Source organism: Synechococcus sp. N26, assembly GCF_900473975.1.
In the GTDB taxonomy this organism is placed as follows: Bacteria; Cyanobacteriota; Cyanobacteriia; order PCC-6307; family Cyanobiaceae; genus Parasynechococcus.
The window spans coordinates 1-55025 of sequence record NZ_UCNM01000012.1 but is presented as its reverse complement, the minus strand read 5'-3'; the positions used below and the strand labels follow the sequence as shown (position 1 = coordinate 55025).

The window sequence follows — 55025 nt, the reverse complement described above, 5'->3', positions numbered from 1 at the left end:
GCCATCCAACTCAAGGCCGTTGATGGCTGCGATCTCCCCCTTGATTCCCTCCGCCGCAAGGTTTTCGATCATCTTTTTGATCACTTGATCCTCAACGGTGGTGTGATCGATGGAATCAGGAGTGAGCAGCTCAAGGAACTTGCCAACCTTGGAAGCAACAACTTCCGAAGCGTTGGAGATCTTGAGAACGATCATGGTTGTCGAGAGCTGCTACCCGACAAAGTTAGTGCGGATGGGGAGACTTGAACTCCCACGATGTTGCCACCACTAGTACCTGAAACTAGCGCGTCTACCAATTCCGCCACATCCGCTGGCGTGTCGTGTTCGACCGGATGAACATAGGGCATCGCCGATCCGTGGCTGCCCCAGCCCCGCAACAAACTGTCCAGTTTGGACGCCGGCCGTCTAGACGGTCTCAAAGACTGTTGCCAAAATCCGGACATAGGGGATCAGCTCATCGATGATGGCCGTTGCAGAAGCGTCTCAGGAGAGTCTCAAGCAACGCCTCAATGTCAGCGGCGGACACGCCTTGAAGGGAACGCTTCGCGTCAGCGGCGCGAAGAACTCCGCCCTGGTGCTGATGACAGCCAGCCTCCTGAGTGAGGAGACCATTGAGCTGACCAACATTCCCTCTCTCACAGACATCGATGGCATGAGCGCCATCCTTGAAGCTCTGGGGGTTCAGGTCGACAGGCAGTCGGACTGCATTCGCCTCACCGCCGCCGAGCTCAGTAGCTCGGCCCCTCCCTACGAGCTAGTCAACAGCCTTCGCGCCAGTTTTTTCAGTATTGGCCCCCTGCTCGGACGCCTGGGACACGCGCGGGTCCCTCTTCCAGGGGGTTGCCGTATCGGGGCTCGTCCCGTTGTCGAACACATCCGCGGTCTGAAAGCCCTCGGCGCCGTCATCAACGTGGAGCACGGAATTGTCACGGCCTCAGTGCCCGGCAGCAAAAAACGCCTGACAGGCGCACAGATCGTGCTCGACTGCCCCAGCGTTGGCGCCACCGAAACCATTCTGATGGCAGCGGTGCTGGCCGATGGGGTCTCCACCATCGAAAACGCTGCTCAGGAACCTGAAGTGCAGGACCTGGCCAACCTGCTCAACAGCATGGGCGCCCAGGTGAGCGGCGCTGGCGGCCCGGTGATCACCGTTCAAGGGGTGGAGCGGCTCCGTGGTTGCACCAACTATCCGGTGATCCCGGATCGCATCGAAGCCGGAACGTTCCTGATGGCGGCCGCCATCACGCGCTCACCACTGGTGGTGGAGCCCGTGATTCCCAAGCATCTCAGCGCTGTGATCCAAAAGCTTCGCGATTGCGGCTGCTCCATCGAGATCAAGGGGAGAGCCGTGACGATCACACCCGGCGAGATCACGGCCGTGGACATCACCACCCAACCGTTTCCCGGGTTTCCAACCGATCTTCAGGCACCGTTCATGGCCCTGATGTGCACCGCGAAGGGCACCAGCGTGATTAGCGAGAAGATCTATGAAAACCGGCTGCAACATGTGGCCGAGCTGCAGCGCATGGGGGCATCGATTCGGCTCAAGGGCAGCACAGCCATCGTTGAAGGCGTGGCTCAGCTGAGCGCGGCGCCCGTCACCGGCACCGACCTCCGTGCAGCCGCTGCCATGGTGCTGGCTGGCCTCTCCGCTAAAGGAATCACCGAAGTGGCTGGTCTGAAGCACCTTGATCGGGGCTACGACGACCTCGAAGCCAAGCTCAGCGCTGCCGGCGCTGAGGTGAAGCGCAACATCCTCTGAAGAGGGGCCCTTCAATCAATACAATCCCTGAGCGGGAGCCTGGCGGAATTGGTAGACGCAGCTGACTCAAAATCAGCCGGCCACTGGTCTTGGGGGTTCAAGTCCCCCGGCTCCCATCCCTCCGCCGTCATGAACACCTACGGCCGTTTCCCTTTGGCTCTGGCCAAGGGAAAGGGCTGCTGGGTCAAGGACACCCAAGGACGGCGCTACCTGGATGCTGTTGCTGGCATTGCCACCTGCACCCTGGGCCACAGCGACAGGGCCATGCAGCGGGCTCTGCGCAAGCAGCTGGGACGGCTCCAGCATGTGTCCAACCTCTATCGGATTCCGGAACAGGAAGAGCTGGCCAGCTGGCTGGTGCGCAACAGCTGTGCCGACAGCGTCTTCTTCTGCAATTCCGGCGCCGAAGCCAATGAGGCCGCGATCAAGCTGGCGCGCAAACACGGCCACCAACGGCGCGGCATCGAACAGCCAGTGATCCTCACGGCAGCAGCCAGCTTCCATGGCCGCACGCTCGCGGCGGTCACCGCCACCGGTCAACCCAAGTACCACAAGGGTTTTGAGCCCATGGTGACCGGGTTTGATTATTTCCCCTACAACGATCTGAAGGCCCTCGAAACCCTGATCAACCGCTACGAACAGTCCGGTCCCTCAATCGCGGCCGTTCTGGTTGAACCCCTGCAAGGAGAGGGTGGCGTCAACCCTGGAGACCGCACTTTCTTCTCACGCCTACGCGAGATCTGCACGGAGCGAAACATCCTGCTGATCCTTGATGAGGTGCAGGTGGGCATGGGGCGGAGTGGCCGCCTCTGGGGTTATGAGCAACTGGGCATCACCCCTGACGCCTTCACCCTGGCCAAGGGCCTGGGCGGTGGTCATGCCATTGGTGCCCTGCTGGTGAACGCGTCAGCTGATGTGTTTGAACCCGGCGACCATGCCAGCACCTTCGGCGGCAATCCCTTTGCCTGCCGGGCGGGGTTGACGGTGGCCACCGAAATCGAACGACGAGATCTGCTGACCAACGTCACAGCGCGAGGCGAACAACTGCATGACGGGCTCCAGGAGCTTGTGAACTGTTTCCCCGAGCACCTGCAAGGCGTGCGGGGCTGGGGCCTGCTGCAGGGCATCGTGATCCGGGAGGGCAGCAGTTGGACGGCCCCCGCGCTGGCGAAAGCCTCCATCGACCACGGTCTGCTGCTGGTGGCGGCCGGCCCCTCGGTGCTGCGCATGGTGCCCCCACTGACCATCAACAAGCGCGAGGTGCGCGAGCTGCTGCGCCGTCTGGCGGCAACCCTCTCCAGCCTCAGCTGAGTGGACGATCTGTCTGATCTGATCCCACGCTTCGACCTGCGTGGCATGGATCTGCAGTTGGATCGCATGGATGCGGCCCTGCACGAACTCGACCATCCCTGTCGGACGATTCCCGCGATTCAGGTGCTGGGCACCAACGGGAAGGGATCCATCGTCAGCTTTCTGGAATCAGCCCTCTGTGCCGCCGGCCTCCGCTGCGGGGTCACCACCTCCCCTCACCTGGTGAGCTGGTGTGAACGCATCCGGATCAAGGGGACCCCCATTCCGGTTGAAACCCTGCGCAGCCGGTTGCAGGCGCTCCAGCCCCTGAACGAACGGCATCGGCTCACCCCGTTTGAACTGCTGGTGACCGCCGCCCTGCTGGAGTTCCACCGGCACGCCTGCGAGCTGCTGGTGCTGGAAGTGGGGCTGGGGGGACGGCTTGATGCCACCACGGCCCATCCCTGCCGTCCAGTGGTGGCCGTCGCCAGCATTGGGATGGACCACTGCGAGCACCTGGGACACAGCCTCACCGCCATCGCAACCGAAAAAGCGGCAGCGATCCCGCCTCAGGCCACCGTGATCAGTGGCGCCCAAGCCCCTGAAGTGCAGGAGGTCCTGGAAACAACCTGCCGCACTCAGCAGGCCACGCTCCACTGGGTGAAGCCGCTGAATTCAAGCTGGCAACTGGGCTTGCCCGGCGCCATTCAGCGAAGCAACGCCGCTGTGGCCCTCGGTGCCTTGCAAGCCCTCTCGGGCCTGGGCTGGTCGTTACCTGAAGCGGTGATTCAGGAGGGTTTCGCCACAGCCCACTGGCCCGGTCGCCTGCAAACCGTGCATTGGGGCGTCCACACGCTTCGCCTCGATGGAGCCCACAATCCACCGGCCGCAGTGCAGCTGGCCGAAGAACGCAGCCAGTGGAGTTGTGCCTGCAACGGTGTTGTTTGGATCCTGGCGATTCAGGCCCATAAGGACGCTGTCGCCATGCTCCAGACGCTGCTGCAGCCCCAGGACCAGGCCTGGATCATTCCGGTACCAAGCCACAGGAGCTGGAGTCGTTCGGCCCTCCTCCAGGCACTGCCCCAGCTCGAGCATCAGCTGCAGGAGGCCGACGGCCTCGAAAGCGTGCTGCACCAGCTCAGCAGCCATGGATGGCCGACACCGATGCCGATTGTTGCCGGATCGCTGTATCTGATCGGTGACCTGTTCGCTCGCGGCGTTGTAACGGCAGAGTGAGCACAGCTTGGGCGTGAACTGTGCTGCGAATCTCCCGGTTGCTGGGCCTTCTCCTGCCCCTCCTGCTCATGGCAACGCCGGCCCCGGCCCTGGACACCTCAGCTGGGGTGGGACTGCAGGATCGTGCCCTGTTCCAGGAAAAGGTGGACTACACGCTCACCAACCAGAGCAACGGCGACTTCGAGGGGCAGAACCTGGCCAACACATCCTTCGCCGGAGCCGTGGGCCGCGGAGCGAACTTCCGGGGCGCCAACCTGCATGGTGCAATCCTCACCCAAGGGGCCTTTGCCGAAGCTGATTTCCAGGGAGCTGACCTCTCCGACGCCCTGATGGATCGCGCCGACTTCGTCGCCACCGATCTACGCAATGCCGTGCTGACGGGGATCATTGCGTCGGGCAGCAGCTTCAGCAACGCTCAGATCGAGGGGGCCGATTTCACGGATGCCCTGCTCGATCGTGATGATCAACGCCGGCTGTGCAGCGATGCCGATGGCATCAACCCCAGCACCGGAGTTTCCACCTTCGACAGCTTGGGCTGCTGATCCTCAGGAGCGCTCCTCCCAACCTCGAAGCTTGCCGGGATTGAGCAGGCCCTCGGGATCAAAGCGCTGCTTGGCCGCCACCTGATCGGCATCGATGACGCCAAGGCCGCCGTCTTCCACGGTGATCACGTGGGGGTTGAACAACACGGCACCCGCGGCCCTGCAGTCGTCCATAAACCGGTTCAGCTGATCTGCCCCCTGCCAACGCACGAGCGGCAGAGCCGCCAGCCGAGGACAGCCCTGCTGACGCACAAGCTCGAGATGCCAGAGCAGGGCATCACCCCAGCGCTGCTTCAAGGCCGCCATCGCTGGGGCCTCCGGTTGCGGCAACAACATCTGCAGGTAGGTCCATCCCGGCTCTGAAGCCCGCACATGCAGGGTGGTGTGGTTCCAGCTCAGCTCGCGCAAGCCATTGCCCCCGGAAAGATCCTCAGGGCCGAGATCCCGCAGGATGGCACCAGCTGACTGCGCCATCCGTTGCAGGCTGTTGAGCCCATCGGGGGCAACGAGCAACAGCAGCCGGTGCGCCGAGACGGCAGGACCACCCCAGCTGGGCATCCGGGGCAACAGCGGCTGTTCCAGCAGGCTCGCCAAATGGAGATCCAAGGCCGAGGCAGCGATCCGTTGCATCAACTCAATCGCCTGCTTCCAGTGCTCGCAGTCCACGCTCACCTGGTGCCAGTTGACCGCTGGAGCTGTGGCCAAGCTGAGGGCCGTGATGATGCCGTTGGTGCCGTATGCGTGATTCAAAGCCTCCGCATCCATCTCGCCGAGTTGATGGCGCCGGGCATCGGGGCGTAGCGGCACGATCTCCAACCCGAGTAGATGACCTGGATCCCGCAGGAAGCCCCAGCGCAGGGAACCGATGCCCCCAGAGCCCCCTGCCACAAAGCCGCCAATGGTGGCGCTGCGCCAGGTGCTGGGCATCAAGCGCAGCTGGCGTCCATGGCGGCGCAACTCCTGATCCAGATCGCGCATCACACAGCCCGGTTCCACGGTGACCACCCCGGTGATCGGATCAATCGAGCGGATCTGCCGCAGGGCCGTGGTGAGCATCACCACGCCGCCCTGCAGAGGCACACACTGGCCGTAGTTCCCTGTCCCAGAGCCGCGCAGGGTTAAGGGAACCTGGTGCTCAGCGCAGGCCGAAGCCAACCGTTCAACGGCATCCACCGTGCGCGGACGCACCACCAACTCAGCACGGCAGGCCTCCAGCCGCGGCGTCAGCACGGGGGAGTACTCAAAGGCGTCCCGGGAATGGCGCTGCAGCTCCCCCGGTTCATCCAACAACTCCAGTTCCGGATCAACGCTGAGGGCTTGCCGCAGGGCAATCAAGGCTTCAGCGCGACCCATGGCGTGGCGGAACACTGGTCAGGGTCTAGCGCCTGGCGACGACTGCCAGTGGCCGTCCACGAGAACCTGACGCTGCTGAGCAGAACGGATCAGGTCCGACCATCCCTGGCCCTCCATGCTGATCAGATCGGCAGGAGCGCCGGCCCGCAGCACCCCATCCCATTCCAGTTGAAGAATGGCTGGCGGTGCCGTGGTGAAAGGGGCCAGGCCCAGACGCTGCCAGGGCAACAACTGAGTCAAGGGCATCGATGCAGCCAGCAGGGCCAAGGGGTCGAAGTCGCCTCCCGGGAACCAGGGGTCGACCACGTTGTCACCCGCCACCGCCACCGGAACACCGGAACGTTGCAACTGACGGATCGGGGCCTGCGGACGCTGAAGGGGGGTGGCATCGTCCGCCCGTGCGAGCAACCAGGCATTGGTCAGGGGCAGGGCAATCACACTGAGCTGCGCTGCTGCCATGCGCTCTGCCAACCGCGCCAGAGAGGACGCCGGCAGAAGGGAAAGACTGCTGGCATGGCTGCAGGTGACGGGAACCTGCACCGGCACGCGCAGCAGGGCCTTCAACAGCTGAACCATGCCCTGCGCCGCACCGTGATCCGCCTCATCGATGTGGAGATCGACGCCGCAGTTGTGGCGATCAGCCAGGCGCAACAACACCTCCAACTGCTCCGTGACCACGGCCGATCCACAAGGAGGTGTCAGAACACCACCAAGACAGCCGCCACTGGCGGCCACACGACGCGCCAGAGCATCCGCTTCAGCTGAACACCAGAATTCCAAGGGCACCAGCGCCACCAGCTGCAAGTCGATGCGGCGGCGCCAGCGCTGCTGCAGAGTGAGCAAGGCATCCCAGCTGGGCTCAGCACCAGGGCCACCACTGTCCACATGGCTGCGCATGGCCCGCAGCCCATGGGCGAATGCTCTCTCCATGGCGCGTTCTCCGCGTTGAAGCACGCAGGCCACGGTTCGGGAGCTGTGCTCCCGCAGGTTGGCCTCCAGGGCACCCCCGTAGCTGCCGCTGAGGTTGGGATGCTCCTGCCAGGTGTAGGCCTTGTCCAGATGGACATGGCAGTCGACCAAGCGCGGCAACACCATTCGAGACGGTGGCACGCGTTCGGCAGACAGGGGCTGGGGCTCCCGCAGACGCCCCTGCTCCCAGGCCAGACGCACGGGCGTCAGCCCTTGCTTCTCAACCTCCGGCAAGGGCGTTGAAGGGGCGAAATCCAGCAGTGCCAGGGGTGCCCAGGCGTCGAGGACGCCACTCCCCGGCTTGGACTCAAGCGACGGGACGTCCATCACCGCTCATCACCGTTGCTGGCATCGGTGCTGAGGACCACGAAACGACCGGCCACACCAAGGCTGAGCACTTCAAAACCAGGCAGGCGCAGACCGGGCAGCATCTCTTTCCTATCCATCCGGGTGGAATACAGACTGGCCACCAACAAGTTTCGACGGGTGGTGAACTGACCCGCCAACGCCGCCAGTGCATCCCGCTGGGAGGCAATTAGCTCAGGGCAATTGCGAATCCAGAGACGCAGCACCATCGGCAGGGTCGGCTCTTCGCACAGTTCCTTGGTGCCCAACCGGACCAGCTGATCACCGGCATGGGTTTGATAGTCCTCCAACGACGGGTTGGACACCACCAGCGAGAGCACCCCGACCGCTGCAATCCCCCCCGCAAACATCGCCAGAGCAGACCGACCTTGCGGACGCGATGAAGGGGACACCAGGCAGGCTGCAGCTCGTGTTGGTAGATTCTCACGGACGCGGCGGGCGTCGCCAAGTGGTTAAGGCAGCGGCTTGTGGCGCCGCTATTCGGGGGTTCGAATCCCCTCGCTCGCCCTCTCAACAACTCAACAAAGCCCTGAGTAGCGGTTCTGCTCCCCAGCGGATCGGATCCGTGCAGGGCAGACCAAGCGTCTGGCGGATGCGCTCCACCTCGTCTCGAGCCTGAGCCTCATCAAGGCGGGCGGTGTTGAGGGCGACAGCGGCCACCTTGGCTGGCTCAGCAGCCCCATCAGGCCGCGCCCAGCTCGCCAGGGATTCTGTGGTGGCCACCAAGGCCTCAAGGTTTGGAAGCGGGATCTGAGGCAGCCGATCGATGGTCTGCTGTGCTGCCCGATGCACGAGCAACAGGGCCGTCGGCTGCGTGCCCCGCAACAAGGGCAACGTGGCCGTGGAGGCCGGATGGCAGAGCGATCCCTGCCCCTCCACCAGCACAAGGCCCTGCTCAGGCAGAGCAGCCGCCGCGCGAAGCACCGCCGCCTCCACCGCACCGGCGGCGTAATCGACGCGCACAGCATCCAGGGCGACCCCTTCTCCGCTGATCAGAATTCCGGCCTGCCCTGTACCCACAAAGCGCGCGGGGATCCCGGAGCGCTGGGCTGCCTCCCGGAGAGACAAGCATGCGCTCATCTTGCCGACAGCCATATCGGTGCCAATGGCCAGAAGGCGCCGGCAGGGAAGCTCTGCGGCGCGTGCCTGGCCAACGTTGAGTCCTTCCGGCTCCCGGCGCAGATCCCAGATCCAACGGTCGGGCCAGCAGGCGTCTGCCAGTTCAGGATCATCGGCCAGGCGGGTGTGAAGTCCGCTGGCGAGATGAAGGCCTGCGCGCAACGCCGCCAAGGCGTCGTGGCGAACAGGATCAGGCAGCCGCCCCCCCGAAGGAGCCAGGCCAACCACAGCAACCTCAGGCTCGTAGGGCAGAGCAGCAGACAAGTCCGCCACCACCGGCACATCACGCTCGATGCCGGTGACGCGTTGCAGAGACTGGCCCGCATGGTCGGGATCGATCACCGCGACGATCGGTCCAGCACGGTGTCGGAGCATGGCCAGACCGGTCTTGCCGGTGAGGCTGGCCAAACCACCGTGTTGGAGCAGCACCAACCGCATTCCCCGAAATCCCGACGGCGCTTGAATCCCGCTCATCACGCTGCTGTGCCTCCTGCCTGGCGGATCCCCAATCCAGCCATCGCCGAAGGCCGCAGACGATCGTGCTGCAACTCAAGGCCAACAAAGGGGTCATCCACCAAGTTGAGATGGCTGTCGAGATCCGGCCAACGAATCAGAGGCAAGATCTGGGCCGCTGCACCGTTCAACAACGAACTGTCGGAGTAGCACCCCACCATCAGATCCAGCCCCTTCTTCTGCGCCACTTGGGCCATTAACAAGGCCTGACTGAGCCCCCCGGTCTTGAGCAGCTTGAGATTCACACCATCCACCACTGGGGCCAAGCGCAGCAGATCCTCCAGATCCCAACAACTTTCATCCGCCACCAAGGCCATCGGACAGTGCGGGTGAAGCGCCGCGAATCCCGCTGAGTCCTGCGTGGGATCCAAATCTGGAGCCAAAGGCTGCTCCAGCAGCACCACCTGTTGTGCGGCCAGGGGCTCCAGCATTTGCCTGGCCTGATTCACGGTCCATCCGCCATTGGCATCCACCTGCAGTTCGATGGCGACTCCCTGCCGCTGGGATCGATCCTTGATGGCCTGGGCCACCGCTTCCAACATGCTGAGGTCGTGGTCCAAGCCGTCGGGGCTGCCCAGCTTGAGCTTCACCCGCGTCGCCGGCAGCTGCGTCCACCAGCGTTCGAGACGATCCAACACGGCATCCACAGAAGCCAGTCCCAGGGTGACGCTGGTGGCCACACCCTCGGCTGGGTCCAATCCCCAGAGCCGCCATAGAGGATGGCCGAGCCGTTGCCCATGCCAGTCCCACAAAGCCAGATCGACAGCACAACGGGCCGGGGGACTCAGGGATGCAAGCAGGGGCTCAAACCGTTGCGGACGGTGGGGATCCAGAGCTTCCAGTTGCGGCAAAAGCCCCAGCAGTTCCTGTTCCACAGCCTCAAGGGCAAAGGCTCGGTGGCCGGTCTCAAATCCCCCGGTCTCGCCGCGGCCCACCAGCCCATCACGTTCCAACCTGAGCTCCAACCGCACCACGGCAGCGGTGGTGCCCCGGCTGATCGTGAGGGGCACGGCCTTGGTGAGCGAAAACCGAGTGAGGGCCCAGCCCATCGCCATCCGGCTGTCAATCTCCAAACTGACACAACACCGCTGTGACTCACACTGAGAAGGCTTGAGCCAGAGATTTGGTCGCCTCCGCCCCCCTCGCAACTGACGCCACCGCCAACCCCCAGCGGGGCAGCTATTGGATCACCACGTTCGGCTGCCAGATGAACAAGGCGGATTCCGAACGGATGGCGGGAATCCTGGAGGCCATGGGCTACCGGGAGGCGTCAGCCGAACTGGATGCCGATCTGGTGCTTTACAACACCTGCACCATCCGGGACAACGCCGAGCAGAAGGTTTACAGCTACCTCGGCAGACAGGCCCAGAGGAAACGCAGCAACCCCAATCTCACCCTGGTGGTGGCGGGCTGTGTTGCCCAGCAGGAGGGCGAATCCCTGCTCCGGCGGGTGCCGGAGCTGGATCTGGTGATGGGACCGCAACACGCCAATCGCCTGGAAACCCTGCTGCTGCAGGTGGACAGCGGTCAGCAGGTGGTCGCCACCGAAGACCACCACATCCTTGAAGACATCACCACGGCCCGCCGGGACAGCAGCATCTGCGGCTGGGTGAACGTGATCTATGGCTGCAACGAACGTTGCACCTACTGCGTGGTGCCCTCCGTGCGCGGCAATGAACAATCACGGCTGCCCCAGGCGATCAAGCTGGAAATGGAGGGTCTTGCCGCCCAGGGCTACAAGGAAATCACCCTGCTCGGCCAGAACATTGATGCCTATGGCCGGGATCTGCCGGGCATCACGCCGGAGGGTCGCCGCCAACACACCCTCACCGATCTGCTCCATCACGTCCACGACGTGGATGGCATTGAACGGATCCGTTTTGCCACCAGCCATCCGCGCTACTTCACCGAGCGGCTGATCGATGCCTGTGCCGACCTGCCCAAGCTCTGTGAACACTTCCACATTCCGTTTCAGAGCGGGGACAACGACGTGTTGCAGGCCATGGCCCGGGGCTACACCGTTGAACGCTACCGGCGGATCATCGACCGCATCCGTGAGCGCATGCCCGATGCCTCCCTCAGTGCCGATGTGATCGTTGCCTTCCCTGGAGAAACCGATGCGCAGTACCGCCGCACCCTCCATCTGATCGAAGAGATCGGTTTCGATCAGGTGAACACAGCGGCCTATTCACCCCGGCCCAATACCCCTGCAGCCCATTGGGACAACCAGCTGCCGGAGGAGGTGAAGGTGGAACGCCTTCGCGAAATTAATGCCCTGGTGGAACGCTGCGCCCGCAAGGCCAATGCCCGCTACGAGGGGCGCACGGAAGAAGTGCTGGCGGAGGGCATCAACCCCAAGGACCCATCGCAGCTGATGGGGCGAACCCGCACCAATCGCCTGACCTTCTTCAGCTCCACCGGAGCGGATGGTCGTGCCTATCAAGCGGGCGATCTCGTGCCGGTGCGCATCGATGCGGTGCGCTCCTTTTCACTCAGCGGCAGCCCCCTGCCCCACTGAGCACAACGCTGATACTTTTGGCGCTCCCACCGCTCAAGGGTCGCCGCATTCATGCCGTCCAGTCCCATCACGGTCGGGCTCGTCTTTGGAGGCCGCTCTGGAGAGCACGACGTGTCGATCCGATCTGCGGCGACCGTCGTCCGAGGCCTGCGCAGCGGGCAGAACCGAGAGCGATACACGGTGCAGCCGATCTACATCGACCGTGATGGTCGCTGGTGGGGAACAGATCTGTCCGAAGCAACCCTGGCTTCCGAAACCGCACCGGAGCTCAACCCACCTCTGCCCCCATCAGGATTCCAGGGGTTCCCGGAGGGATGTGATGCGGTCGAACTCTGGTACCCGGTGCTGCATGGTCCCAATGGAGAAGACGGCACCATTCAGGGGTTGTTCCAGCTGACCGGCAAACCGTTCGTTGGTGCCGGCGTGCTCGGCTCAGCCGTCAGCATGGACAAGCAGGCGATGAAATCTGCTTTCGCCAGCGCCGGGCTGTCCCAGGTGCCCTATGTGGCCCTGCACGCGTCCGAACTCGAGAACGCGATCAGCCGATCGGCCCTCATGGATCGGATTGAACGCGAACTGAACTACCCCTGCTTTGTGAAGCCCGCCAATCTCGGCTCCTCGGTGGGCATCAGCAAGGTGCGTTCCCGCCAAGAACTGGAAGCAGGCCTCAATCAGGCTGCAGCGCTCGATCCAAGGCTGGTGGTGGAGCAGGGCGTCAACGCCCGAGAGGTGGAATGCGCCGTCCTGGGGGGGCGCATGCTCGAAGCGTCGGTGATCGGTGAGGTTCGTTTTGATGCGGACTGGTACGACTACGAGACGAAATACACCGCAGGGCGTAGCACCACGTTGATTCCCGCTCCTCTGCCGGATGAAGTAGCTGACCGCATCCGCGCCCAGGCCCTGCAGGCCTGCGCTGCCGTGGGCGTCAACGGCATGGGTCGGGTGGATTTCTTCTACGACGACGCCAACGATCAGCTCTGGATCAACGAAATCAACACCCTGCCTGGTTTCACGGCCCAGAGCATGTTCCCGATGCTCTGGGCGGCCAGCGGCGTAACACTCGAACAGTTGGTGCACAAACTGATCCAAACCACAGGAGAATGAACGAAGCGTCCTTCGCCTAACCCATGAGCCACGGACTGCTCTGGTTTCCTCTGCTGCTGGCCTTTGTGCTGCTGGCATCGCTCGGATGGCTGGAACGGCGGCGCCAAAACCTGTTTCGCACCTGGGCCGAAGGCTCCGAACTCGCCAAGCTCGATGGTTGTGGTGGTGCCCGTCTGAAAGACGGAGAACTGCACTGGAGCAGCTTCGAGGCGGGAAGTTTTCAGGATCAGGGCTCGTTTGACGTCTGCAAACTCGAGCTTGTGGAGCTGATGTCGCTGGCGTCCGGTGATGCGCCCCTCACCGATGAATCCCAGGGGCGTTGTCGGCTGCGCCTTATCGGCAAAGATCTGCAGATGGATGTGCCCTTCTCTGATGCCGACCGCGCGCGCAACTGGGGTGAGCAGCTGATGGCACGGGCCCGATGCGACCTGTGAGCCGGGTTTCGAGAAACAACAAATCCTCCCAACGGCCGGTTTCCGCGCAGGTCGCTCGGCGCCGGGACTTACGCCGGCAGGGCCGCCAGACCCTGTTGCTTCAGCTCTGGCGCTTTGTGGCCTTGCTGCTGCTCAGTGGCGGATTCAGCTGGATCTTGCTGCGCCATGGCTGGACGCTGCGGAGCCCTGAGGCAGTGATCCTGACGGGTGGTGCTGCCCTTGAGACCAATCAGGTGATCGAGGCGGCCAAGCTGCGCTTTCCATCACCCCTGCTGGAGGTCAGTCCGAGGGAACTGGAACAACACCTGGTCGGGGCATTACCGGTTCACAGCGCTCACGTGCAGCGCCGAATGTTCCCCGCTCGCCTCGTCATCAGCCTGAAGCCGGAGATTCCCATCGCACGCGCTGAGCGTCGTGGACCCACTGGACGGGAACGGGGGCTGCTCAACGCCGCAGGTGGATGGATTCCCCTGAGCGACGCCGTAGCAGATCCGCTCACAGACATCATGGTGCGGGGATGGAATGCCCCGCAACGCGGTCAGGTCGCTGCGCTGCTGCAACAACGGAATCGCATCGGCGGGATGCTGAAAGCCATCATGCTTGATCCCAACGGCAACATCAGTCTCATCACCACCGAGCTGGGCCGGATTGATCTCGGTGGTGAACCGGCCCTCCTGAATGCCCAGATCGAAACGATCCTCCATCTGAACAAGACGTTTCCAAAGCACCTGCGCGGAGCCCATCAAAGCAGCCTTGATCTCAGCAATCCGGACCGCCCGGAACTGCAACTGCCGGCGCCCCCCGCCCCCAAGCAGCCCAAAACTGAACCCTGAAATCTTCGGGTGGAAAATCTGGAGACCACAACCTCAGCGCCGGGTTTGTGATCTCTTGAAGCCGAGACAAGGCTTCAGGGACATAATGCAACGCAACCACACGGTTCTGCCTCGACGATGGAGATGGTGAGCGGCTCAGGGTCTTTCACGGCAGCTGGTATCCAGCCCAGCCAGTCCGCCCGCATCGAGGTCATCGGCGTTGGGGGTGGCGGCAGCAATGCCGTCAACCGCATGATCCTCAGCGACCTTGAGGGGGTTGGATACCGCGTTCTCAACACCGATGCCCAGGCCCTGATCCAGTCGCAGGCCCAGCAACGGCTGCAGTTGGGGCAGACCTTGACCCGCGGACTGGGTGCCGGCGGCAACCCCACCATCGGCCAGAAGGCAGCTGAGGAATCCCGCACGGATCTGCACGATGCACTGCAGGGCTCCGATCTGGTGTTCATTGCCGCTGGCATGGGCGGTGGAACGGGGACTGGTGCAGCACCAGTGGTGGCTGAAGTCGCCCGTGAAGTCGGTGCTCTCACCGTGGGCATCGTGACCAAGCCGTTCAGCTTCGAGGGCCGTCGTCGCATGCGTCAGGCCGACGAAGGCATCGCTCGGTTGGCGGAACACGTGGACACCCTGATCGTGATCCCTAACGACCGCCTGCGTGATGCCATCGGCGGAGCTCCCCTTCAGGAAGCCTTCCGGAGTGCGGACGACGTCCTGCGCATGGGCGTCAAAGGCATCAGCGATATCATCACCTGCCCGGGCCTGGTGAACGTTGACTTTGCTGACGTTCGCTCCGTGATGACCGAAGCAGGCACAGCACTGCTGGGCATCGGCATCGGTTCCGGTCGCTCAAGAGCCGTGGAAGCAGCCCAAGCCGCGATTGCAAGCCCGCTGCTGGAAACCGAGCGCATCGATGGCGCCAAGGGCTGTGTGATCAACATCAGCGGTGGTAAAGACATGACCCTGGAGGACATGACCACTGCTTCCGAGGTGATCTACGACGTTGTTGATCCCGAAGCCAACATCATCGTGGGCGCTGTGGTGGATGAGGCCCTCGAAGGGGAAATCCACGTCACGGTGATCGCTACAGGCTTCGAGAACAAGCAGCCGTACCGCAGCGAGCGCAGCCGCTCCGTGCCCGGAATGCTGAATCGTGGGGAGCCCGAAGAGAACGGCGCCCGCATTCCTGAGTTCCTGCGTCGCCGTCAGCAACAGGACAACGGCAGCTTGTGAGATCGCTGTCAGGCCACGCGGTCTGACAGCTCACTTGAATGTGGTGACCCGGAACCCACGCCTGCCCTGAGCATCCCGTGTGGCTGCTCCCTTCCGGTCCTGACCAGATTTAGGCGTCAGAGCCGCATGGGCCCGAATCGGCCGAATGCTAGCAATGAGCCCCCGAGGGGTTCTGAAGCTGCATGCGTCCTTCTGATCTGACCCGCTTCAAGCAGAAGGGCCAATCCATCGCCGTGCTCACCGCTTGGGACAGCCTCTCTGCAGCTCTGGCCGAGGCCGCCGGTGCAGATGTGCTGCTGATCGGTGATTCACTGGCGATGGTGGCGCTGGGCCATGCCACAACACTCCCGGTGAGCCTGGACCAGATGCTTCATCACACCCAGGCGGTGGCCCGGGGATTGACGGCCATGCCGGCCGACCAGCCCCTGCTGGTCTGTGACCTGCCGTTTCTCAGCTACCAGTGCGGCGAAGACCGCGCCGTGGCGGCTGCAGGGCGTTTGCTGAAGGAGTCCAGCGCAGCGGCGGTGAAATTGGAGGGGGCGGAACCCGAGGTTGTCGCCGTAATCGACCGTCTGGTGCGCATGGGCATTCCCGTGATGGGGCATCTGGGCCTCACCCCCCAGGCCGTGCATCGCCTGGGGTACAGGCGCCAGGCCACGGACGCCATCAGCCAGGAACGCCTGGTTGATCAGGCGCGCACCCTCGAGCAGAAGGGCTGCTTCTCCCTGGTGTTGGAACATGTTCCTGCCGAGCTGGCGTGCCGGGTGCAGCAGGCCCTGACCATCCCGGTGATCGGCATCGGGGCAGGCGACGGCTGCGACGGCCAGGTGCGCGTCACCGCAGACCTGCTGGGGCTCACCGCCAAACAACCTCCCTTCAGCCCAGCGCTGGTGGATGGCCGCCGCCTGTTCATCGACGCGTTGAAGGGTTGGGTCCAGCAGACCCGGAACAACACTCTTCCCACCACAGAATCACCTCAATCAGCACCTGATTGCTGAGGGCCATGCCCTCGGGGTCGGTGAGGCACCAACGGCCTGCCCGCTGCTGCAGCCATCCACGCTCAACGAACGGTTGCCAGCGGTGCTCAAGGGCGTCGGCATCAAGACCTTGAAGGGTCACCCCTTCCCGGCGCCGCAGACCCACCAGCAATTGATCATCCAGAGGGAGCCCAGCCTCGGCGACTGATTCCTCAGGAGGATGATCCAGCCATTCCGCGTAGGCGGCGCGGGTGCGGGGTCGCGCCAAACGCACCCCCCAGGGTGCTGATGTCGCTCCCATGCCAAAACCCCACCAGCCGGCACCGCTCCAGTACACCCGGTTGTGACGGGAGGCATGGCCCGGACGGGCATGGTTGGAAATCTCGTAGCGGCTGAGTCCAGCAGCCGACAGCCGTTGTGTGGTCCGCTCCATCAAGGCAACGGCCAGGTCGTCCTCCGGCAGCTGCAACAGGCCAAGCGTTCGTTGGCGATCAAACACCGTGCCCGGCTCCACCAAGAGGTCGTAAATCGAGAGATGGGGAGCCTGACTGGCAATGGCCTGATCCAACTGCGCATCCCACCCGGCCAGGGTCTGGCCCGGGAGGTTCTGGATGAGATCGAGACTCCAGGACCGAAGCGCGCCATCGCGCCAGGCCAGAACCAGCCAGTCGATCGCCGCATGGAGGTCGCTCTGGCGATGCCGACGCCCCAGCTGCTCGAGCACAGCATCATCAAAGCTCTGCCCCCCCAGGCTGATGCGGTTCACGCCATGGGCCAGAACGGAGGCCAACTGCGCGGCATCAAAGGTGGCCGGATCCATCTCCAGGGTGATTTCCGCACCCGGTTGAAGACCGAATTTGTTGGCCAAGGCATCGATCAGTGCTCCGATCTGATCGGGGCACAACAGCGATGGCGTTCCCCCGCCGATATACACGGTGGATAAGGGAGGACCCCCTGGGGCAGAGGCGATTTCCCGATGCAGCAGGCTCAGGTACTCACGGATCGAGCGACTGCCAGGCCCATCGTCAGCGCGGGCCTGGTCCCCCAAGGGAACCACTGCGAAATCGCAGTAGTAACAGCGCCGGTGGCAGAAGGGAATGTGGAGGTAGGCGCTGCGGGGCGGGATGGGATAAGGCATGCTTCTGGCATCCGGATCGAGCTGCCACGACCTGAACCCATGGTGGATCCGCTCATCCTGCTTCTGTTTGTAGTTTCCGGTGCAGCTGCCGGGTGGATGGGGATTCACTTGCTGCCCGACGGCCTGGTGAGTGCAACCACCAATGCTGAACAGTTGCGTCTCCAGCTCAGCGCAGCTAGCGGTGGCATTGGCTTGATCGCCGGCCTGGTGTTCAAAAAGCTGCGGGTGCGCCTGATGCAACAGGTGCGCACCATGCCCACCGATCTGCTGGTGAGCCGGGCTGTCGGCCTGATCCTGGGGTTGCTGGTGGCCAACCTGCTGCTGCTGCCTGTTCTGCTGCTTCCGTTCTCCGGAGGAATTGTTCTGCTCAAACCCCTTCTGGCGGTGGTGAGCAATGTCTTTTTTGGAATTCTCGGAAGCAACCTGGCGGAAGTTCACGGCCGCACGCTGCTGCGCCTGTTCAATCCCGCGAGCACGGAGGCGCTGCTGGTGGCTGATGGGGTGCTGACCCCCGCCACGGCCAAGATCCTGGACACCAGCGTGATCATCGATGGCCGGATCCGCGGCATGCTCGCCTGCGGATTGCTGGAAGGGCAGGTGATCGTTGCCGAATCGGTGATCGATGAGATGCAGCAGCTGTCGGATTCCACCAACATCGAAAAGCGGGCCAAGGGCCGACGTGGCCTGAAGCTTCTGAAGGATCTGCGGGAAACCTACGGGCGGCGGTTGGTGATCAACAGCACCCGTTACAACGGCAAGGGAACGGACGACCGATTGCTGCAGTTGGCATCCGACACCGGCGGCACGCTGGTGACCGCAGACTTCAACCTGGCGCAGGTGGCCCAGGTCAAAGACCTGAAGGTGATGAATCTGAGTGAGCTGGTGATCGCGTTGCGGCCTGAAGTGCAACCAGGCGATGAGCTCAAACTCAAGATCGTGCGAGAGGGCAAGGAGGACAGCCAGGGTGTCGGCTACCTCGATGACGGAACGATGGTGGTGGTCAACGAGGCGAAATCGCTGATCGGCCAACGCAAACCTGTGGTGGTGACCGGTGCCCTGCAAACCCCAACCGGGCGCATGGTATTCGCACGGTTGGACGAGAACGATGCATCAACCGACACCAAGCCCTCATCCAAATCGAAAAGTCAGGGAAAACCGGCCAAAACCAGCAACCGCAAGCCCGATGACCCCGGCTAGGCTCGCCCCACCGCGATGGTGGAGATGACAACTTCGGCCCCGTACTACGGCGACAGCGCCGTGATGCGCACACCACCTCCTGACCTTCCCTCACTCCTGCTCAAGGAGCGGATCGTCTACCTGGGCTTGCCCCTGTTCTCTGACGACGACGCCAAGCGTCAGATGGGCATCGATGTGACTGAGCTGATCATTGCTCAGCTGCTTTATCTGGAGTTCGACAACCCAGAGAAGCCGATTTACTTCTACATCAACTCCACTGGCACCAGCTGGTACTCGGGTGATGCGATCGGGTTCGAAACCGAAGCCTTCGCCATCTGCGACACCCTCCGCTATGTGAAGCCTCCGGTGCACACCATCTGCATCGGCCAGGCCATGGGCACGGCGGCAGTGATTCTTTCGGCAGGGACCAAAGGTCAACGGGCAGCGTTGCCTCACTCCTCCATCGTTCTGCACCAGCCCCGCAGCGGCGCCCGCGGCCAGGCGACGGACATCCAGATCCGGGCCAAAGAAGTGCTGCACAACAAGCAGGCGATGCTCGAGATCCTCTCCACCAACACAGGTCGTTCTGTGGAGGAGCTGAGCAAGGACTCCGACCGGATGAGCTACCTCACCCCTCAACAAGCCGTTGAGTACGGACTGATCGACCGCGTGCTCAGCAGCCGCAAGGACCTCCCTGGCAATCCCCCCGTCTGACCGACGGCATCAGACCCAACCCTCCTGCCCTTCCTTCATCAACGTTCTGAACCATGCCGATCGGTACCCCCAGCGTTCCCTACCGCCTACCCGGCAGCCAGATGGAGCGCTGGGTCGATATCTACACCCGTCTCGGGGTGGAGAGGATCCTCTTCCTTGGCTCTGAGGTCAATGACGGCATCGCCAACAGCCTGGTGGCCCAGATGCTCTATCTGGACTCGGAAGACAGCAGCAAGCCGATCTACCTGTACATCAACTCCCCCGGCGGCTCCGTCACGGCTGGACTGGCGATCTACGACACGATCCAGTACGTCAAGAGCGAAGTGGTGACCATCTGCGTTGGCCTTGCTGCCTCCATGGGTGCCTTCCTTCTCGCCGCTGGCACCAAAGGCAAGCGGGTCGCCCTGCCCCACAGCCGGATCATGATTCACCAGCCCCTCGGCGGCACCAGCCGTCGCCAGGCCAGTGACATCGAGATCGAAGCACGGGAGATCCTGCGGATGAAGGAGATGCTCAACCGCTCCCTGGCCGACATGAGTGGCCAGAGCTTTGAAAAGATCGAGAAGGACACCGACCGGGACTACTTCCTCAGCGCCGAAGAAGCCAAGGAATACGGCCTAATCGACCGCGTCATCTCCCATCCGAACGAGGCCTGAACCGAACGGGGCAGGCCGCTGCGTAAGCTCGTCCACTGCAGTGTTCCGCAAGCCCGCCCCGGATGGCCCAGCTCTTTTACGACTCCGACGCCGATCTCGGTCTGCTGAACGGCAAGACCGTGGCCATCATTGGTTATGGCTCCCAGGGTCATGCCCACGCTCTGAACCTGAAGGATTCAGGCGTGAACGTGGTAGTGGGCCTCTATGACGGCAGCCGCTCCGCCGAGAAGGCCAAGGCGGACGGCCTTGAAGTGCTGAGCGTGGCCGATGCCTCAGCCAAGGCCGACTGGATCATGGTCCTTCTGCCCGACGAATTCCAGAAGGACGTCTACGAGAGGGAAATCGCACCCCACCTGAGTGCAGGCAAGGTGCTCAGCTTCGCCCACGGCTTCAACATCCGTTTCGAGCTAATCAAGCCCCCCGCCGATGTGGATGTGGTGATGATCGCCCCGAAGGGCCCTGGCCACACCGTGCGTTGGGAGTACCAGAACGGCCAGGGTGTGCCCGCCTTGTTCGCCATCGAACAGGATGCCTCCGGCAACGCCCGCGGCATGGCGATGGCCTACGCCAAGGGAATCGGTGGCACCCGTGCCGGAATCCTGGAGACCAACTTCAAGGAAGAGACCGAAACCGACCTGTTTGGTGAGCAGGCTGTGCTGTGTGGTGGTCTGTCCGAACTCGTGAAGGCTGGTTTCGAGACCCTCGTAGAAGCGGGCTACCAGCCCGAATTGGCTTACTTCGAGTGCCTGCACGAGGTGAAGCTGATTGTGGATCTGATGGTGAAGGGAGGACTGACTTCCATGCGCGATTCGATCTCCAACACCGCTGAGTACGGCGACTACGTCAGCGGCCCCCGTCTGATCACCGCCGACACCAAGGCCGAGATGAAGCGCGTTCTGGCAGACATCCAGGACGGCACCTTCGCCAGGAACTTCGTGGCCGAATGCGAAGCCGGTAAGCCAGAAATGAAGAAGGTGCGCGACCGTGATTCCCAGCATCCGATCGAGAAAGTGGGCAAAGGCCTGCGCTCGATGTTCAGCTGGCTGAAGGACGCCTGATCCAGCGCAAGCGCTGAACAGCCGGTGGCATCAGACACCATCACTCACCTCATCCCCCGCTCTGTTGCCCTCACGGTGCAGAACGGGGATTTTTATTGGTTTCTGGCCACGCCCCTCCCATGAACTCAGAAGCGTTGGGAGGCCTGCTGGTGATTGGGGCAGCACTGCTTGATCAGCTGATCGGTGACCCGCGCCGGTGGCTCCACCCCGTGGTGGTGATGGGTTGGAGCATTCAGCAGTTGCGCCATTGGGTCGAGAGATGGGCGGGGGACCATCCGATCAAGCTGCGGATCGGGGGAGGTTTGATCAGCCTGATCCTGGTGCTTGGCAGCGTCCTGACGGGCTGGTGTCTGGAGCGGCTGCTGTGGCTTCCCTCCCCTTGGGGATGGCTCAGCGTTCCGATACTGACCCTGAGCCTTGCCAGCGCCCTGGCGGCTCGCAGCCTCAGGGACAGCGTGCTCGCCGTGGTGGATGCGCTGCCATCAGCGGCGGAGGGGGATCTCGAACCAGCCCGCCGGAACTTGAGCTGGATCGTTGGACGAGACGTTCAAAGTCTGGATCGCACGGGACTACTTAGGGCCGCAGCTGAAACAGCCTCAGAGAATGCTGTGGATGGCGTGTTCGCACCGTTGTTCTGGATGGGGATCGGTGCCCTGCTGTGGATGGTCGTGCCCTCTGGTCCTGGTCCGCTGGCGCTGGCCTGGGGCTTCAAGGCCAGCAGCACGCTGGATTCCATGCTTGGGTACCGCAGCGGCCGACTTCGCTGGTTAGGGACAGCCGGCGCTCGCCTCGATGATCTGCTCACCTGGCTGCCCTGTCGGATGGTCATGCTGACGCTGCCCCTGGTCTGCCCACCCTGGACGCAATGGGTGCAACGGGTGCAGGCGGCAGAGCGGGATGGGTCTGCTGATCCATCGCCCAATGCAGGTCGTTCAGAAGCGATATACGCCCAGTGCATCGGGATCCAACTTGGAGGCGAAAACAGGTATGGAAAGCGCTTGGTGCAGAAACCTATGCTTGGGGCTGGCCAACCAACGGCAAGCCAGTCTTTGGTCAGAGCTGTTCTCAAGGCATCAAGCCGACTGGAGATCGTCTGGCTTAGTGGTCTTGGGATCATCCAATGGGCAATGAGCCGCTGAGCAAAAGTCAGTAAGCACCTCGATCCATCGGCAGGAGCAACACGCCAAATGTGCGCAGGATGATGGCAAAGTCCAGGCCAAAAGAGCGACCACGGGCATAGGCCAGATCAAGCTTGACCCGTTTCTTGTAACTCAAGTTGTTTCTGCCACTCACTTGCCAAAGGCCGGTTAAGCCAGGGCGGACTGAGGCAACTTCATCCATGTAAGGGCCATAACGAACGAGTTCTTTCGCGACGATTGGGCGTGGACCGACCACGCTCATCTCCCCACGAAGAACATTCAAGAACTGTGGGAGCTCATCAAGACTCGAGCGGCGCAGGAAACGGCCCAGGGGAGTAATTCGGGGATCACGTTTCAACTTGAAGTCACGCTCGAACTCAGCACAGAGCGAGGAATCTGCCTCCAGAACACGCGCAAGAACTGCATCCGCATCAGCCCGCATGGTGCGGAACTTGATGCAGCCAAAACGCTGGTAGTTCCTGCCCACCCGACGCTGAACGTAAAACACAGGCCCCGGTGAACTGAGCTTCACCAATCCCGCCAGAAGCAGCAACACTGGTGAACCGACGCTGAGTACGGCGAGTGAAAAAACAATGTCTCCGGTGCGCTTAAAGACTCGGCCCCAACGGTTCTGATGGCGGATCAGCGTGCCAGTCGACAGATCCGATGGCGGGGCTGAGATCAGCGCAAGGTGCGGCTTGTACTTGCCACGGCGAGCTGCACGCCCTGCAGACTGAATCAAGGATGGCCGGGAGGCCGAGGTCAAAGGCTCAACCTGGGACTCACCACACTCAACTTCACAGGTGCAGCCCTGACATCTCAGCAGGGTCACTCGCTGCAACGGCACAGCCCCGCTGATGAGCGCTCCAGGCTGTTTGCAGAGCCGATTCAAAGCGCGCCACGAAGGCTTCCGGTCTGAAGCGCTCGGCCCACGCACGAATGGCTTCTGCATCCAGAGAACGCCAAATGCGTTCTTGTTCAAACCACTCCAAGGCCTGCACCAACGACTCGACGCTTTGTTTCGGGAACAGCACCTAAGTCGGCTCAGAAATCCCGGCAGCCGCACAACGCACCGTGTCCAACAAACCACCCCCCCCAACCCAATCAACGGAGCTTCGGACGCCATTGCTTCCACCGGAGCAATGCCGAAGTCCTCCAGGCCTGCGCAAACAAATGCCCGACAACAGGCCATGAGCTCTTCCACCTGCTACTGGGACTGACGGCCGAGCAAGGTGAGCCTGAGACCAGCCAGAGCCTTCAATCGCGCCTTCTCCGGACGATCCCCCACCACAAGCAGGGGTAGACCCGAGCGATTGAAGACTTCCACCACAAGATCCACCCGCTTGCATGAGACCAAATGAAACAGACAGAGGTAGACGTCGAATCGATCGGCATTCCAGCGAAAGCGCTCTACCTGCACGCGGGGGTGTGTGTGTGTGTGGGGGGGGGGGGAATCACGCTGGCCTCCCGCCCCCAGTACTTGCGGATTCGACGCGCCGTGAAACGGGAGTTGGCAATGAAGTGATCTACCCGCTGAGCACTGAGGTGGTCCCATTGCCGCAGAGCATGCAACTGCCATCGAATCAAGGGGCCCAGACCACGCCGAGGCAGCGCCGAACGCTGCAGATAAGCGTGCAACTAGTCCCAGGCGTAACGCACGAGTGTGTGCACATAACTGATGTGCAGCTGGTCAGGAGCCACCAGCACACCCTTGGCTACCAGGTGGCTGCTGCTGATCACCAGCTCAACAGCGCCAAGATCGACCTGTTCGAGGGCAAAGGGCAGCAGCAGCAGATACTGCTGCACAAGGCAGCACCCCCACAGCAGACACTGAATCGGGCTGGTGAGGACGAATCGTCCGTGCAATCAACTACCCGGCTGTCGAGATTCGGCGTCAATCAGGGCCGCCATCTACGGCTCGAAGCCGAGGCTGCGCAGTAGAGAATCAACCTCTTGAACAACCTGTTCTGCACCACCGACAGAACGAGGTGAAAACCACTCATGAACCAGAGCGATGCGCTGCGGGAGGTGATCCGAAGCCGAGGACATCCCTCCGGGATGAAGCGAACACTACGAAGTCTCTCAGCTCATTGCAGGAGCAGGCCAAGCTCACGATGCTGGTGCACATGTCCAGCACAAACATCACCATCAACATCCTCCTGGAGGAGGCGTTGAATGAACCGGACATCGGCACAACGAGCCGATTCCGTTGGCATGCCACAGCGGTAGGCATAGCAGCACTCTGGATTGAGAGCGCTCCGCCATCAACACCGCCCTTTGAGGACGCACTCAAAGAAGGGCTCAATGTTGGGCTCGACCTCAGCCGAGAGGAACGAGAATTTCATCAAGTTGAACAGGGGCTAGTTCTGCTGTTTCATTCATAAAAACAGCACCGGCACCTCCACCAAAAGGCCAAATGGATACGTTCAAAGTTCTAGTAGTTTGCAGAAAGCTATTAATCAACTTGGCCAATTAACTCTTAATCAAGCAATCTCTTTATTCAACGATCAATAAAGACATAGTGGGCGAAAGCAGACTCCAGACCCTGACGCACTTAGCGAACCAATACAAACTTATTTCCCGAAATCGTCGGGATTTCCTACACCAAATGAATGCGCAGGTCACGAACGCGTACGGACCAGCCTGAACAACCCATCTCACGATGGAAATCGGTCTGGAGCATTTCGAGTCGTGCGCAATCAGGAAGGTTCCGAAAGGTACAAGAAAAGGCAGAGCACTGATGAGTGCCCTGCCAACAGAGAGTTCTGAGATATTTAGGTCCACTACCCGTTGGGGGTCATATACACGCCATGCGATCTTCCATCCACGGGGTGAACTCCTGCTCGTTCCAGACGACCGTGCGAGGGAGAAAGATGGAGAAGATGCCACCAAGCGCGAGGGACAAAAACGGTGCACTCTGAGTCAGGTTGAGGCTGGACGGTCAAGATCAGGATTTGGTCGATAACCCTCAGGTCATTGGCATAGGAGAAAAGCTGAGGTTGATCGCTGCCCTGGATGGATGAAGGCAGAGGATTTGGCGGTATCCACCCAGTCAACGCTTCTCAGCAGGATTCAATCTATGTAGCCAAAAAACAAGGAACTGTAATTGGCCGGAAAATCATTTAAAGATTCCATTTGTTGATACTTATCTAGCTTCTAACAGTTTCTTGAGTGCTAGCATCGAAGGCATAAAAGTTCACGCCAATCATCAATCTATCTTTTGCGCCGCCATAGCAAGAAGAATGCCTTCGTGTTGCAGGTACTATTAATATCATCCCTTTTTTGGGCAAAATCTCGATCTCTGGTTCATACATCTTTAATATTCCCGGCTGATCACAGCTTTGATCGCCAGGATCTATGTAGTAAACAAGGCTATACTTGTGCCTGAATAAATTAAATTTTTTGTCCTGAGAACCGAGGTGTCGGTGAGGAGTTGTGCCCGAGCCTGCTTTGAATATATTGAAAAATGAATCATATTTTAATGAGCAGCATTCTTTTTTGAGAAATTTTTCTATTATGTTTTTCAAATCGGCTTCAAGCTTTTTGATTTGCGGGGAACTGTGGGATAACAGCTTAAAATCAGTGCAGAAGCCTGATCCATTTCTTGCATCAATGGTCTGCGAGAGCTTGCGGGTTCGGATTGCATAGAGCTCGGCGATCAATTCATCTTCAACTTCTCTATAAGTGATTTTGATAAGAGATTTTTTCTCTTCTGTTGTTGAAACTTTGACTGCTCCTCTTGCGAAATTGCGGGAATATTCACTTTCTAGTTTTGCAACAACAATTGACTTTATTTCAGCATCTTTTGGGGTCGTATTATTTTTCCACATACTTTCGGTGACAGGCAGATTTTTAATAAGCTCAAGTGCACTACTATAATCTCCTTTGCTAAATCTGCAGGCCGCGATTCCTCTTATAACAGCGTCTTTTTGCTGATTTGCCAGGTCTTTTGCTAAAACAAACTCTTTCTCTGCTTTTTGGTGATCTCCCAATTCAAAATATATTTCACCTAAATTAAGATGCGCATCGGGGTTTTCAGGTTTAAGTTCTAGCGATTTGAGAGTGGATGCAAGAGCGCTATCAAGGTTGCTAAGACCTTTATAAATACAGCCCAGGTTCATGTGAGCAGTTGGGTTATCTTGTTTGAGCTCTAGTGACTTAAGAGTGGATGCAAGAGCCTGATCAAGATTGCCGAAATCCTTGTAAAGACAGCCCAGGTTCATGTGAGCAGTTGGGTTATCTTGTTTGAGCTCAAGTGACTTAAGAGTAGATGCAAGAGCCTGATCAAGATTGCCGAGATCTTTGTAGATGGCGCCTAGGTTCATGTGAGCAGTTGGGTTATCTTGTTTGAGCTCCAGTGACTTAAGAGTAGATGCAAGAGCCTGATCTAGGTTGCCGAGATCTTTGCAGATGCCGCCCATATTCATATGAGCATCAACAGAACACGGATTAAGTCTTATTGCTTTTAGCGTTGCCTCAAGGGCACCATCTAGGTCGCCAGCTTGCCATTTTAGGTATCCATTCCTTTCGAGATAACTGCTGTTGGCGGGTGAGATGTTGATTGCTTGGTTCGAGAGGCTAATGGCTTTTTCTGGGTCTTTCTCCACCAATAGAATTGAATAATTATGAAGAATATCTGAATTATTTTGGCTAATATCTGTTGATCTTTTAAATAGATTTAAGGCTCTTTCATTATTGCCTAGTGCTTTCTCAACCGTTGCCAAGAATCCAAGGGCAAAGCTGTTTGCCTTGTCAGCTTGCAAAGTTTTTTCTAGACCAATCTTTGCACCTTCAAGGTTCCCTTTTTGGTATTCAATGATTGATTGTTTGAATGCCTCTTCTGATCGTGATCTACTCGCATCTTGCTGGATACCTTTTATATGTCTTTGAGGCTTTCCAAATCTAGACATTCGCTACATAACTCTTGAATCATCTTATGTCGTTCAAGGGCTATCTCAGGCCCTCACCAGCCCATATTCACATCAAGTCTTTTGACGATCAAGTTTGCCTTGAATGTACGGGGTTGGGTTCGCTCATCCATACCAATCCATGATTCACAGTGCGATTCAATCTGTAGAACCAGGCACCTGGGCACTTTATTTAGTACAGACGAAAGTGCCGGTCCAGGAGGAGGCGCTTGGTAGAGGTGATCAAGAGGGTGCCAATCGATCTCAGAAGCAAAAAGGAATGGATTCATCCCCGCTTAGTCTTGTGGGTTGTGCACAGATCTAACAAATACAGAAGTCATTGATCTGAACTGGGACTGTGTCTATTTGCTTGCGATCGAACCAAAAAGTTGAAACCATACAAAAAAACAAAGTAGTGCATGCTAAATTGAATTAATAAAACCATTCACGGCTAAATTGAAACAAAAATTACTCGCTTCTCTCTGTTTTGCAACTTCTGTATTGTTGCCAGTTAATCCTGCATTGTCCCAACAATTCTATCTTAACGCAAACTGTATTTCACAGATTCAAATGGAAGAGACTTGCAACATCAGCTTCATGAGAAGGTCACTATCCGCAAGGTTCACGAGAGGAACTGCAACTCGTATTAATTACAACAAAATCAACGCCTGGAACTATACAGACTCCTCCAAGTTAAAAATGGATACTGAACTTGCTGCCAGAATTGGAATCATTGGCTTATTATTCAAGAAAGTGGTACACAGACATGTATTTAGCATCAATTACCGAGACAATTTTGGAGACAAGCAGTCGTTAATTGTGAATTTTAATGATTCTCAATACGTCAATCCCATGCTTGCAGCACTTAGAAGAAATAATGCAGAAGAAGAGATTAATTAACGCTATTTCTAGCAGAACCAAGGGCTTGACAGTCCTTGGTTCTAGTCACTGACCATTGTAGTCAGCATAATTTATTTAATCCACCTTGCTGGAAATAAAATCTACGGATTGGTAAATAGCATCGTAAAGAGCACCTTTAGCGCTTGCGCTCATGCCTCCAGTCGACATTGATCCCCCATATGAGTAAGAAAATCCTGAAGATGTCTTTGCATCTCTAACAGCACCTTCGAACCTTCGAGCACCAATAATATCTTCTTCAAGAGTACTTATAATATCTATTTTAATTGTTACGGTAGCCGATTGAACTGTTTTGGTTCTGTTACCAGCAAAAGCTCCAAAAACGGGAATCATAACAGCAGGATTTACTGAAGTAGAGGTGCTGCTTGAGTCAGTCATATTTAGAATAACAGGTCTAATAATGTACTTAACCCCCATACCCTTACCAATTTCCATTAGCTCAGGTATAAATGAATCATTTGTCAAATCAGCTCTATTAAGACCCGTTTGCCCAAACTTTTTGTTCATGGCAGAATTTACTTTAAACCACGAAACTGTCGTAGCTCCAGATTCCCTCATTGTGTCATTAAGAACCTCTGTAGCGAATTCATTTGTTGTCGTAACGGCCCCCCCAGCTGAACCATACTGTTGAGAAGAACCTGACTTATCAAACACAGGCATCACTATAAACTTACTTTTAGTTAAAAATCTGATGCTTCTCAAAGCATCTTCGGCAGATTGCTCGTTTTCAGAAGAAACAGAAGACCTTTGTGAATTATTAGAAGTGGTTTCTCTCTCCCCTCTTGCTTGAGATATAAGGACGTCTGGAAGTGTTTGTGCAAAACCAGCTTGGGGACATGCCAGAATTGCTACAGAAAGAAAAGCTGAGCTAAGCTTCACGGGTTTCCGGAGACTGAATGCGAATCTATCATCTTTTAGTCCGCAAGCCAATTAGAGCATTCTTGTGCGCTTCATTCATGGCTTCAATAATTAGCCTTGAGAATGCTTCGGCAAATATGGGTGACTCAACCCAAGGTTCTGCGCTTAAAATCGAGGCTCTTTGCACAATTGCCAACAAATATGAGGTTTGCCATCCACAGATAAGGAAAGACAAGCTCATTATTAATTTCCCTACAGAGCTGGTCGTAATCAACAGGGAGGATATTGAATCTATAAAAGTTTATGACTCACGAAAGCGAGAATTAATAAGATTCAATCAAAAAGTAGGTGACGTAGATTTTGCAATCTCTTTTGATGACGGGTACGGAATAAGAACAGGTTTTGTAAGATTCAAAAATAACAAATCTGCAGAGAGATTTAATAACTATTTGAATCTTTTGATCCTTCGTTAAGCCCTATCTCTTGAATCTTGTAGGCTCTAACTCCTTTCGATCTCTATCTTCCTCTAGAACTAATATCGATGCTTTCTTTGTTTCACCGTATAAGCTTTCCTGGTCATGCCCTTTTTCATGTCTCCTGATTTCCTCAGCAGATCTAGTTTCCCCCATGCCTAGTCCTGTTACTTGAAACATTTCTGATGCAAATTTCTTTGCAGGCTTATTGTTTTTAAATTGAATCTGTAGATAGGTTTTCTTACCTTTTTCGTTGTATCCACTAACAATAAAGTCGAAATCATGATTTTTTGCGAAGAAACCCACTAGCCCTACAGGTCCAAGAACAAGTGTCGTAGCAACTCCTGTACCAACTGATGTAGAACTATCACCTGCGCCGCCCCAGCTTGTCACCCTTCTGGGTGGAATAACTCCATATGGGGATATGATTTTTTCTGGAGTAACAGTTACTCTGCACTCAAAGCCACCGCAGAGGGCGTCGTAAATACCTGCTTTAGCACTGCTAGAAAGAACTAAAAATGAGAGAATTAGTGTTGAAAACGGAGCTATAAATTTCACCTTAATTTTTCATTTAAAATCATCCTTGCCATAATAGCACACTTTCGCTTTTCTTCGTGCTTCGGCCAGTTAGTAAGAATATCTTTTTGGAACTAACAAATTTAGAATATGTTTTTGGCGGTGGCTGTGAGGGTTCACCCTAGAATTAAACGTGACGATAATTTGGCCGAAATTGTTGAAAGTATATTATTTAATCAACTCAGGCATGTATCTACTAAGGAAAAGAGTGTTTATCAATTTCACTCTCTGACGCACCTGAGCGAAGCAACACGAACGTTTTTTCCGAAATCGTCTGGATTTCTTACACCATTGCCTACACCAAAAGGATGCGGCAGTCCACGAAAGCCTACGAACGACTCTGAACAACCCATCTCACGATGGGAATCGGTCTGGAGCATTTCGCGTCGTGCGCAATCAGAAAGGTTCCGCAGGGCACAAAAAAAGGCAGAGCACTGATGAGTGCCCTGCCAACAGAGAGTTCTGAGGTATTTAGGTCCCCCACCCGTCGGGGTCATCTGGATGCCATGCGGTCTTCCATCCATTTGGTGACCTCCTGCTCGTTCCAGACGACCGTGCGGGAACCCAACTGGATCTGCTTTGGGAAGGTCCCGTCCCTCATGGGGTCAAATCGGCGTATCCGAGGCAGACCCGAGAGCGTGAGAGGAACCCAAGAGTTTCCGAACAGGTCTATCGAGAGCAAATAAGAGTTGAGGCGACAATCTCCACCACAAGTTCGCCGTGATCGATAACAAAACGATGATCACAGGTTCGTTCAACTGGTCTCCCTCTGCTGCTCACACCAACGACGAAACCCTGCTGGTGATCCACTCACCTCAACTCGCCAAACACTTCACCCGTGAAATGGATCGCCTCTGGGACACTGCTGAACTAGGAATAACACTACACATTCAACGCAACCTCGACCATCAAAAGATTCGATGCGGGGCTGGGCTGGGCTGGAGAGGGACCAAGAGAAGTGCGAGAGGAGGGGAGCGTTAAAAATTTAGGCTTGCTACATAAATTTATTTACAACCAAGGTATGTATTCGATGCATTTTTCTTTACAATTATGCAGGCATGATTTATAAATGTTACCGACCTGATCATACCACCAATCTGATTAATAGCATTTCTAGCCCAATTTGTCCTAAGATCTCGCAGCAGAAAGTTTCCAGAACTAGCAACGAACATACTCAAGTCAAGCATGCATGAAAATGTATCCTCTGTTTGATTTTCATTTGCTAGATTATGCTTTTTTCTTAAATCTACCCCAAATGATGTGTGGATGTCTTCTATTATATAAATACCCCCTTCGCAAATAGATGGGAATATAGTCAAAAAGCAGTCCTTTTGATCTTTCCATTGGTGAGATGCATCATCTATAACGATATGCCAATTCTTTGATTCGCAAAATGATTTCAAAAGGGAAGTATTGGATAAATCCATTTCGATCGTTTCAATACTTTTATCACTAACTCTTTCCAGTGCATTCTTGTTTTTGTCAATTGTTATTATCCGTGTTCTTTTAGGCATGTACTCGCGAAACATATTAACAGAAGCCCCTGCATTCCAAACTGGACCAACCCCTAATTCGAGCAATATTATTTCAGCTCCGTTAATCAATGTTATTTCTTTGATTAAACCCTGAATAAATGATGAATATACCGGCAAGTAGTTATGACCTCCTGCTCTAATACCATTAGGCTCAAGTCTGCCAATTGAAGCTTTGTCAGTGTTATGCTTAATACCAATAGAATCCAGACTTTTCATCGCTGCAGAAAATAGACTTTATTATTATAGCATATACTTACAAATGTAGAAGTTCCTCTTTCTATGTAGATTAATGGAGATCAATGCCGATAAATTATCCAAGGTGCTTGACCCTAATCAAAAATCGATTCGAAAAACTCAGTCTTTTACTCAGCCAATCGACAAACCTAAGAAACAAATTCAATGAACAGCTCCATAACACAGCTACTCTCTCGAATGCACAGCAGCGATGTGCGCACCGCCTCTTCATTAACCACCTCCAAAATCAACGCCTCATCACCCGACAACGCCTCCTCTGCTCTCACCTTCACCGCCAAACCAAATCCACCTGCTCCTCCACCCACTTCAATCCGTCCCTTCTTCTCTCCATCCGTCAACAGCACAACGCCGTCTGTTCCCACAAGCTCGATCCCTTCAATCGCATATCCCTTCAGCTCCTTGTTGCCCGATAAGTCGTAGCCATACACACGCGCCTCATCACATGCATCCACCTCCACCACAATGGGTTTGGGACTTTCAGGGTCCTAACGGCACTTACTCAGAACGGAGAGGGTGAAAGTCGATCCCAGACCCTGACGCACTTCAGCGAACGCCTACGAACGATTTTTCCGAAATCGTCGAGAAATACCCTACTAATTACCCTACGACCGTTTCGCGGCAGTCCACGAACGCCTACGAACGACCCTGAACTGGGTCATCTGGATGCCATGCGGTCTTCCATCCACTTGATGACCTCCTGCTCGCTCCAGACAACCGACTTACCACCAAGTTGGATCTGCTTGGGGAAGGTTCCGTCCTTCATACGGGCATAGATGAAGGTCTTACCCATCCCTGTCATCTCCAGCACCTCTGCGAGGCGCAAGAAACGAGGTTGAGCTCTATTGCCTGATGGCATGGCGAAGGAGAGAAGAGTCCTGATGACAGAGCTCTTCTTTCAAGCAAGCCAGGGCTGAGTAGCTGTTCGTAGCCCTGTTACTTCTTAGGTCTGCATAGGAGGAACCGTATTGTCACCCCAATAGCTCCACATCTGGTTGTTCATCGCTGCTGTTGAGCCATCTCCAGTCGTCATGTTTTGGATCTGACTGGTGCTCAGTTTGCCTCCGGTGTAGATCGCCTCCAAGGCGCCTTTGGCGTAGATGCCGATGCCGGATACCCCTCTGGCGGTGACATTCTCTTTAAAAGAGAGGTCTTGGGAAAAGACACCAATGATCTTGATCTGGTCTTTGGCATCCAGACCCTCGATGAAGTCGGCTTTCTCGCCGTTGGGGCTGTTGCCTGAGGTGCCGTACCACCAGTTGTTGAGGTGTTGATCGGACTTAATCGCGATCAGGTCTATGGAGCCATCGCGCTGGTCTTTGTAGGTGTTCCAGCCGAAGTCACCGTGGAGCTCATCAGAGCCAGCACCGCCGGTGATGATGTCTCGACCATTCCCACCGTGGATCAGGTCATCACCATCACCGCCATCGATAATGTCCCAACCGGCAAGACCCCTGAGGGTTTCACCGCCGGCACTTCCATTGAGAACAGAGCCTTTAGGCACTCCGTCCCAGGCGCTCTTGTTGAGCTGCCTGCCCTGGACGAGTTCACCGCCACCTTGTTTGGCTTGAACGACGCGGTTGATCTGGACCTTGTCGCTCCAGGTCTTCTCAATCACGTCCATCAACTTGGTGTCAGTGACGTCCTGGGATAAGGCGCTGATGGGTGTGGCGTCCCAGAACCACTGACCAACAATGTCTCTGGCTTTGACGGTCTGATCAACGCGGTAGATGTTCCAACTGCTGAGATTGTTGTTGGAATTGACGGTGGTCGTTGCGTTGTTGGAGTTATAATAATTGTAGGTGATGTTTATCGTGTTATTGATGATGAATTGATTGTCGTTTTCAAGGGTTCTGGTGGGCTTAGATTTGCTTTCATCGTCATAAATTAGTACCCTCCCCTGAGCTAGAGAGCGATCTCCGTTCTGCACAAAAATATTAAATGCTTCTGTCTCTTGCTGCTTTACGTCGTCGTCATAAGTTTTTATATATCCGTTGACATATTCTTGATTAGATTTAAAAACTATGTCTGTATAGGCATATTCATACCTATCCCAATGAGCCTGCTTAATTTCATCTTCCCACCATTTTCCGGCATAAGCGTAGTAAGCTGTTCTGAATACTTTTGACAGATCTCCTATTCTTCTGAGTGTAAATTCCGCTGTATCACCCTCCCAAACACTAGACTCAATTACTTCAATTCTTGTTGAGTCAAGTGAGTCCTTGATAGTGAGGGTGGCAGATCCGTTCTGAATCTGTGCTGGCACAGCGTCTGTAGAAGATGCGGTTAATGTGAGAGTGATCGCTTCGTCAAATTCGAGTTCAGTATCTTCGATCGTGACAATATTAACGGTCTTTGAAGTCTCACCAGCAGCGAATGTAATTGTTTTTGTCTTCTTCTTGTAGTCATCTCCAGCAACTGCTGATCCATCAGAAGTTGCAAGGATCAGTGTTTGCTTTGTTGAAGTGCCACCAGTACGCGTAATTTTTATTTTTCCTTTTTCTCCTTCCTCGACTTCTGCGTCGCTTATCGAGAAGTAGGAAAGGGGAATCTCGGCTATTCCTTTACCCTCCCACCAGGGTGCATTAGGTGGAATTTCATTTGTTGCAAGCATGTCAGTATCTCCGCCTCCACCATGACCATCCCAGAAGTGGACATAGTTTCCATCTGTATTAAAAACAGGTTGCATCCATGACTCAAAATTATATGCTTCACCGCTTTCCCAGTTAAATCCATGTTTGCCCCAGCCGCCTCTGCTTCCATCAGCATTGACTGGACCCGTGTTATCTGGGTCACTTAAACCAATCCACCCTTTAAAGTTATTTTCTTGAAGGAAGTTGAACTCAGCTTCTGTTGTTACCGAAGCTAAATATCCACCCAAGTTTTTAGAAGCGGTCGCTGCTTGGCTCCAGCTTGGACCATAGATGGTGGTGTAGTAACTGCTCCCGCGGATCACACCCATAGAAGCTGCGAGCCGTGGCTCGCCCAATACTTGCGAGAATCTTAAGACGCATGGGTCTCGCGAATGCGTTGGTCTTTATGCCCACTCCCGCTAAGCCTTTGCCAGCCGATGGAGCTCAGCCCTGCTCAGCGCGCTAGGCAGAAGCCATTGCCCCTGTACTGAGATCCGCTGGGACAGGACGTCCCACTGCTGCCTCCAGCGCGGAAGAACTGATAGTTCGGCTTTGTGGCTCTGCAGAATCCACTGCCGCGGTATTGGGAGCCAGAAGGGCAGGAGGTTCCACTGCTTCCGCCTGCTCGGAACATTTGGTTCGCCTGGGCAGGAAAAACTAAGAGCGAGAGGGCTCCTGCGCAGACCAAAGCAAGATCGAGGCGCATTGGCTTGATTGGGCTAGCTCCCAAAAAGCTAATCCCCCGAAACCGACTGCAGCACAGTCAATTTCAGGGGACGAAGCTACTAAGAATGATTCTCAGAAATACGGAGAGGGTGGGATTCGAACCCACGAGGGTGTTACCCCTACACGATTTCGAGTCGTGCGCAATCAACCGGACTCTGCCACCTCTCCACACGCCCTCAGGCGTCCCCGCAGTTTAAAGGCCGACGAACCGGGCACCTGCTCCATGCTTCAGAAGCCAACAGCACTGGGGTGCGGAAGGCTTGAACCCCAGCCATGTTCCGTTGATTAGCTGCCGGGATTCTGATCGCTGCCGATGCTGCAGTGCCCACAAGGCATGAAGGCTTGGGAGCAGTTGCCAGCGCTGATGCCTTACCCGCATCACAATTGCTCCAGAGCGAGGCTGCAGGCGCTGCACCGATAGTCCATCGCTCCGAGGCACCTGGCTGATGGCGATTGGAGCTTGACCTTGCTGGGGAGCCTCAACGCGATGGGCCAGCGCTTGCCAGCAGGCCAGCACGTCCGTGGCCACAGGATCCAAAAGCAGCACCCAGTCCAGACAGGCGTGGCCGTGCACGGCTGGGAGTCTCTTGGCCATTCGGCAACTGCGCGCATCGCCATGGGTGCTCACAAGAGCGGCACGCCCACGATGGCGAGCCAGCAACAAGTGACGATCAAACCGCTCCACCGTCTCCAAACCATCGCCCAACTGCACCAGGCCGTGGAGAAGAAGGGCGGTTGCCAGGGGGATCAACGACCAGCACCCGCGACAGGGCCCTGCCCCCAGCAACCAAGGCAGCAAGCCCAGCACCAGAGTGGCCAGGAAACAGCCCCGCCGCGGTCCCACGGCCTGTTGCAACCGTTGAGCAACATCGCGCCGCAGATCAGCCAACGGCGTCCATGGAAGCTGGAGCACTTCGATGCTCTCGACCCGCAGCTGACTCCAACTGCCTTGGCGGGCCAGACGTTCTGCCGATCCCAGCAACAGCGGGTGTACCGCTGGCAGCGGACGCCTCAGCACCCCGTAGCCTGGATAGGACAGCCTGCAGAAGGGGTGCAGGGCAATCAGGCAACTGCTGCTCGGTTCGACCCTTAACCCCGCGATCCTCGACTCGATCCACCTCCAACAGACCGGAGCAACCCGAGGGAAAACGGCGCACATTGGCAAGCAAGCGACTGCTGATCGCCACGACCGCCGGTGGCGTCTGAATCAGGCGAGATGGATCGGCTCGGCTCGGCGTCGGCGCCCCCCACAACACCCCTCGAAGCACAAAGAGCGCCAGGAGACAGAGGGCAATGGCATCAGCAGAACGACGTCGACGCAGAAACCATCAGGCCGCTGTCTCGAGAGTTCCCCCTTTCAAGAGCGGGAAACCAAGGGCCTCCCGTTCCGCCAGCCAGGCCTCGGCCACCTTGCGGGCCAGGTTGCGGATCCGACCGATGGTGGCGGTGCGCTCCGTCACGGAAATCACGCCACGGGCCTCCAGCAGGTTGAAGGTGTGGCTGCACTTCAGAACGAAATCCAAGGCCGGTGCCGGCAGCTGCTTCTCGATCAGATCTGCCGCTTCCGCTTCATAGATGGCGAACAACTGCTTGAGCCGCTCGGGGTTGGAGGCCTCAAAGTTGAAGTGGCACTGCCCCTTTTCAAACGGCAGCCAGATCTCGCCATAACTGCGCTCGCTGTTCCAGCTGAGGTCCCAGATGCTTTCCACGTCTTGGAGATACATCGCCAGCCGCTCAAGCCCGTAGGTGATCTCAATCGAAACGGGCTTGCAATCGATGCCGCCGCATTGCTGGAAATAGGTGAACTGGGTCACCTCCATGCCGTCGAGCCACACTTCCCAGCCCACACCCCAGGCGCCGAGGGTTGGGGACTCCCAGTTGTCTTCGACGAAACGGATGTCGTGGTCAGCGGCCTTAATGCCCAACGCCTCCAATGACGCCAAATAGGTCTCCTGGATACCATCTGGGGATGGCTTGATCAGCACCTGGTACTGGAAATAGTGCTGTGCCCGGTTGGGGTTGTCGCCATAACGGCCATCGGTGGGGCGACGGCAGGGTTCGGGATAGGCCACGGCCCAGGGCTCAGGGCCAATGGCTCGGAGCACCGTGTGGGGGCTCATGGTGCCGGCACCCTTCTCGGTGTCGTAGGGCTGCAGCAACAGACATCCCTGATCTGCCCAGAACCGGTTGAGCGTGCTGATGATGTCTTGGAAATGCACTGGGCCGGGGCGTCCTGGGTTCCGATTCTGCCCAGTGGCCGGTCAGCCCTCCAAAGCCAGGCATCGGTGCAGGTGCGCGATGGCGTGATGGCGATGCGGATTGTTGCCGCTGGGACCAATCATTCCGAGCCAGAAACTGCCATCCCCCTGAAACACCAGGACGGGCTTTGCACCCCCCTTGCCATGGCAATCCAGCAAGGACATGCAGAGCTTTTCAGCCACCTCCAGTCCCTTGGGGCGCTGGCGCAGGCGACGCAACAGTGGATCCACCTGCGAGAAGGAGACGAAACAGGCGCGGTCGGAGTCGGTGATCAGGATCAGGCCATCCAGCCACTGCACTTCCTGAAGCAGCTCTTCAATGCGGGGCAGCAGCTTCGGCAGCGGAAACGCCAAACCGGAACCTCCCCTTAACGTTCTCTTCAGCTTTCCTACGTCAGCAGCGGGGTTTGTCGCAAGCGACGCAGGTCAAGATTTATGCCCTAAGGATCAACAGGCCCATCTGTCCTGCCGCGAGCGAGCGGTGGTTCGCTTCGGCAAATCCCGCCTGCCGTGCCAACCGCTCCTGTTCAGGCCCCGCAGGAAAGCGCTCCAGGCTTTTCTCCAGGTAGGCGTATTCCTCCCGTAAGCCCACAGAGGCGGCAGCGGGCACCACCAGGCGACGCAGATAGAAACGCTGAAAGGCAGCCGCCGCGCCGCTTTGGGGCAGACGGTTGAAGTCCAGCACCCCGGCACGCCCGCCGGGCTTCAACAGCCGGCACAGTTCCTTCAGCCCCTGCAGGGGGTCAGCCAGATTGCGCAATCCGTAGGCCATCACCGCACCATCCACGCAGGCACTGGGCAGTCCGGTGTCGAGGGCATCCCCTTGCTGGAAGGTCACCGGCAACCAGGGCTGCTGGCGCTGGCGCTGGCGGGCGCGCTCAAGCGGAGCAGCGGCGGCATCGAGACCAGTGACAGCACCAGCGGGGCGAACACGGCGCCCCAGCTCCAGGGCCAAGTCCCCTGTTCCGCAGCACAGATCCAGCCAATGCTCGCCTGCCACCGGCTTAAGGGCGCGCACCAACTGACGTTTCCACTGGCGATGCAACCCGAAACTGAGCACATCGTTGAGGCGGTCGTAGCGAGGAGCGACAGCGTCAAACAGCTGTTCCACCGCCGCGGGATCACCAGGCTTCATGGACGGATCGTCAGGCCACGGGAAAGCAGATCTTGCTTGATCTGTTCCACGGTGAGAACACCGTCGTGCAGCAACGAGGCCAGCAAGGCTGCGGAAGCATGGCCTCCCTCGGGGCCCACCTCCAACGCCTCAGCGATGTGATCCAGGCAACCCGCACCACCGGAGGCGATCACCGGGATAGGGACCGCATCGGCCACGGCCCTGGTCAGGGCGAGGTCATAACCAGCCTGGGTGCCATCACCATCCATGGAAGTGAGGAGGATCTCTCCAGCCCCGAGGCCTGCCACCCGCTGGGCCCACTCCACAACATCGAGGCCCGTGTTCTCGCGGCCTCCCTTCACGTACACATCCCAGCCGCCGGCATCGCGACGACGAGCATCAATGGCCACGACGATGCACTGGCAGCCGAACTGATCGGCCCCCTCTCGCACCAGCTCAGGCCGCCGCACCGCCGATGAGTTGAGACTCACCTTGTCGGCACCGGCCCGCAGCAACTCGGTGATTCCCTCAACGGTGCTGATGCCACCGCCAACCGTGAAAGGGATCGTGACCGATTCAGCTGTGCGACGCACCATGTCGATCAGGGTGCCGCGCCCCTCATGGCTGGCTGCGATGTCGAGGAAAACGAGTTCATCCGCCCCTGCCCGACTGTAACGGCAAGCCAGCTCCACTGGATCGCCGGCATCGCGCAGGCCAACGAAATTGACACCTTTCACCACCCGTCCCCGGGCGACATCCAGGCAAGGAATCAGACGCAGAGCAACCATCGATTCGGCGCAAAAGCGACTGTTAGGGTTGCGCCACTCTCCAAGCCTCGCAGGCCATGTCCCAGGCTGACGCCATTTCGATCGGCTCCAAGGTTCGCGTGACCCGCGTGCGTGATCGCATTCCCCAGGCCATGGTTGACCTTCTCAAGAAGGACGCCAACGGCACGGTGAAGGATTTCCGCACCGTCGACGGCAAAGGAATCGGTGTGGTTGTTGAGCTCAGCGATGGCTCCACCAGCTGGTTCTTCGAAGACGAAATCGCCGCCGCCTGAGGACTGACTCCGTGAGCGACGCGCGTCAGCTGCTTGGGATGAAAGGTGCCTCAGGCACCACCAACATCTGGAAGCTGCGGCTGCAGCTGATGAAACCGGTCACCTGGATCCCCTTGATCTGGGGGGTGGTCTGTGGTGCCGCAGCCAGCGGCAACTACGAGTGGCGTGTGGATCACGTGCTCGCCGCCTTCGCCTGCATGTTGATGAGCGGCCCCCTGCTGGCGGGCTTCACCCAAACCATCAACGACTACTACGACCGCGAGATCGACGCGATTAACGAGCCGTATCGGCCAATCCCGTCGGGAGCGATTCCACTGGGCCAGGTGAAGCTGCAGATCTGGGTGCTGCTGCTCGCCGGTTTGGGCGTGTCCTACGGACTCGACCGTTGGGCCGGCCACACCACCCCTGTGGTGTTTCTGCTGGCATTGGGTGGCTCGTTTGTGAGCTACATCTATTCAGCACCTCCGCTGAAGCTGAAGCAGAACGGTTGGCTGGGGAACTACGCCCTCGGCGCCAGCTACATCGCCCTGCCCTGGTGGGCCGGCCAGGCCCTGTTTGGGCAGCTGACCTGGGGCACTGCACTGCTCACCCTGGCCTACAGCCTTGCGGGCCTCGGCATCGCTGTCGTCAACGACTTCAAGAGCGTTGAGGGCGACCGTGAACTCGGACTTCAATCGCTGCCAGTGGTGTTCGGCATCAAACGCGCCAGTTGGATCAGCGCCGCGATGATCGATGTTTTTCAGCTGGCGATGGTTGCCGTCTTGATCGGGATCGGCCAGCATTTTGCAGCGGTTCTGCTGGTTCTCTTGATCGTTCCCCAGATCACCTTTCAGGACATCTGGCTGCTGAGAGATCCCGTGGCCTTTGACGTGAAATATCAGGCCAGTGCCCAGCCCTTCCTGGTGCTCGGCATGCTGGTGACCGCTCTGGCAGTGGGCCATAGCCCCTTGACCCAGGTGATGTGAACCGTTCCCGCCTGCACTGGGCACTGATCGCTGGCACAGCAGCTGCAGTGGGCGTGGGCGCTGCTCTAAGCATGCGCGCCCTGACGGAACTGGTGGATGCCACGCTGCCTGATGCCCGGGGGATAGCCAGCTTCAATCGGCCGGGAACGATCACCCTGCTCTCCACCAACGGCAAGGTGATCCAGAAGCTGGGGCCAGCCACGCGGGAGAAGGTGAAACCCGGTGCGATGCCGCCAACGGTGGCTGAGGCCTTTATCGCGGCCGAGGACCGTCGCTTTTATCAGCACGACGGTGTTGATGGCTGGGGCATCGCCAGGGCCATCGTCACCAATGTCCGCCAAGGGGCGGTTCGGGAAGGGGCAAGCACCATCACCCAGCAGCTGGCTCGAACCGTCTTTTTGAGCCAAGACCGCACCATCACCCGCAAACTCAAGGAAGCGGCTCTGGCCATGAAGCTGGAGCGCCAGCTAAGCAAGCAGCAGATCCTCGAGCAGTACCTCAATTACGTCTACCTGGGGTCCGGCGCTTATGGCGTTGCCGATGCGGCCTGGATCTACTACTCCAAAACCCCGGAGCAGCTCACGGTTCCTGAAGCAGCCATGATCGCTGGGCTGCCGCCAGCTCCATCGATTTATTCACCCCTGGTGAACCCAGATCTGGCCAAGGAACAGCGCTCGATCGTTCTGGATCGCATGGCCCAGGCCGGATTCATCTCCGCCAGCGAGGCAGAGCGCGGTCACAACAGCCCCCTCGGCCTGAAGCCAGCAACACCCAAGTACTTCAACAGTTCAGCGCCCTACTTCACCACCTGGATTGCCCAGGAGCTGCCCAAATTCTTGACGCCAGAGCAACTGGAGGTGGGCGGGATCAAGGTACGCACCAGCCTGAATCTCGACTGGCAGAAGAAGGCTCAGCAGGTGATTCGAGCCAATGCCCCCTTCGACACAGAAGGCGCGATGGTTTCGATCGATCCAGGCAACGGACTGGTGCGGGTAATGGTGGGCGGCAAGGATTTCTCCAAGAGCCAGTTCAACCGCACCATTCTGGCGCTGCGCTCTCCGGGCTCCACCTTCAAGCTGTTTCCCTACGCCGCGGCCATTGATCGGGGAATGAAGCCCGAAACCAAAGTGTTTGATGCCAAGCGGTGCTGGAACGGCTACTGCCCAAAAAACTTTGGCAACAAGTACTACGGCAACATCTCCCTGGCCGATGCCCTGAAGAACTCACTGAACACGGTGGCGGTTCAACTGCAGGAAATCGTTGGATTTGATGCCGTCATTGAGGTTGCCAACAACTTCAACATCGGCACCGATCGGCCTCTCGGCAAGTACTACCCCATGGCCATCGGGGCCTACGAGCAAACCATCCTCGACATGACCGCCGCCTATGCAGGCATGGCCAACCGCGGCGTGTTCTTCTCACCCAGCCCCTTTGAGGAAATCCGAGGACCGAAGAATGAGCTGCTTTGGAGCCGACGCCTGAGCGACAACCGAGGCAAGCGAGCGATTGATAGTGATGTGGCGGACACCATGAACTGGATGCTGCAGCGGGTGGTGACCGGCGGCACCGGCATCGCCGCAAAACTCGATGATCGCCAGGTGGCAGGCAAAACGGGAACGTCAGAGAACACCCGTGATCTTTGGTTCATCGGCTCGATTCCTCAGCTCACAACGGGCGTCTGGTTCGGATACGACGACGACCGCGCCACCAAGAGCACCAGCGGCGAGGCGGCATGGGCTTGGAAGCAGTTCATGCTCCAGATCAAGGACGAGATCCCCGTCCGCAACTTCCCCGACAAACCCAAGCTGAAACGCAAAGTGCGTTTGGCTGTTGACCCGAAAACGATCGCCAAGCCACCGAAGACCAAACCAGAGCAGGAGAAGGGGAATGGCAGCGGCGATCCTGATGGAGCTCAACCGACGGGGCAGACCGGCCTGCCCGATCTCACGCCCTTGGCGCCTCCGCCTCGCCAGACCCCCTATCTCTGGAGAGACAGCTCGCCAGGCAGGAGCGTTGATCGCCAGGGACGTCGCTGGAACCGGGATTGATCCAGGGCCTTAAGCCCGCTTCAGCACAGCCGAATAGAAGCCATCTCCTCCGCTGGCTTGATCCGGCCAGAGCTGGCTCTCCTGCTCCAGGCAGAGCGATTGATGTCGCTTCAACAACGCCTGGATCTGTTTCTGATTTTCATCGGAATGAATGGTACAGGTGGCGTACACCAACACGCCTTGGGGAGCCAATAACGGCACAAGCCCGTCCAGGAGAGCTTGTTGTTTGGGCAAAAGACCACGAATGGATTGGGGCGTCACCCGCCAACGGGCATCGGGGTGACGGGCCAGGGTTCCCAGCCCTGAGCAGGGGGCATCGATCAGGATCCGCTGAAAGGATTCACGCCATTGGGGGCGCTGCTCCAAAAGATTGGCAGCATCCGCAGCCAGGGCATTGATGGAGGCGAGGCCAAGCCGGGCGGCATTGGCTGCAACGCGCTTCAGCCGTCCGGCTGAACGGTCCACAGCCCAGATCTCCGCCTGATCTCCCACCAACTCCGCCACATGGGTGGCTTTGCCCCCCGGAGCCGCACAGGCATCCAAGATGCGATCTCCCGGCTGGGGATCGAGCAGAGGTGCAATCGATTGCGCCGAACAATCCTGCACACACCAATGGCCCTCGGCATAACCAGGCCAGTGGCGCAGATCGCCGCTGTGGCCTGAGATGCGCAGGCCGTCGGGACAACCAACGATGGGCTCGCTGTTGATGCCAGCGGCAGCCAGATCCTTCTGCACCTGCGAAGGGCTTGATCGCAACCGGTTCACCCGCAAATCCAGGTCCGGCACACGGTTGCAGGCGCTGGCCACCGCCGCGGCCCCCTCCGCCTCGCGCCATTCGATCAACAACTGGGTGAACCAATCCGGCAGGGAATGGGCCTGGGCGAGCTGAGCCGGCAAATCGTTGGGCAATGGGAGAGTTTCGCCGGCCTCACGCGTCCGCAGCGCCGCCCGAAGAACCCCGTTCACCACAGGGGCCAGCCGAGCCATTCCCTTGCTGGTTTTGGCCAATTCCACAGCGGTGTTCACCGCTGCTGAATCTGGAATCCGCTCCATCAGCAGCAGTTGATAGAGCCCCACATGCAACAGCCAGCGCAGCTTGGGCGGTTGCTTCTCGGCCGGCACCTTGCCCAACCGATCCAACCAGGCATCGAGGGTGCGCCGTTGGCGGATCGCGCCATAGGCCAGCTCGGTCACCAATCCCCGATCCGAAGGCTTGAGGTCCCGCTCCCGCAGCACCCGCTCCAGCGCCACATCGGCATAGGCCCCAGCCGCAACCGCCTGCAACACATCCCAGGCGAGACGGCGCGGCAGCAGTCCAATCGGAGCCGAATCAGACAAAAGCGACACGCATCAGTCCCCAGCATGGGCGTCCGGGTGCCAGAGGAACTGACGCAGCGGCAAGCGTCCTTCCTCATCCACCGGAATGCCCTCAGCCAGCAGAAGATCCCGCTGGATCCAATCACTGCCCTCACGGCTGAGGCTCATCGAAATCCGGCCCTGAGCGTTCACCACGCGGTGCCAGGGAACGCTGGACGGGAGCTTGAGCCGCCGCAAGGCCCAACCCACCTGACGCGCACAACCAAAGGCACCGATCAAATCAGCGATCTGGCCGTAGGTCGCCAACCGACCGTAGGGAATACGGGCCACCTGGCTCCAGACACGCTGATCAAACGTGCCGCCGGAGACGTACGGTTCAACGGAGGGATCCTTGGGCGGGATCTGGATGGCCACGGAAGCGCTGACTTCTTGATTGTCATTCCAGACCCCAAAGCATGGAAGGACCCCACCTGTTGCTCTCTCCCGACTGACCGCCCATGCCCCTGCTGCCGCGACGGTTTGAGCGGCTGAAATCCGTGCTCAACCACCGCATGGCGGATCTCACGGTGCTGCTCGAACACGTGGAGAAACCGCACAACCTCTCCGCCATCCTGCGCAGCTGTGATGCCGTTGGCGCGCTGGAGGCCCACGCGGTGAGTTTTGACGGGCGACCACGCACGTTCAACAGCACGGCCCAGGGCAGCCAGAAATGGGTGCCTCTGCACGACCATCCCGACACCGAAACAGCCATCCGCCATCTCAAAGCGAAAGGGTTCCGTCTCTACGGAACCCATCTCGGGGTGAATGCCAAGGACTACCGGGAGTGCGACTTCACCGGCCCCACCGCCTTCGTGCTCGGGGCCGAGAAATGGGGGCTGACCGATCAGGCCCGGGACCTTATGGATGAAGCGCTGTTCATCCCGATGCGCGGCATGGTTCAGTCCCTGAACGTTTCAGTCGCCACCGCAACCCTGCTGTTTGAGGCGCTGCGCCAACGCCAGGTGGCCGGACTCGCTCCAACCCAGGGGGAAGGTCTGAAGCCAGAGCAGTACCAGCAGTTGCTGTTTGAGTGGTCCTACCCCGAGGTAGCCCGCTGGTGCCGGGAGCAGGAACGGCCCTACCCCGCCTTGAGTGAGGAAGGAGAGCTGATGGAGGAGTTGCCGCGAACTGTGAAGCTGCGCTGCTGATCCAAGGGAAGACTTGTATCTCCGTGAACCCTGGGCCATAACCAAAGCAGCGGATTGTCAGCAATGGACGACAAACAGCTGCACCAGTACGCGGTCACCTACCACTGCGGCAACGAATGGGGCGAAGAAATGCTCCAGTCCGACAATCTCAGCCATGCCGTGGAAGCGGCCCACGCCATCTTCCCCAGCTCCTGCCGGATTTCGATCCGTGAGGTGAAGGCACCGAAACCAGCCTGAGATCAGCGCGGTCGCTGCGCCACTCCTGGCAACTGAACCGCGGCGATCAACACCGCCGTTTCGAGCAGCAGATTGCGGCTGACCAGCACCACCACCAACATCAAGGTGGTGGCCAGGATGCGCTCGAGCAAAGCGATCACGTCATCGGTGCTGTCGCAGCTCTTTTTCCAGAGCAACGCGGCCATGCTCAGCAACAGCAAGCTGATCCACCAGGCCATCACACCCGTGCCGATGGAGTCAGTCTGACGCGGGCCGGGCTTCCGCGCCGCTCACCCAGGCCTCAATGCCTTCTCCAAGGAAGGACAGTCCCAGCACCAACACAAACATCGCCAGGCCGGGGAACAGCGCGGTCCACCACACCCCGGTGGGCACTGCTGCAAGGGCCAGGTTGAGATCACCACCCCATTCAGGCACGGTCTCCGGCAGACCCAGGCCAAGAAATCCCAATCCGCCCAGCACCAACACCGCATCGGCGGCATTGAGGGTGAGCAGCACCGGCACGGAGGTGATCACGTTGCGGAACAGGTAGCGCCGCAGGATCCAGAGCGGCCCCGCCCCGAGGCTCTGGGCGGCCTCAACAAACAGCTCGCTCTTCACCTGGGCGGTTTGATTGCGCACCACGCGGAAATACTGCGGCACATACACCACACATAGGGCGGCGGCGGCATTGGGGATGCCCTTACCAAGCAAAAAAGCCAACACCACCGAAAGCAACAACACCGGCAGCGTGTAGAGCGTATCCATGAGCAGCACCATCAGGCGATCGACAGCACCGCCGAAATAACCGCTCACCATGCCCAGGGGAACACCCACCAGCAGGGCCACACCCACCGCCAGCAACACCACCTGAAGCGCCACTCCACTGCCGGCCATGGTGCGCACACACACATCCCGGCCGAGCCGGTCGGTGCCGCACCAATGGGTCCAGCTTGGAGCGGAATAGATCGGATTCTCCAGGCCGGCATTGGCGTCCGGAAGGACGCCAGCACTCACCAACAACGGTGTGATCAAGGCCACCAGCAGATAGATCCCCACAATCACAAGGCCCCAGCGGGCCATGCGGGTGGAGAGGCTGCGGGTCACAGGCAGGTTGGCCTCAGGCAGATGCATTGTCTCCCGAACTACGGAAGAGGGTTAATTCCCCCCACCATCATTGAGCTTCAGCACCGCCATGAAGGCCTCCTGAGGCACATCCACCTTGCCCATCGCCTTCATCCGCTTCTTGCCCTTGGCCTGCTTCTTCAGCAGTTTCTTCTTCCGTGAAATGTCGCCGCCATAGCACTTGGCGAGCACATCCTTACGGATGGCACTGATGCTGGTAGAGGCAATGATCCGGCTACCAATCGACGCCTGAATAGGGATCTTGAACTGCTGGCGAGGAATCAGTTCCTTCAGTTTCTCCACCAACGCCTTACCTACGTTGTAAGCCTTGTCTTGGTGGACGATCGTGGTGAGAGCATCGGCCCGCTCGCCGTTGATCAGCACATCCAGCCGCACCAACTGGTTCTTGCGATATCCAATCAGGCTGTATTCCATCGAGGCATAGCCCTGGGTACGCGTCTTCATCTGATCGAAGAAGTCGGTCACCACCTCCGCCAGCGGCAATTCATAGATCAACGTCACCCGATCAGTGGTGATGTATTTCATATCGATGTAATCCCCGCGCCGTTCCTGGCAGAGGCCCATCAAGGCGCCGTTGTAATCGTTCGGCGCGTAGATCTCCATGCGCACATAGGGCTCTTCGATCGACTCGCGCTTCTGTGGATCGGGAAGGGTGGCGGGGTTGTCCACCATCACTTCGGAGCCATCGATCATGTTCACCTTGTAAATCACCGATGGCGCGGTGACGATCAGATCGAGGTCGTACTCGCGCTCCAGCCGCTCCTGCACGATCTCCATGTGCAGCAGGCCAAGGAAGCCACAGCGGAAGCCAAAGCCCATGGCGCTGCTGGTTTCCGGCTCATACTTCAACGCGGCATCGGAAAGCTGCAGCTTGTCGAGGGCATCGCGCAGATCCGGATACTGGTCTGCCTCGGTGGGGAACAGGCCGCAGAACACCATCGGCTTGGCCTCGGTGTAACCGGGCAAAGGCTCATCCGCGGGTGCATTCACCAGGGTGATCGTGTCGCCCACACGGGCATCAGCCACGGCCTTGATCGATGCCGCTAGGTAGCCCACCTCGCCGGCGTGGAGCTCATCCACCTTCTTCTGATCAGGCGCCATGATCCCGATTTCATCGAGCTCATAGGTCTTCTTGCTGGCCATCAACAGCACCTTGTCTTTGCAGTTGATCCGGCCGCTCATCACCCGGAAGTAAACGATCACGCCCCGGTAAGGGTCGTAATAGGAGTCGAAAATCAAGGCCTTGGTGGGTTCCTCTACCGCATCCTTCGGCGGGGGCACGCGGTCCACCACGGCCTGCAGGATCTCGGGCACACCCATGCCGGTCTTGGCCGAACAGGGAATGGCATTGCTGCAATCAAGGCCGATGATCGCCTCCACTTCCTCTTTGATCCGATCCGGATCCGCACCGGGCAGGTCGATCTTGTTGAGCACCGGGATGATCTCGAGATCGTTGTCCAGCGCCAGATACACGTTGGCCAGGGTCTGGGCTTCCACGCCCTGGCTGGCATCCACCACCAGCAGCGCCCCCTCACAGGCCTGAAGGCTGCGGCTCACCTCATAGGAGAAATCGACGTGGCCAGGAGTATCGATCAGGTTGAGGACGTACTCCTCCCCATCGGCCGCCGTGTAGTTCATCCGGGCGGCCTGAAGCTTGATGGTGATCCCCCGCTCCCGCTCCAGGTCCATGTTGTCCAGGAACTGGTCCTGCATGTCCCGGTTGGCCACGGTGCCCGTGTCCTGCAGCAAACGGTCGGCCAGCGTCGACTTGCCGTGGTCGATGTGGGCAATGATGCAGAAGTTGCGGATCCGTGAGACGGGGGCGTCGGTCATGCAGCGGCGGAATCCCGTCTCGGGTCCAGAAAGCATCGTTGCCACAATCCTAAGGAGCGGCACCAGTGGTCATGAGCAATCCCTGGACCCTGCTGCTGCTGGCGATCAGCGCTGAGGTGATCGGCACCTCCTGCCTGCGCTTGTCGGAGGGCATGACCCGACCGCTGCCCACACTGCTGGTGTTCAGCGCCTACGCCCTTGCGATGGCTCTGCTCTCCAAGGTGGTGCTGAGCATCCCCCTGGGGATTACGTATGCCCTCTGGAGCGGCATCGGCACTGTTGTAATCGCGCTGGTGGGCCGGTTTGCCTACAGCCAGATGCTGCAGCCCACCCAGTTGATCGGCATCGCTCTGATCACCGCCGGAGTGGTGTTGGTGAACCTGGGGGAATGACGCTCAGGCGGCGAGCCCCAGCAGGGCATCGCTGCGTTCCCGCATCCGGTTCAGCACCTGCGGATCCTGCTGCGGGTCTTCATGGATGCTCGGCAACAGCGCCTGCAACCGCTGCTGCCAGGCGTCGCTGTCGAGCCGTTGCTTGAAGCAGCGCTGCAACACCTCCAACATGATCGTCACCGCTGTGCTCGCTCCCGGGGAGGCCCCCAGCAGCGCCGCCAGGGAGCCATCTCCGGAAGCCACCACCTCGGTTCCCAGCTGCAGCCGTCCGCCCTGCTTGCTGCGTTTGATGATCTGCACCCGCTGGCCCGCCACCGAGAGGGTCCAGTCGTCGGCGCGGGCGGTAGGCATGAACTGCTGCAGCGCTTCATGCCGCTCGGCTGGGCTCTGGCGCAGCTGATTGATCAGGTACTGCACCAATTCGAAATTGGTGGCCCCCACCTGCAGCATCGGCAGCAAATTGGTGGCCCTCACAGAAGCAGGGAGGTCCAACAGGGAACCCTGCTTGAGGAACTTGCTGCTGAAACCGGCAAAGGGGCCGAACAGCAGCGAGCGTTTGCCATCGATCCAGCGGGTGTCGAGGTGTGGCACCGACATTGGAGGGGCTCCCACAGCCGCCTTGCCATACACCTTGGCCCGCTGACGATCCGCCAGTTGGGCATCACCACAGACCAACCAGAGGCCGCTCACCGGGAAGCCCGCGAAATCAGCGGCCTCCGGAATCCCGGAGCGTTGCAGCAGCGGCAGGGCCCCACCCCCGGCACCAAGGAAGACAAAGGGTGCACGCACTTCTTTTTTGCCGGAGGGCCCTTTAAGCACCACGCGCCAGTCGGCCTCAGTCATGTCGCTGTGGCGCAGGCGTTTGAGGTCTTGAACTTGGGTGCCGTACTCCACGCAGAGCGCTCCGCTCTGCTGCAACGGCATCAGATAAGCCCGGGTGAGGGTGCCGAAATCCACATCCGTGCCCCGATCAATCCGGGTGGCCGCCACCGGCTGCTTGAGATCGCGGCCCGCCATCACCAAAGGCATCCATTCGGTGAGCTCGGCCTGGTCTTCGCTCCAGCGCATCCGCGCAAAGGCCGGTAGGTCTTTCAGTTGGCTAAAGCGCTGACGCAAAAAGGCGATGTTCTCCAGCGTCCACACGGCGCTGATGTGTGCCGCCTGGTGGAGGAAGCTGCTGGTGTCCAGATCGCCCCGCTCCTGCAGCGAGCTCCAGAACTCCAGGCTGCGTTCAAACGAGGCATTGATGGCCACCGCTTTGGCCGTCGCGACGGTGCCATCCGCCTGGATCGGGGTGTAGTTCAGCTCACAGTTGGCGGCATGGCCGGTGCCGGCATTGTTCACCGCTGCACTGCTCTCCAGGGCAGGCGCTTCCAGGCGCTCCACCAGAAGAATCCGCAGCTGCGGGTCGAGTTCGTGCAGAAGCGCCGCCAGAGTGGCGCTCATGATTCCGGCGCCCACCAGCACGGCGTCGTAACGGGCCTCTGGATTGAACGAACCGTCGTGCTGCACCGGAGCTGGAGGGTTAACCGCTCTCGTCACCCTATGGGGCCACTCCGTAACCTTGAGGACTTGATGTCTGGTTCATCCCGATGAGCACTGAAACCATGGCCCTCACGCTTGAGAACGTGGAGAAGGTGCTGGATGAGCTGCGCCCCTTCCTGATGGCCGACGGCGGCAACGTTGAAGTGGTGGAACTGGACGGCCCGATCGTGAAAGTGAGACTGCAGGGAGCCTGCGGCAGCTGCCCCAGCAGCACGATGACCTTGAAGATGGGCATCGAACGCAAGATGCGCGAGTCGATCCCAGAAGTGAGTGAAGTGGTGCAGGTGCTCTGAAGCGCCTCTTCGTCTACGGATCACTCAAAAGCAACGGCAGCGCCCATCACTTGCTGAAGGGCGCCAAACGAGACAGCGACGGCATCGTTGACGGCTTCATCGAGATCCAGCACCGGGGCTACCCGATGCTGCAGCGAGGCAATGGGGCCATTTCAGGAGAGGTGTATTGGGTGCCCGAGCCTTGTTGGCCCGCCTTGGATGATTGGGAGGAGGTGCCTGAGGTGTATCAACGCAGCAGCGTGACCCTCAGGGATGGCCGCAGCGCGTGGCTCTATGAAGCAGCCCCAAGAATTAATTAATCGAAGAAAGCAAAATCCACAAAGCTAAATTTTTCGCACTGCACATTTACAGAAAATAAAAAAATGATGCCTTAGACCATTGACATACCAAGTGAGGTGGGCCGATGCAGGCAGCACCCAAACCGATCAACGAAGCAGCCAGGCTGAGGTCCCTCAGTGAATATCGGATTCTGGGAACAAAGCCCGAACAGGCCTTTGACAACATCACTCGGATGGCATCAGAGATCTGCCAGTCACCGATTGCCCTGATCTCTCTGGTGGATGAAAAGCGTCAATGGTTCAAATCAAAGGTGGGCCTTGAAGCCAGCGAAACCGACAGGGATATTTCCTTTTGCGCCCACACGATTCTCGATTCCAAGCCTCTGGTGGTGGAGGACGCGCTGTTTCACGAGAAATTCCGCGACAACCCCCTCGTTCAGGAAGAACCCCACATTCGGCTCTACGCAGGCTTCCCCTTGAAAACCGACATCAACCACCGCATTGGAACGCTTTGCGTGATTGATCGCATTCCCAAATCGCTCACGAATTCGCAGTACAAGGTGATGGAAGGCCTGGCGGAACAGGCCACCACTCTGCTGGAACTCAGACGCCGATCCCTGGCTCTGATGGATGAGTTCTGTCAGATGCATCACGCTCAAGGCTTAATCAGCACATGCAGCTACTGCAAATCGATCCGCGACAGCGAAGGGTTCTGGCAACCGATCGAACGATTCCTGATGCAGCACAGCACGCTGAATTTCAGCCATGGCATCTGCCCGGACTGCATGAACGAGCACTTCCCCGACGTGCAAAGCAATCGAGAAGAGTCGTCGAACAATCAGCGGTAAGGCAATTGGAACCGGGCGCTTGGATCAGCGCCATCACAGACTTGACATCGCCGGAAAATAAAAAGTAGTTCCAGTAATGCGTCATGCGAATTGCAGATTTTCTGTATCGCAAGCTCGGGCTGAATATCTTCAAGGCAGCACCACACCTGAGGACACAAACACCTGAGATTCCAGCCCCCATAGAGGTTGAGCCGGAATCTCTGGAGCCACCAACCCCGATCAACACATCAAGCACCGATGTAATTCACATCGGTCCACGGGGTGGTCGCTACAAGGTGGATGCCAATGGCCGCAAGGTCTACCTCAAAGCCAGCTGATGTCGTCCAAAGCGACAGATTGGACGACAAACTGAGTTGAAATACTGATCAATTTGGTTCGGTAGCAATCACAACCACCATCGGTTGAACCTGTACGACAAGGTTGAATCAAATGGGGAGCTCGAGATGAACGCTTGTCCTGCTTGCCCCATCCGCTTTGGCACAGCGAACAATCAAAAAGAATCGCTTGCAGATCAATGTCTGACGGCCGCAGAAATCGAATGGCGACGTTGGTCGGGCTGGCAGATGGAACGAACCGCTGAAAAACAGTTCAGAAAAAGGTGGGTCTGAGTCGTTGAGCAAGAAGCAAAGACTCTGAAGAGCGACGACGCCACTGCCAACGTGGTGACACCGATCCTTTGGCTCACGCCATAGGCGTGACCATGCGCGACCTCTGCCCTGCCCTGCAGAACAAGACCTACTTCAACTAGGACGCACTACTCCTTGCACAAGCTCAGATCGCATGCAGCACAATGGTTCTCAAAGAGGAGACAAGAAAGCTTTAGTCACACCTTTAGTCACGGAATTTGGTCGACACAGTCAGCCGACAACACCCTGAGCCATGACACACGAAAGTAACAAGCAATACATAATTCGAGAGGGAACGTAACCGCACGAACACGTACACTAGGTTACAAAGGGGCCGCCATTGGCTCTTCTTTCATGTTCGAAAAGCTTGTTGTTCTTCAGCTTGGCGCTCTTCTTTTCGCCAACACTCATGATCACGGCACGGAATGGGTGAAGTGGGGAGGCATCGTGGTTTCTATTGCGACTGTTGTTGTGGGAGTAGCCACTGGAGGCTGATCAACAATTGATCGACCAATCCTGAACAAGCGAGCTAGGCCGTCTCTTCCACCTGGGAGGGGCGGCCCTCCTCAATGGCCCTTGTGCAGCAGGCAGCTGGCACTGCAATCGAAGCTGGGTTGGCTTGGAGGAATGCTGGTAAAGCGACTGAGCCACTACCCAGTCCTGCGAAATTTCAAAAATAGGAGGGGCATGGGGGGCTTCCAGGTCCATGCCAGTACGTAGACGGGCCTCAGAAATTTCTGCTGGAGTTTGGACGGGGTGGCGAGACGATTGAAGCGTCTTCAACTTGGTAAACGCTGATCTCGTGACTCACATCTGCACGAGGATCTGAACCGCTGGCATCATTGCCACAACGGTTTGGACAAATGTCACTCCGGAAGAGCTTTGACTCGTTCGCACCGCAGCACAAGCTGCGGAATGCAGAAGAGGCGTACGTGCAGGCCGTCTACAGGCTCAGGTCAGCAGAAGAGGCATATGAGCAGAACGTGAGTGACCTGAAGAGGGAGATGGATTTCCTATTCCGGAAGGTTGAGCATTACCGGCACTGCCTCTATGCAGGTAAGCCATTGGAGGAGTATCTGGAATATTCCGCAGCTTCTGCTGATAGGCGTTGCCCAAAGCCTGCTTGGGTCTGATTTGAACGCTGGCGCAGTATCAAATGACGTCACCCGGGCCAGATAACGCCGTTAGTTCGGCATGAAATCTCCTATCTCCTACATCTTTGGCAGCGTGATCGTCGCGATCATGTTCTTGGCTGTTTTCGTTGGAGGCGCCAACGCTGTTGACTGCACTCGCAGCCAGTCAGCTGAAGCATTCGCTGCAAAGGGCCACCACTGAGCCTGATCCTGCCGAGGGTCTGAATTGCTACCTCTGACATCCTTGACTCCGGCCTTAATAGACCAATGAGAGTGCGACGCTGGATTCCCTCGGCTGTGCTTGTTGTCGCAGTTGGCCTAGGAGCTCGGGCTTACTACAGCCATGCAGACGCGTTCCTCTCAACAAAGTCGGCTAGAGGTGATGCTGCTTCTTCTGCGTTAACCGACAAGCAGGGCAAATCCCACTTTGATTTCAAGAGTGCCGGGATCATCTCTGACTTCAAGAGGTGCGACTGGACTCGTGCCCAACTCAACAAGGCTGAACCGGGGAAAGGAGACAAACATTTCAAATGTGAAGAGCTCAAGGCTTATGTGGAGCCTGCTGAAAGGCTGAAGGCCGCTTCACGTCAGGGCTTGGTTCAAAACTGTGAGCAGGCAATCAAAGCTGCTCTGTGGGATCCAGGGAGCTATGTCTTCGTAGATCACCTGTACGTCGCCAACGAAAGCAACGGTGTCGATGTTCGTGTGACCTACTTGGAAAACGACGGTTATGGCGGTCTTGATCAGTGGCAAACAACCTGCAGCTACCAACTGTGATCCAACGTCGATCAAGTTGGGCATTACGCACTCCAACTGATCTGGCGACCCACTTCCTTGCCCGCTGCGTAGTACAGAAGCACATGGGCTGGGCGCCAGAAGCGAGATCAAGGCACAATCAGAGGTATGAAAAGACTTCTGCTGCTTCTGCCCCTGCTGTTGCTGGCTGCTTGTAAACCTGCGGAACCGACAGCCGCTCAGGTAGCAGAGAAACTTCAAGCGCAGATCAACGAACTTCTCGAAGAGGTGGACGAGAGGCTTGAAGAGGTCGCAGACCTTGACCTCGATGGGCGGTGCGCCAACAGCGGAAGGATCACTGCAGGGATGGACTTGCTTGTTCCTCGATACCGAGCGTTTGCAGTCCTGATGGATGAACTAGGAGATATGGAGCAAGCCTTACTGGCAGGGGGAGCAGCCAATCAATTCGCCTTGGATGTCCAAAAAATCAGACGCGACTGCGCCACTCGGGTCACAACCCCTTCAACTCAACCTGAGTCTTCAGTAAGTCAAGCGACGGATCAACCGGTTTCAGAGGTTGAGGATATGGCCTCTGAGACAAGTACTGAGGAGAACCCTCCAGGACAGTCTTCAGCTTCTGACCCAACCTCGCGACGTACATCAGGTCAATCTCAATTTTGACGTCAACCCGCCTCAGGAACGCAGAATTCAAGCTCTCGGAACAATGTGGGTAACGAGGTCAGCGTTAACCCAGTTAATGAAGCCTATTTAGCTGGTTTCCCAAGTCACGATGACCGCCATGGCGGCGAAGAAAAGGAACGTCAACCAGTTACCGCCAGCAGCGGTTACAAACATTGCCGCAATGAGCACCGCGCTCATTGCGACCTTCAAGCGGACGTCCATACAAAGCTGATTCCTTATCTCAGTTTCGCGTGTGGCGTTAGGCCAGTAGGCGTTAGGCGCACTAACGACAACTTTCTGTAGCCATCGCGACTTGATTATCGGACTGTCACGGAAGAAATCCTTGATCCC

The 55025-nt window shown here is 58.1% G+C and carries 60 protein-coding genes, 4 tRNA genes, 1 other RNA gene and 2 pseudogenes (1 of these 67 running past the window's edge); 35 read left to right on the top strand and 32 right to left on the bottom strand.

Annotated features, from left to right (window positions below; translation table 11 throughout):
• Together DXY33_RS11470 and DXY33_RS11465 are read right to left on the bottom strand one after the other, a co-directional pair.
• Window positions 1-195 carry the 5' portion of a hypothetical protein gene (locus DXY33_RS11470; protein WP_114988434.1) on the bottom strand. Its footprint begins 54 nt before the window's first position, so 195 of the gene's 249 nt are visible here — the first part of the coding sequence; the start codon lies at window positions 193-195; the stop codon falls past the left edge of the window.
• Window positions 196-227: 32 nt separating this feature from the next.
• Window positions 228-311, bottom strand: a tRNA-Leu gene (locus DXY33_RS11465).
• 149 nt (window positions 312-460) lie between these two features.
• Here DXY33_RS11465 and murA point away from each other — a divergent pair.
• From murA to DXY33_RS11445, 5 genes are all read left to right on the top strand, one after another.
• Window positions 461-1762 carry a UDP-N-acetylglucosamine 1-carboxyvinyltransferase gene (gene murA / locus DXY33_RS11460; RefSeq protein ID WP_115132988.1) on the top strand — a complete coding sequence of 434 codons (1302 nt, stop codon included), beginning with the start codon at window positions 461-463 and terminating at the stop codon, window positions 1760-1762.
• A gap of 33 nt (window positions 1763-1795) precedes the next feature.
• Window positions 1796-1878, top strand: a tRNA-Leu gene (locus tag DXY33_RS11455).
• Between the two features lie 13 nt (window positions 1879-1891).
• Entirely contained in the window at window positions 1892-3073 is a 1182-nt protein-coding gene (locus DXY33_RS12565) for an aspartate aminotransferase family protein (RefSeq protein WP_170951053.1), read from the top strand.
• The gene (locus DXY33_RS12560) at window positions 3074-4288 is read left to right on the top strand and encodes a folylpolyglutamate synthase/dihydrofolate synthase family protein (RefSeq protein WP_170951052.1); all 1215 of its coding nucleotides are present in this window, start codon (window positions 3074-3076) and stop codon (window positions 4286-4288) included. It abuts the gene before it with no gap.
• A gap of 68 nt (window positions 4289-4356) precedes the next feature.
• Window positions 4357-4830, top strand: a complete 474-nt coding sequence (locus tag DXY33_RS11445) for a pentapeptide repeat-containing protein (RefSeq protein ID WP_244276066.1) — start codon at window positions 4357-4359, stop codon at window positions 4828-4830.
• Between the two features lie 3 nt (window positions 4831-4833).
• Here DXY33_RS11445 and DXY33_RS11440 read toward each other — a convergent pair whose 3' ends face one another.
• Genes DXY33_RS11440 through DXY33_RS11430 form a run of 3 tightly spaced genes read right to left on the bottom strand, consistent with a single transcriptional unit; the run spans window position 4834 to window position 7910 of the window.
• Entirely contained in the window at window positions 4834-6183 is a 1350-nt protein-coding gene (locus DXY33_RS11440; protein ID WP_115132986.1) for an FAD-binding oxidoreductase, read from the bottom strand.
• Between the two features lie 18 nt (window positions 6184-6201).
• Window positions 6202-7479 carry an amidohydrolase family protein gene (locus tag DXY33_RS11435; RefSeq protein ID WP_115132985.1) on the bottom strand — a complete coding sequence of 426 codons (1278 nt, stop codon included), beginning with the start codon at window positions 7477-7479 and terminating at the stop codon, window positions 6202-6204.
• On the bottom strand, window positions 7479-7910 hold the full coding sequence (locus tag DXY33_RS11430) for a DUF4359 domain-containing protein (protein WP_371634832.1): 432 nt from the start codon (window positions 7908-7910) through the stop codon (window positions 7479-7481). Before DXY33_RS11430 ends, DXY33_RS11435 begins: the two co-directional genes overlap by 1 nt.
• A 42-nt stretch (window positions 7911-7952) precedes the next feature.
• Here DXY33_RS11430 and DXY33_RS11425 point away from each other — a divergent pair.
• Window positions 7953-8025 (top strand) — tRNA-His (locus tag DXY33_RS11425).
• Window positions 8026-8028: 3 nt separating this feature from the next.
• On the opposite strand, the gene DXY33_RS11420 is transcribed toward DXY33_RS11425, so the two are convergent.
• Both DXY33_RS11420 and DXY33_RS11415 read right to left on the bottom strand, forming a co-directional pair.
• Window positions 8029-9111: a DUF1611 domain-containing protein gene (locus DXY33_RS11420; RefSeq protein ID WP_115132983.1), complete on the bottom strand. Its 1083-nt coding sequence runs from the start codon at window positions 9109-9111 to the stop codon at window positions 8029-8031.
• Window positions 9111-10199 (bottom strand): dipeptide epimerase, encoded by a 1089-nt coding sequence (locus DXY33_RS11415; RefSeq protein ID WP_170951058.1) that lies wholly within the window; start codon window positions 10197-10199, stop codon window positions 9111-9113. Before DXY33_RS11415 ends, DXY33_RS11420 begins: the two co-directional genes overlap by 1 nt.
• 74 nt (window positions 10200-10273) lie before the next feature.
• On the opposite strand from DXY33_RS11415, the gene miaB reads away from it, so the two are divergent.
• From miaB to ftsZ, 5 genes are all read left to right on the top strand, one after another.
• Complete coding sequence (gene miaB / locus DXY33_RS11410) at window positions 10274-11668, top strand: tRNA (N6-isopentenyl adenosine(37)-C2)-methylthiotransferase MiaB (RefSeq protein WP_115132981.1); 1395 nt, start codon at window positions 10274-10276, stop codon at window positions 11666-11668.
• A 51-nt stretch (window positions 11669-11719) separates the two neighbouring features.
• Window positions 11720-12772 (top strand): D-alanine--D-alanine ligase family protein, encoded by a 1053-nt coding sequence (locus DXY33_RS11405; protein WP_115132980.1) that lies wholly within the window; start codon window positions 11720-11722, stop codon window positions 12770-12772.
• 23 nt (window positions 12773-12795) lie between these two features.
• Window positions 12796-13206: a hypothetical protein gene (locus tag DXY33_RS11400; RefSeq protein WP_115132979.1), complete on the top strand. Its 411-nt coding sequence runs from the start codon at window positions 12796-12798 to the stop codon at window positions 13204-13206.
• Window positions 13194-14039: a cell division protein FtsQ/DivIB gene (locus DXY33_RS11395; RefSeq protein WP_244276058.1), complete on the top strand. Its 846-nt coding sequence runs from the start codon at window positions 13194-13196 to the stop codon at window positions 14037-14039. The genes DXY33_RS11400 and DXY33_RS11395 overlap by 13 nt, the downstream gene beginning before the upstream one ends.
• Before the next feature lie 117 nt (window positions 14040-14156).
• Window positions 14157-15266, top strand: coding sequence for a cell division protein FtsZ (ftsZ, locus tag DXY33_RS11390; protein WP_115008739.1), 1110 nt, complete (start codon window positions 14157-14159; stop codon window positions 15264-15266).
• A 41-nt stretch (window positions 15267-15307) separates the two neighbouring features.
• Here ftsZ and ffs read toward each other — a convergent pair.
• Window positions 15308-15405, bottom strand: an RNA gene (gene ffs, locus DXY33_RS11385) — signal recognition particle sRNA small type.
• A 43-nt stretch (window positions 15406-15448) separates the two neighbouring features.
• On the opposite strand from ffs, the gene panB reads away from it, so the two are divergent.
• Window positions 15449-16264, top strand: coding sequence for a 3-methyl-2-oxobutanoate hydroxymethyltransferase (gene panB, locus DXY33_RS11380; protein WP_115132978.1), 816 nt, complete (start codon window positions 15449-15451; stop codon window positions 16262-16264).
• Here panB and hemW read toward each other — a convergent pair.
• A complete protein-coding gene (gene hemW, locus DXY33_RS11375; protein WP_115132977.1) occupies window positions 16176-17381 on the bottom strand; it encodes a radical SAM family heme chaperone HemW in 1206 nt (401 codons plus the stop codon). The genes panB and hemW overlap by 89 nt on opposite strands.
• Window positions 17382-17420: 39 nt before the next feature.
• Between hemW and DXY33_RS11370 the strand changes: the two genes are divergently transcribed.
• From DXY33_RS11370 to cbiB, 5 genes are all read left to right on the top strand, one after another.
• A complete protein-coding gene (locus DXY33_RS11370; protein WP_115132976.1) occupies window positions 17421-18578 on the top strand; it encodes a PIN/TRAM domain-containing protein in 1158 nt (385 codons plus the stop codon).
• 24 nt (window positions 18579-18602) lie between these two features.
• Window positions 18603-19271, top strand: coding sequence for an ATP-dependent Clp protease proteolytic subunit (locus DXY33_RS11365; protein WP_114988632.1), 669 nt, complete (start codon window positions 18603-18605; stop codon window positions 19269-19271).
• A gap of 53 nt (window positions 19272-19324) precedes the next feature.
• Window positions 19325-19927: an ATP-dependent Clp protease proteolytic subunit gene (locus tag DXY33_RS11360; RefSeq protein WP_006851781.1), complete on the top strand. Its 603-nt coding sequence runs from the start codon at window positions 19325-19327 to the stop codon at window positions 19925-19927.
• Window positions 19928-19989: 62 nt separating this feature from the next.
• The gene (gene ilvC / locus DXY33_RS11355; protein WP_115132975.1) at window positions 19990-20985 is read left to right on the top strand and encodes a ketol-acid reductoisomerase; all 996 of its coding nucleotides are present in this window, start codon (window positions 19990-19992) and stop codon (window positions 20983-20985) included.
• 119 nt (window positions 20986-21104) lie between these two features.
• Entirely contained in the window at window positions 21105-22124 is a 1020-nt protein-coding gene (gene cbiB, locus DXY33_RS11350) for an adenosylcobinamide-phosphate synthase CbiB (RefSeq protein ID WP_115132974.1), read from the top strand.
• Window positions 22125-22131: 7 nt separating this feature from the next.
• Here the strand turns inward: cbiB and DXY33_RS11345 are convergent, their stop codons facing one another.
• Both DXY33_RS11345 and DXY33_RS11340 read right to left on the bottom strand, forming a co-directional pair.
• On the bottom strand, window positions 22132-22890 hold the full coding sequence (locus DXY33_RS11345; RefSeq protein WP_115132973.1) for a sugar transferase: 759 nt from the start codon (window positions 22888-22890) through the stop codon (window positions 22132-22134).
• Between the two features lie 31 nt (window positions 22891-22921).
• Window positions 22922-24173, bottom strand: a pseudogene (locus tag DXY33_RS11340) (glycosyltransferase).
• Window positions 24174-24238: 65 nt separating this feature from the next.
• On the opposite strand from DXY33_RS11340, the gene DXY33_RS11335 reads away from it, so the two are divergent.
• Window positions 24239-24508 carry a hypothetical protein gene (locus DXY33_RS11335; protein WP_115133048.1) on the top strand — a complete coding sequence of 90 codons (270 nt, stop codon included), beginning with the start codon at window positions 24239-24241 and terminating at the stop codon, window positions 24506-24508.
• Between the two features lie 765 nt (window positions 24509-25273).
• Here the strand turns inward: DXY33_RS11335 and DXY33_RS12555 are convergent.
• Complete coding sequence (locus DXY33_RS12555) at window positions 25274-27034, bottom strand: tetratricopeptide repeat protein (protein ID WP_170951051.1); 1761 nt, start codon at window positions 27032-27034, stop codon at window positions 25274-25276.
• A gap of 453 nt (window positions 27035-27487) precedes the next feature.
• Between DXY33_RS12555 and DXY33_RS12095 the strand changes: the two genes are divergently transcribed.
• Window positions 27488-27931: a hypothetical protein gene (locus tag DXY33_RS12095; RefSeq protein WP_136975470.1), complete on the top strand. Its 444-nt coding sequence runs from the start codon at window positions 27488-27490 to the stop codon at window positions 27929-27931.
• Between the two features lie 75 nt (window positions 27932-28006).
• Here the strand turns inward: DXY33_RS12095 and DXY33_RS12090 are convergent, their stop codons facing one another.
• Window positions 28007-28828 (bottom strand): hypothetical protein, encoded by an 822-nt coding sequence (locus DXY33_RS12090; RefSeq protein ID WP_136975469.1) that lies wholly within the window; start codon window positions 28826-28828, stop codon window positions 28007-28009.
• Window positions 28829-28905: 77 nt separating this feature from the next.
• Here DXY33_RS12090 and DXY33_RS12085 point away from each other — a divergent pair, with 77 nt between their 5' ends.
• On the top strand, window positions 28906-29280 hold the full coding sequence (locus DXY33_RS12085; protein ID WP_136975468.1) for a hypothetical protein: 375 nt from the start codon (window positions 28906-28908) through the stop codon (window positions 29278-29280).
• A gap of 3 nt (window positions 29281-29283) precedes the next feature.
• Here the strand turns inward: DXY33_RS12085 and DXY33_RS12080 are convergent, their stop codons facing one another.
• Window positions 29284-29838 (bottom strand): hypothetical protein, encoded by a 555-nt coding sequence (locus DXY33_RS12080; RefSeq protein WP_136975467.1) that lies wholly within the window; start codon window positions 29836-29838, stop codon window positions 29284-29286.
• A gap of 511 nt (window positions 29839-30349) precedes the next feature.
• The gene (locus DXY33_RS12890) at window positions 30350-30538 is read right to left on the bottom strand and encodes an AlpA family transcriptional regulator (protein WP_256377213.1); all 189 of its coding nucleotides are present in this window, start codon (window positions 30536-30538) and stop codon (window positions 30350-30352) included.
• Between the two features lie 11 nt (window positions 30539-30549).
• On the opposite strand from DXY33_RS12890, the pseudogene DXY33_RS11320 reads away from it, so the two are divergent.
• A pseudogene (locus DXY33_RS11320) lies at window positions 30550-30837 on the top strand (phospholipase D-like domain-containing protein); the annotation flags it as partial.
• A gap of 23 nt (window positions 30838-30860) precedes the next feature.
• On the opposite strand, the gene DXY33_RS12075 reads toward DXY33_RS11320, so the two are convergent.
• From DXY33_RS12075 to hisF, 10 genes are all read right to left on the bottom strand, one after another.
• Window positions 30861-31607 carry a class I SAM-dependent methyltransferase gene (locus DXY33_RS12075; protein WP_136975466.1) on the bottom strand — a complete coding sequence of 249 codons (747 nt, stop codon included), beginning with the start codon at window positions 31605-31607 and terminating at the stop codon, window positions 30861-30863.
• A 167-nt stretch (window positions 31608-31774) separates the two neighbouring features.
• On the bottom strand, window positions 31775-32104 hold the full coding sequence (locus DXY33_RS11315; RefSeq protein ID WP_170951049.1) for a hypothetical protein: 330 nt from the start codon (window positions 32102-32104) through the stop codon (window positions 31775-31777).
• A 197-nt stretch (window positions 32105-32301) separates the two neighbouring features.
• Window positions 32302-32502: an AlpA family transcriptional regulator gene (locus tag DXY33_RS11310; RefSeq protein ID WP_115132970.1), complete on the bottom strand. Its 201-nt coding sequence runs from the start codon at window positions 32500-32502 to the stop codon at window positions 32302-32304.
• An 84-nt stretch (window positions 32503-32586) separates the two neighbouring features.
• Window positions 32587-34605, bottom strand: coding sequence for a Calx-beta domain-containing protein (locus DXY33_RS11305; protein ID WP_115132969.1), 2019 nt, complete (start codon window positions 34603-34605; stop codon window positions 32587-32589).
• Window positions 34606-35083: 478 nt separating this feature from the next.
• A tRNA-Ser gene (locus tag DXY33_RS11300) sits at window positions 35084-35170 on the bottom strand.
• Window positions 35171-35195: 25 nt separating this feature from the next.
• Window positions 35196-35984, bottom strand: a complete 789-nt coding sequence (locus DXY33_RS11295) for a hypothetical protein (RefSeq protein ID WP_115132968.1) — start codon at window positions 35982-35984, stop codon at window positions 35196-35198.
• A 346-nt stretch (window positions 35985-36330) separates the two neighbouring features.
• Window positions 36331-37221: a glycine--tRNA ligase subunit alpha gene (gene glyQ, locus DXY33_RS11290; protein WP_115008732.1), complete on the bottom strand. Its 891-nt coding sequence runs from the start codon at window positions 37219-37221 to the stop codon at window positions 36331-36333.
• Between the two features lie 42 nt (window positions 37222-37263).
• Entirely contained in the window at window positions 37264-37614 is a 351-nt protein-coding gene (locus DXY33_RS11285) for a hypothetical protein (protein ID WP_115132967.1), read from the bottom strand.
• Window positions 37615-37693: 79 nt separating this feature from the next.
• On the bottom strand, window positions 37694-38395 hold the full coding sequence (gene ubiE, locus DXY33_RS11280) for a bifunctional demethylmenaquinone methyltransferase/2-methoxy-6-polyprenyl-1,4-benzoquinol methylase UbiE (protein WP_115132966.1): 702 nt from the start codon (window positions 38393-38395) through the stop codon (window positions 37694-37696).
• On the bottom strand, window positions 38392-39162 hold the full coding sequence (gene hisF, locus DXY33_RS11275; RefSeq protein ID WP_115132965.1) for an imidazole glycerol phosphate synthase subunit HisF: 771 nt from the start codon (window positions 39160-39162) through the stop codon (window positions 38392-38394). The genes ubiE and hisF overlap by 4 nt, the downstream gene beginning before the upstream one ends.
• Window positions 39163-39218: 56 nt before the next feature.
• On the opposite strand from hisF, the gene DXY33_RS11270 reads away from it, so the two are divergent.
• The 3 genes from DXY33_RS11270 to DXY33_RS11260 are packed head-to-tail and all read left to right on the top strand — an operon-like array spanning window position 39219 to window position 42447.
• Window positions 39219-39434 (top strand): DUF2862 domain-containing protein, encoded by a 216-nt coding sequence (locus tag DXY33_RS11270; RefSeq protein ID WP_114988478.1) that lies wholly within the window; start codon window positions 39219-39221, stop codon window positions 39432-39434.
• Between the two features lie 11 nt (window positions 39435-39445).
• Window positions 39446-40399 (top strand): chlorophyll synthase ChlG, encoded by a 954-nt coding sequence (gene chlG / locus DXY33_RS11265; protein WP_115081950.1) that lies wholly within the window; start codon window positions 39446-39448, stop codon window positions 40397-40399.
• The gene (locus DXY33_RS11260; protein ID WP_115132964.1) at window positions 40396-42447 is read left to right on the top strand and encodes a transglycosylase domain-containing protein; all 2052 of its coding nucleotides are present in this window, start codon (window positions 40396-40398) and stop codon (window positions 42445-42447) included. Before chlG ends, DXY33_RS11260 begins: the two co-directional genes overlap by 4 nt.
• Before the next feature lie 9 nt (window positions 42448-42456).
• Here the strand turns inward: DXY33_RS11260 and DXY33_RS11255 are convergent, their stop codons facing one another.
• Window positions 42457-43794 carry a 16S rRNA (cytosine(967)-C(5))-methyltransferase gene (locus DXY33_RS11255; RefSeq protein ID WP_170951047.1) on the bottom strand — a complete coding sequence of 446 codons (1338 nt, stop codon included), beginning with the start codon at window positions 43792-43794 and terminating at the stop codon, window positions 42457-42459.
• A gap of 3 nt (window positions 43795-43797) precedes the next feature.
• Window positions 43798-44178: an MGMT family protein gene (locus DXY33_RS11250; RefSeq protein ID WP_244276054.1), complete on the bottom strand. Its 381-nt coding sequence runs from the start codon at window positions 44176-44178 to the stop codon at window positions 43798-43800.
• 83 nt (window positions 44179-44261) lie between these two features.
• Between DXY33_RS11250 and trmH the strand changes: the two genes are divergently transcribed.
• Window positions 44262-44951 (top strand): tRNA (guanosine(18)-2'-O)-methyltransferase TrmH, encoded by a 690-nt coding sequence (gene trmH / locus DXY33_RS11245; RefSeq protein WP_115132962.1) that lies wholly within the window; start codon window positions 44262-44264, stop codon window positions 44949-44951.
• A 63-nt stretch (window positions 44952-45014) separates the two neighbouring features.
• Window positions 45015-45188 (top strand): hypothetical protein, encoded by a 174-nt coding sequence (locus DXY33_RS12550; protein ID WP_170951046.1) that lies wholly within the window; start codon window positions 45015-45017, stop codon window positions 45186-45188.
• 2 nt (window positions 45189-45190) lie between these two features.
• On the opposite strand, the gene DXY33_RS11240 is transcribed toward DXY33_RS12550, so the two are convergent.
• From DXY33_RS11240 to lepA, 3 genes are read right to left on the bottom strand one after another with little or no spacing between them, the layout of a single operon-like run.
• Entirely contained in the window at window positions 45191-45406 is a 216-nt protein-coding gene (locus tag DXY33_RS11240; protein ID WP_115132961.1) for a hypothetical protein, read from the bottom strand.
• A 19-nt stretch (window positions 45407-45425) separates the two neighbouring features.
• Entirely contained in the window at window positions 45426-46298 is an 873-nt protein-coding gene (locus tag DXY33_RS11235; protein WP_170950569.1) for an ABC transporter permease, read from the bottom strand.
• 24 nt (window positions 46299-46322) lie between these two features.
• Entirely contained in the window at window positions 46323-48143 is a 1821-nt protein-coding gene (gene lepA, locus DXY33_RS11230) for a translation elongation factor 4 (RefSeq protein WP_115133046.1), read from the bottom strand.
• A gap of 71 nt (window positions 48144-48214) precedes the next feature.
• Here lepA and DXY33_RS11225 point away from each other — a divergent pair, with 71 nt between their 5' ends.
• Window positions 48215-48535 carry a multidrug efflux SMR transporter gene (locus DXY33_RS11225; RefSeq protein ID WP_170951045.1) on the top strand — a complete coding sequence of 107 codons (321 nt, stop codon included), beginning with the start codon at window positions 48215-48217 and terminating at the stop codon, window positions 48533-48535.
• A 3-nt stretch (window positions 48536-48538) separates the two neighbouring features.
• Here DXY33_RS11225 and DXY33_RS11220 read toward each other — a convergent pair whose 3' ends face one another.
• The gene (locus DXY33_RS11220; RefSeq protein ID WP_115132959.1) at window positions 48539-50047 is read right to left on the bottom strand and encodes a malate:quinone oxidoreductase; all 1509 of its coding nucleotides are present in this window, start codon (window positions 50045-50047) and stop codon (window positions 48539-48541) included.
• 80 nt (window positions 50048-50127) lie between these two features.
• Here DXY33_RS11220 and DXY33_RS11215 point away from each other — a divergent pair, with 80 nt between their 5' ends.
• The 8 genes from DXY33_RS11215 to DXY33_RS12065 all read left to right on the top strand — a co-directional run bounded on the left by DXY33_RS11215 (window position 50128) and on the right by DXY33_RS12065 (window position 54674).
• Window positions 50128-50373 (top strand): NifU family protein, encoded by a 246-nt coding sequence (locus DXY33_RS11215; protein ID WP_011128549.1) that lies wholly within the window; start codon window positions 50128-50130, stop codon window positions 50371-50373.
• Entirely contained in the window at window positions 50370-50672 is a 303-nt protein-coding gene (locus DXY33_RS11210) for a gamma-glutamylcyclotransferase (protein WP_115132958.1), read from the top strand. Before DXY33_RS11215 ends, DXY33_RS11210 begins: the two co-directional genes overlap by 4 nt.
• A gap of 104 nt (window positions 50673-50776) precedes the next feature.
• The gene (locus tag DXY33_RS11205) at window positions 50777-51499 is read left to right on the top strand and encodes a GAF domain-containing protein (RefSeq protein WP_115132957.1); all 723 of its coding nucleotides are present in this window, start codon (window positions 50777-50779) and stop codon (window positions 51497-51499) included.
• Between the two features lie 83 nt (window positions 51500-51582).
• Window positions 51583-51816: a hypothetical protein gene (locus DXY33_RS11200; RefSeq protein ID WP_115132956.1), complete on the top strand. Its 234-nt coding sequence runs from the start codon at window positions 51583-51585 to the stop codon at window positions 51814-51816.
• Between the two features lie 84 nt (window positions 51817-51900).
• Window positions 51901-52107 carry a hypothetical protein gene (locus DXY33_RS12070; RefSeq protein ID WP_136975464.1) on the top strand — a complete coding sequence of 69 codons (207 nt, stop codon included), beginning with the start codon at window positions 51901-51903 and terminating at the stop codon, window positions 52105-52107.
• An 881-nt stretch (window positions 52108-52988) separates the two neighbouring features.
• The gene (locus DXY33_RS12545; RefSeq protein WP_115132955.1) at window positions 52989-53258 is read left to right on the top strand and encodes a hypothetical protein; all 270 of its coding nucleotides are present in this window, start codon (window positions 52989-52991) and stop codon (window positions 53256-53258) included.
• A 273-nt stretch (window positions 53259-53531) separates the two neighbouring features.
• A complete protein-coding gene (locus tag DXY33_RS11190) occupies window positions 53532-54035 on the top strand; it encodes a hypothetical protein (protein ID WP_244276050.1) in 504 nt (167 codons plus the stop codon).
• Window positions 54036-54161: 126 nt separating this feature from the next.
• The gene (locus DXY33_RS12065; RefSeq protein WP_136975463.1) at window positions 54162-54674 is read left to right on the top strand and encodes a hypothetical protein; all 513 of its coding nucleotides are present in this window, start codon (window positions 54162-54164) and stop codon (window positions 54672-54674) included.
• An 87-nt stretch (window positions 54675-54761) separates the two neighbouring features.
• Here the strand turns inward: DXY33_RS12065 and DXY33_RS12610 are convergent.
• The coding region (locus tag DXY33_RS12610) for a hypothetical protein (RefSeq protein WP_115132952.1) at window positions 54762-55025 on the bottom strand (264 nt) is incomplete at its 5' end.

What these genes read in the sequence shown, in the direction of transcription:
- DXY33_RS11310 (WP_115132970.1), bottom strand. Translation starts at nt 32,502, where the DNA reads ATGCCATCAGGCAATAGAGCTCAACCTCGTTTCTTGCGCCTCGCAGAG.
- DXY33_RS12555 (WP_170951051.1), bottom strand. Translation starts at nt 27,034, where the DNA reads ATGTCTAGATTTGGAAAGCCTCAAAGACATATAAAAGGTATCCAGCAA.
- DXY33_RS11205 (WP_115132957.1), top strand. Translation starts at nt 50,777, where the DNA reads ATGCAGGCAGCACCCAAACCGATCAACGAAGCAGCCAGGCTGAGGTCC.
- DXY33_RS11360 (WP_006851781.1), top strand. Translation starts at nt 19,325, where the DNA reads ATGCCGATCGGTACCCCCAGCGTTCCCTACCGCCTACCCGGCAGCCAG.
- DXY33_RS11215 (WP_011128549.1), top strand. Translation starts at nt 50,128, where the DNA reads ATGAGCACTGAAACCATGGCCCTCACGCTTGAGAACGTGGAGAAGGTG.
- DXY33_RS11445 (WP_244276066.1), top strand. Translation starts at nt 4,357, where the DNA reads ATGGCAACGCCGGCCCCGGCCCTGGACACCTCAGCTGGGGTGGGACTG.
- DXY33_RS12085 (WP_136975468.1), top strand. Translation starts at nt 28,906, where the DNA reads ATGGCTTCAATAATTAGCCTTGAGAATGCTTCGGCAAATATGGGTGAC.
- DXY33_RS11335 (WP_115133048.1), top strand. Translation starts at nt 24,239, where the DNA reads ATGCTGGTGCACATGTCCAGCACAAACATCACCATCAACATCCTCCTG.
- DXY33_RS11270 (WP_114988478.1), top strand. Translation starts at nt 39,219, where the DNA reads ATGTCCCAGGCTGACGCCATTTCGATCGGCTCCAAGGTTCGCGTGACC.
- DXY33_RS11370 (WP_115132976.1), top strand. Translation starts at nt 17,421, where the DNA reads ATGGTGGATCCGCTCATCCTGCTTCTGTTTGTAGTTTCCGGTGCAGCT.
- DXY33_RS11440 (WP_115132986.1), bottom strand. Translation starts at nt 6,183, where the DNA reads ATGGGTCGCGCTGAAGCCTTGATTGCCCTGCGGCAAGCCCTCAGCGTT.
- hisF (WP_115132965.1), bottom strand. Translation starts at nt 39,162, where the DNA reads ATGGTTGCTCTGCGTCTGATTCCTTGCCTGGATGTCGCCCGGGGACGG.
- ilvC (WP_115132975.1), top strand. Translation starts at nt 19,990, where the DNA reads ATGGCCCAGCTCTTTTACGACTCCGACGCCGATCTCGGTCTGCTGAAC.
- DXY33_RS11225 (WP_170951045.1), top strand. Translation starts at nt 48,215, where the DNA reads ATGAGCAATCCCTGGACCCTGCTGCTGCTGGCGATCAGCGCTGAGGTG.
- DXY33_RS11415 (WP_170951058.1), bottom strand. Translation starts at nt 10,199, where the DNA reads ATGGGCTGGGCCCTCACTCGGTTTTCGCTCACCAAGGCCGTGCCCCTC.
- DXY33_RS12075 (WP_136975466.1), bottom strand. Translation starts at nt 31,607, where the DNA reads ATGAAAAGTCTGGATTCTATTGGTATTAAGCATAACACTGACAAAGCT.
- DXY33_RS12065 (WP_136975463.1), top strand. Translation starts at nt 54,162, where the DNA reads ATGAAAAGACTTCTGCTGCTTCTGCCCCTGCTGTTGCTGGCTGCTTGT.
- panB (WP_115132978.1), top strand. Translation starts at nt 15,449, where the DNA reads ATGCGTCCTTCTGATCTGACCCGCTTCAAGCAGAAGGGCCAATCCATC.
- DXY33_RS11400 (WP_115132979.1), top strand. Translation starts at nt 12,796, where the DNA reads ATGAGCCACGGACTGCTCTGGTTTCCTCTGCTGCTGGCCTTTGTGCTG.
- DXY33_RS11405 (WP_115132980.1), top strand. Translation starts at nt 11,720, where the DNA reads ATGCCGTCCAGTCCCATCACGGTCGGGCTCGTCTTTGGAGGCCGCTCT.
- murA (WP_115132988.1), top strand. Translation starts at nt 461, where the DNA reads ATGATGGCCGTTGCAGAAGCGTCTCAGGAGAGTCTCAAGCAACGCCTC.
- DXY33_RS11240 (WP_115132961.1), bottom strand. Translation starts at nt 45,406, where the DNA reads ATGGCCTGGTGGATCAGCTTGCTGTTGCTGAGCATGGCCGCGTTGCTC.
- DXY33_RS12565 (WP_170951053.1), top strand. Translation starts at nt 1,892, where the DNA reads ATGAACACCTACGGCCGTTTCCCTTTGGCTCTGGCCAAGGGAAAGGGC.
- trmH (WP_115132962.1), top strand. Translation starts at nt 44,262, where the DNA reads ATGCCCCTGCTGCCGCGACGGTTTGAGCGGCTGAAATCCGTGCTCAAC.
- DXY33_RS12550 (WP_170951046.1), top strand. Translation starts at nt 45,015, where the DNA reads ATGGACGACAAACAGCTGCACCAGTACGCGGTCACCTACCACTGCGGC.
- DXY33_RS11395 (WP_244276058.1), top strand. Translation starts at nt 13,194, where the DNA reads ATGCGACCTGTGAGCCGGGTTTCGAGAAACAACAAATCCTCCCAACGG.
- DXY33_RS11435 (WP_115132985.1), bottom strand. Translation starts at nt 7,479, where the DNA reads ATGGACGTCCCGTCGCTTGAGTCCAAGCCGGGGAGTGGCGTCCTCGAC.
- DXY33_RS11200 (WP_115132956.1), top strand. Translation starts at nt 51,583, where the DNA reads ATGCGAATTGCAGATTTTCTGTATCGCAAGCTCGGGCTGAATATCTTC.
- hemW (WP_115132977.1), bottom strand. Translation starts at nt 17,381, where the DNA reads ATGCCTTATCCCATCCCGCCCCGCAGCGCCTACCTCCACATTCCCTTC.
- DXY33_RS12545 (WP_115132955.1), top strand. Translation starts at nt 52,989, where the DNA reads ATGTCACTCCGGAAGAGCTTTGACTCGTTCGCACCGCAGCACAAGCTG.
- DXY33_RS11420 (WP_115132983.1), bottom strand. Translation starts at nt 9,111, where the DNA reads ATGAGCGGGATTCAAGCGCCGTCGGGATTTCGGGGAATGCGGTTGGTG.
- cbiB (WP_115132974.1), top strand. Translation starts at nt 21,105, where the DNA reads ATGAACTCAGAAGCGTTGGGAGGCCTGCTGGTGATTGGGGCAGCACTG.
- DXY33_RS11305 (WP_115132969.1), bottom strand. Translation starts at nt 34,605, where the DNA reads ATGGGTGTGATCCGCGGGAGCAGTTACTACACCACCATCTATGGTCCA.
- ftsZ (WP_115008739.1), top strand. Translation starts at nt 14,157, where the DNA reads ATGGAGATGGTGAGCGGCTCAGGGTCTTTCACGGCAGCTGGTATCCAG.
- lepA (WP_115133046.1), bottom strand. Translation starts at nt 48,143, where the DNA reads ATGACCGACGCCCCCGTCTCACGGATCCGCAACTTCTGCATCATTGCC.
- ubiE (WP_115132966.1), bottom strand. Translation starts at nt 38,395, where the DNA reads ATGAAGCCTGGTGATCCCGCGGCGGTGGAACAGCTGTTTGACGCTGTC.
- DXY33_RS11365 (WP_114988632.1), top strand. Translation starts at nt 18,603, where the DNA reads ATGACAACTTCGGCCCCGTACTACGGCGACAGCGCCGTGATGCGCACA.
- DXY33_RS11235 (WP_170950569.1), bottom strand. Translation starts at nt 46,298, where the DNA reads ATGCATCTGCCTGAGGCCAACCTGCCTGTGACCCGCAGCCTCTCCACC.